This window comes from Ideonella sp. (assembly GCF_041287625.1).
Taxonomy (GTDB): Bacteria; Pseudomonadota; Gammaproteobacteria; order Burkholderiales; family Burkholderiaceae_C; genus Ideonella.
In genome coordinates, this window is record NZ_JBGGNH010000015.1 from 169,483 (window position 1) to 225,869 (window position 56,387).

47 protein-coding genes (2 of these 47 only partly in view) are annotated in these 56,387 nt (G+C 70.4%); 27 read left to right on the forward strand and 20 right to left on the reverse strand.

The genetic code is table 11. From position 1 onward, the window contains the following. The 4 genes from ACAH41_RS05035 to ACAH41_RS05050 form a co-directional block, all read left to right on the forward strand. Positions 1 to 4,065, forward strand: partial view of a PAS domain-containing protein gene (locus tag ACAH41_RS05035; RefSeq protein ID WP_325653037.1) — the 3' portion only. 258 nt of this gene lie to the left of the window's left edge; only the last 4,065 of its 4,323 coding nucleotides appear in the window; its start codon lies off the left edge, out of view; it ends in the stop codon at positions 4,063 to 4,065. Then, positions 4,062 to 5,327: an EAL domain-containing response regulator gene (locus ACAH41_RS05040; RefSeq protein WP_325653035.1), complete on the forward strand. Its 1,266-nt coding sequence runs from the start codon at positions 4,062 to 4,064 to the stop codon at positions 5,325 to 5,327. Before ACAH41_RS05035 ends, ACAH41_RS05040 begins: the two co-directional genes overlap by 4 nt. Before the next feature lie 202 nt (positions 5,328 to 5,529). Next, complete coding sequence (locus ACAH41_RS05045; RefSeq protein ID WP_325653033.1) at positions 5,530 to 6,735, forward strand: hypothetical protein; 1,206 nt, start codon at positions 5,530 to 5,532, stop codon at positions 6,733 to 6,735. A gap of 113 nt (positions 6,736 to 6,848) precedes the next feature. Continuing rightward, positions 6,849 to 8,231, forward strand: a complete 1,383-nt coding sequence (locus tag ACAH41_RS05050) for an MATE family efflux transporter (protein WP_325653031.1) — start codon at positions 6,849 to 6,851, stop codon at positions 8,229 to 8,231. Positions 8,232 to 8,239: 8 nt separating this feature from the next. Here the strand turns inward: ACAH41_RS05050 and ACAH41_RS05055 are convergent, their stop codons facing one another. The 7 genes from ACAH41_RS05055 to ACAH41_RS05085 form a co-directional block, all read right to left on the reverse strand. After that, a complete protein-coding gene (locus ACAH41_RS05055; protein ID WP_325653029.1) occupies positions 8,240 to 8,713 on the reverse strand; it encodes an META domain-containing protein in 474 nt (157 codons plus the stop codon). Positions 8,714 to 8,789: 76 nt separating this feature from the next. Beyond that, positions 8,790 to 9,281 (reverse strand): RidA family protein, encoded by a 492-nt coding sequence (locus ACAH41_RS05060; RefSeq protein ID WP_325653028.1) that lies wholly within the window; start codon positions 9,279 to 9,281, stop codon positions 8,790 to 8,792. A gap of 20 nt (positions 9,282 to 9,301) precedes the next feature. Next, positions 9,302 to 9,706, reverse strand: coding sequence for a cytochrome c (locus tag ACAH41_RS05065; protein ID WP_370538204.1), 405 nt, complete (start codon positions 9,704 to 9,706; stop codon positions 9,302 to 9,304). Further along, complete coding sequence (locus tag ACAH41_RS05070; RefSeq protein WP_325653088.1) at positions 9,703 to 11,289, reverse strand: flavin monoamine oxidase family protein; 1,587 nt, start codon at positions 11,287 to 11,289, stop codon at positions 9,703 to 9,705. Before ACAH41_RS05070 ends, ACAH41_RS05065 begins: the two co-directional genes overlap by 4 nt. A gap of 84 nt (positions 11,290 to 11,373) precedes the next feature. After that, positions 11,374 to 11,964, reverse strand: coding sequence for a TOBE domain-containing protein (locus ACAH41_RS05075; RefSeq protein ID WP_325653026.1), 591 nt, complete (start codon positions 11,962 to 11,964; stop codon positions 11,374 to 11,376). Continuing rightward, positions 11,961 to 13,283, reverse strand: coding sequence for a GH1 family beta-glucosidase (locus ACAH41_RS05080; RefSeq protein ID WP_325653024.1), 1,323 nt, complete (start codon positions 13,281 to 13,283; stop codon positions 11,961 to 11,963). Before ACAH41_RS05080 ends, ACAH41_RS05075 begins: the two co-directional genes overlap by 4 nt. Next, positions 13,283 to 15,706: a TonB-dependent receptor domain-containing protein gene (locus ACAH41_RS05085; protein WP_325653023.1), complete on the reverse strand. Its 2,424-nt coding sequence runs from the start codon at positions 15,704 to 15,706 to the stop codon at positions 13,283 to 13,285. Before ACAH41_RS05085 ends, ACAH41_RS05080 begins: the two co-directional genes overlap by 1 nt. A gap of 297 nt (positions 15,707 to 16,003) precedes the next feature. Between ACAH41_RS05085 and ACAH41_RS05090 the strand changes: the two genes are divergently transcribed. Then, the gene (locus ACAH41_RS05090) at positions 16,004 to 17,590 is read left to right on the forward strand and encodes a tryptophan halogenase family protein (RefSeq protein ID WP_325653021.1); all 1,587 of its coding nucleotides are present in this window, start codon (positions 16,004 to 16,006) and stop codon (positions 17,588 to 17,590) included. Here ACAH41_RS05090 and ACAH41_RS05095 read toward each other — a convergent pair. Both ACAH41_RS05095 and ACAH41_RS05100 read right to left on the reverse strand, forming a co-directional pair. Continuing rightward, positions 17,574 to 18,713 (reverse strand): LacI family DNA-binding transcriptional regulator, encoded by a 1,140-nt coding sequence (locus ACAH41_RS05095; protein WP_370538205.1) that lies wholly within the window; start codon positions 18,711 to 18,713, stop codon positions 17,574 to 17,576. The genes ACAH41_RS05090 and ACAH41_RS05095 overlap by 17 nt on opposite strands. 77 nt (positions 18,714 to 18,790) lie before the next feature. Next, positions 18,791 to 20,131, reverse strand: coding sequence for a cation:proton antiporter (locus ACAH41_RS05100; RefSeq protein ID WP_325653017.1), 1,341 nt, complete (start codon positions 20,129 to 20,131; stop codon positions 18,791 to 18,793). Positions 20,132 to 20,389: 258 nt separating this feature from the next. Between ACAH41_RS05100 and rpoN the strand changes: the two genes are divergently transcribed. The 3 genes from rpoN to ACAH41_RS05115 all read left to right on the forward strand — a co-directional run bounded on the left by rpoN (position 20,390) and on the right by ACAH41_RS05115 (position 22,844). After that, on the forward strand, positions 20,390 to 21,904 hold the full coding sequence (gene rpoN / locus ACAH41_RS05105) for an RNA polymerase factor sigma-54 (RefSeq protein ID WP_325653015.1): 1,515 nt from the start codon (positions 20,390 to 20,392) through the stop codon (positions 21,902 to 21,904). A 67-nt stretch (positions 21,905 to 21,971) separates the two neighbouring features. Continuing rightward, positions 21,972 to 22,280 (forward strand): hypothetical protein, encoded by a 309-nt coding sequence (locus tag ACAH41_RS05110; protein WP_325653014.1) that lies wholly within the window; start codon positions 21,972 to 21,974, stop codon positions 22,278 to 22,280. Between the two features lie 111 nt (positions 22,281 to 22,391). Next, positions 22,392 to 22,844 carry a PRC-barrel domain-containing protein gene (locus tag ACAH41_RS05115; protein WP_325653012.1) on the forward strand — a complete coding sequence of 151 codons (453 nt, stop codon included), beginning with the start codon at positions 22,392 to 22,394 and terminating at the stop codon, positions 22,842 to 22,844. Positions 22,845 to 22,934: 90 nt separating this feature from the next. On the opposite strand, the gene ACAH41_RS05120 is transcribed toward ACAH41_RS05115, so the two are convergent. After that, complete coding sequence (locus tag ACAH41_RS05120) at positions 22,935 to 23,741, reverse strand: beta/gamma crystallin-related protein (RefSeq protein WP_325653011.1); 807 nt, start codon at positions 23,739 to 23,741, stop codon at positions 22,935 to 22,937. Between the two features lie 238 nt (positions 23,742 to 23,979). Further along, entirely contained in the window at positions 23,980 to 24,999 is a 1,020-nt protein-coding gene (locus tag ACAH41_RS05125; RefSeq protein ID WP_325653009.1) for a hypothetical protein, read from the reverse strand. Between the two features lie 240 nt (positions 25,000 to 25,239). Between ACAH41_RS05125 and ACAH41_RS05130 the strand changes: the two genes are divergently transcribed. From ACAH41_RS05130 to ACAH41_RS05155, 6 genes are all read left to right on the forward strand, one after another. Continuing rightward, positions 25,240 to 26,103: an ABC transporter permease gene (locus ACAH41_RS05130; protein ID WP_325653008.1), complete on the forward strand. Its 864-nt coding sequence runs from the start codon at positions 25,240 to 25,242 to the stop codon at positions 26,101 to 26,103. A gap of 13 nt (positions 26,104 to 26,116) precedes the next feature. Further along, a complete protein-coding gene (locus tag ACAH41_RS05135) occupies positions 26,117 to 26,920 on the forward strand; it encodes an ATP-binding cassette domain-containing protein (RefSeq protein ID WP_325653007.1) in 804 nt (267 codons plus the stop codon). After that, entirely contained in the window at positions 26,917 to 27,987 is a 1,071-nt protein-coding gene (locus ACAH41_RS05140) for an MlaD family protein (protein ID WP_325653005.1), read from the forward strand. The genes ACAH41_RS05135 and ACAH41_RS05140 overlap by 4 nt, the downstream gene beginning before the upstream one ends. Then, positions 27,984 to 28,625, forward strand: coding sequence for an ABC-type transport auxiliary lipoprotein family protein (locus tag ACAH41_RS05145; RefSeq protein WP_325653003.1), 642 nt, complete (start codon positions 27,984 to 27,986; stop codon positions 28,623 to 28,625). Before ACAH41_RS05140 ends, ACAH41_RS05145 begins: the two co-directional genes overlap by 4 nt. 117 nt (positions 28,626 to 28,742) lie before the next feature. After that, a complete protein-coding gene (locus ACAH41_RS05150; protein ID WP_325653001.1) occupies positions 28,743 to 28,955 on the forward strand; it encodes a hypothetical protein in 213 nt (70 codons plus the stop codon). Continuing rightward, positions 28,952 to 37,864 (forward strand): GH36-type glycosyl hydrolase domain-containing protein, encoded by an 8,913-nt coding sequence (locus tag ACAH41_RS05155; RefSeq protein ID WP_325653000.1) that lies wholly within the window; start codon positions 28,952 to 28,954, stop codon positions 37,862 to 37,864. Before ACAH41_RS05150 ends, ACAH41_RS05155 begins: the two co-directional genes overlap by 4 nt. A 63-nt stretch (positions 37,865 to 37,927) precedes the next feature. Here ACAH41_RS05155 and ACAH41_RS05160 read toward each other — a convergent pair whose 3' ends face one another. After that, entirely contained in the window at positions 37,928 to 39,568 is a 1,641-nt protein-coding gene (locus ACAH41_RS05160) for a hypothetical protein (protein ID WP_325652999.1), read from the reverse strand. A 213-nt stretch (positions 39,569 to 39,781) separates the two neighbouring features. Here ACAH41_RS05160 and ACAH41_RS05165 point away from each other — a divergent pair, with 213 nt between their 5' ends. The 4 genes from ACAH41_RS05165 (at position 39,782) to ACAH41_RS05180 (ending at position 41,888) form a co-directional block, all read left to right on the forward strand. Continuing rightward, a complete protein-coding gene (locus ACAH41_RS05165; RefSeq protein WP_325652998.1) occupies positions 39,782 to 40,120 on the forward strand; it encodes a hypothetical protein in 339 nt (112 codons plus the stop codon). A gap of 189 nt (positions 40,121 to 40,309) precedes the next feature. Then, positions 40,310 to 40,588 carry a hypothetical protein gene (locus ACAH41_RS05170; protein WP_325652996.1) on the forward strand — a complete coding sequence of 93 codons (279 nt, stop codon included), beginning with the start codon at positions 40,310 to 40,312 and terminating at the stop codon, positions 40,586 to 40,588. An 82-nt stretch (positions 40,589 to 40,670) separates the two neighbouring features. Next, positions 40,671 to 41,189 carry a cupin domain-containing protein gene (locus ACAH41_RS05175; protein WP_325652994.1) on the forward strand — a complete coding sequence of 173 codons (519 nt, stop codon included), beginning with the start codon at positions 40,671 to 40,673 and terminating at the stop codon, positions 41,187 to 41,189. 66 nt (positions 41,190 to 41,255) lie between these two features. After that, the gene (locus ACAH41_RS05180) at positions 41,256 to 41,888 is read left to right on the forward strand and encodes a LysE family translocator (protein WP_325653087.1); all 633 of its coding nucleotides are present in this window, start codon (positions 41,256 to 41,258) and stop codon (positions 41,886 to 41,888) included. Here ACAH41_RS05180 and ACAH41_RS05185 read toward each other — a convergent pair whose 3' ends face one another. Further along, positions 41,889 to 42,710: a metallophosphoesterase gene (locus ACAH41_RS05185; RefSeq protein ID WP_325652993.1), complete on the reverse strand. Its 822-nt coding sequence runs from the start codon at positions 42,708 to 42,710 to the stop codon at positions 41,889 to 41,891. Positions 42,711 to 42,720: 10 nt separating this feature from the next. Continuing rightward, positions 42,721 to 43,701, reverse strand: a complete 981-nt coding sequence (locus tag ACAH41_RS05190; protein ID WP_325652991.1) for a diacylglycerol kinase family protein — start codon at positions 43,699 to 43,701, stop codon at positions 42,721 to 42,723. A 193-nt stretch (positions 43,702 to 43,894) separates the two neighbouring features. On the opposite strand from ACAH41_RS05190, the gene ACAH41_RS05195 reads away from it, so the two are divergent. The 5 genes from ACAH41_RS05195 (at position 43,895) to ACAH41_RS05215 (ending at position 47,107) form a co-directional block, all read left to right on the forward strand. Then, entirely contained in the window at positions 43,895 to 44,302 is a 408-nt protein-coding gene (locus ACAH41_RS05195; RefSeq protein WP_325652990.1) for a polyhydroxyalkanoate granule-associated phasin, read from the forward strand. Between the two features lie 188 nt (positions 44,303 to 44,490). Continuing rightward, positions 44,491 to 45,249 carry a hypothetical protein gene (locus tag ACAH41_RS05200; RefSeq protein ID WP_325652988.1) on the forward strand — a complete coding sequence of 253 codons (759 nt, stop codon included), beginning with the start codon at positions 44,491 to 44,493 and terminating at the stop codon, positions 45,247 to 45,249. 4 nt (positions 45,250 to 45,253) lie between these two features. Further along, entirely contained in the window at positions 45,254 to 45,940 is a 687-nt protein-coding gene (locus tag ACAH41_RS05205; protein ID WP_325652986.1) for a type II CAAX endopeptidase family protein, read from the forward strand. Between the two features lie 55 nt (positions 45,941 to 45,995). Then, positions 45,996 to 46,634, forward strand: coding sequence for an HAD hydrolase-like protein (locus ACAH41_RS05210; protein ID WP_325652984.1), 639 nt, complete (start codon positions 45,996 to 45,998; stop codon positions 46,632 to 46,634). Positions 46,635 to 46,741: 107 nt separating this feature from the next. Further along, positions 46,742 to 47,107 (forward strand): four-helix bundle copper-binding protein, encoded by a 366-nt coding sequence (locus tag ACAH41_RS05215; protein ID WP_325652982.1) that lies wholly within the window; start codon positions 46,742 to 46,744, stop codon positions 47,105 to 47,107. A gap of 44 nt (positions 47,108 to 47,151) precedes the next feature. Here ACAH41_RS05215 and ACAH41_RS05220 read toward each other — a convergent pair whose 3' ends face one another. The 6 genes from ACAH41_RS05220 to ACAH41_RS05245 all read right to left on the reverse strand — a co-directional run bounded on the left by ACAH41_RS05220 (position 47,152) and on the right by ACAH41_RS05245 (position 52,629). Next, positions 47,152 to 47,778, reverse strand: a complete 627-nt coding sequence (locus ACAH41_RS05220; protein ID WP_325652980.1) for a hypothetical protein — start codon at positions 47,776 to 47,778, stop codon at positions 47,152 to 47,154. A gap of 73 nt (positions 47,779 to 47,851) precedes the next feature. Next, complete coding sequence (locus tag ACAH41_RS05225) at positions 47,852 to 48,538, reverse strand: lipocalin family protein (RefSeq protein ID WP_325652978.1); 687 nt, start codon at positions 48,536 to 48,538, stop codon at positions 47,852 to 47,854. Further along, positions 48,538 to 49,080, reverse strand: coding sequence for a hypothetical protein (locus ACAH41_RS05230; protein ID WP_325652976.1), 543 nt, complete (start codon positions 49,078 to 49,080; stop codon positions 48,538 to 48,540). The genes ACAH41_RS05225 and ACAH41_RS05230 overlap by 1 nt, the downstream gene beginning before the upstream one ends. After that, a complete protein-coding gene (locus tag ACAH41_RS05235) occupies positions 49,077 to 50,222 on the reverse strand; it encodes a DNA topoisomerase IB (RefSeq protein ID WP_325652974.1) in 1,146 nt (381 codons plus the stop codon). Before ACAH41_RS05235 ends, ACAH41_RS05230 begins: the two co-directional genes overlap by 4 nt. Positions 50,223 to 50,244: 22 nt before the next feature. Continuing rightward, complete coding sequence (locus ACAH41_RS05240; protein WP_325652973.1) at positions 50,245 to 51,768, reverse strand: sigma-54 dependent transcriptional regulator; 1,524 nt, start codon at positions 51,766 to 51,768, stop codon at positions 50,245 to 50,247. A gap of 177 nt (positions 51,769 to 51,945) precedes the next feature. Next, positions 51,946 to 52,629 carry a HAMP domain-containing sensor histidine kinase gene (locus ACAH41_RS05245; protein ID WP_325652971.1) on the reverse strand — a complete coding sequence of 228 codons (684 nt, stop codon included), beginning with the start codon at positions 52,627 to 52,629 and terminating at the stop codon, positions 51,946 to 51,948. A 175-nt stretch (positions 52,630 to 52,804) separates the two neighbouring features. Between ACAH41_RS05245 and ACAH41_RS05250 the strand changes: the two genes are divergently transcribed. The 4 genes from ACAH41_RS05250 to ACAH41_RS05265 form a co-directional block, all read left to right on the forward strand. Next, the gene (locus ACAH41_RS05250) at positions 52,805 to 54,349 is read left to right on the forward strand and encodes a response regulator (protein ID WP_325652969.1); all 1,545 of its coding nucleotides are present in this window, start codon (positions 52,805 to 52,807) and stop codon (positions 54,347 to 54,349) included. Positions 54,350 to 54,541: 192 nt separating this feature from the next. Then, the gene (locus ACAH41_RS05255) at positions 54,542 to 54,997 is read left to right on the forward strand and encodes a PA2169 family four-helix-bundle protein (protein ID WP_325652967.1); all 456 of its coding nucleotides are present in this window, start codon (positions 54,542 to 54,544) and stop codon (positions 54,995 to 54,997) included. 178 nt (positions 54,998 to 55,175) lie between these two features. Continuing rightward, positions 55,176 to 56,072, forward strand: a complete 897-nt coding sequence (locus ACAH41_RS05260) for a neutral zinc metallopeptidase (protein WP_325652965.1) — start codon at positions 55,176 to 55,178, stop codon at positions 56,070 to 56,072. A 24-nt stretch (positions 56,073 to 56,096) separates the two neighbouring features. Beyond that, positions 56,097 to 56,387: the 5' portion of a GNAT family N-acetyltransferase gene (locus tag ACAH41_RS05265; RefSeq protein WP_325652964.1), read on the forward strand. The gene runs 168 nt beyond the window's last position; 291 of the gene's 459 nt are visible here — the first part of the coding sequence; its start codon is at positions 56,097 to 56,099; its stop codon lies off the right edge, out of view.

Here is a 56,387-nt window from a genome sequence, read left to right on the forward strand (position 1 = left end):
GAACCCAGCGAGTTCCAGCACTTCGTCGGCGAATGGGCGTTCAACGGCAGCCTGCCGGGCCTGATCAGCTTCGGCCACGCCGAGCCGGTGCGCCGGGGCCAGCTGGCCGAATTCATCGTGCACCAGCGCGAGCTGACGCCCGGCTTTGCGCTGCGCGGCGACGGCGGCCAGCAGGTGCTGTGGGTCATGGGCCAGGTCGCCCCGCTGGCCGAACATTTCGACGCCTGGGGCCAGGACCTGGCCGAGGAACCGGCACTGCGCAGTGCGCTGCAGCTGGCCACCGCCACCGGCCGGGCCACCTTGGCAGCGCACCTGCCGCCCGGCGCGGCCAACGAGCAGGCGGGCTTGAGTTACCTGATGCCGCTGTACCGCCGCGGCACCGACCCGGTGACGCCGGAACAGCGCCAGGCCGCGCTGCGCGGCGTGCTGGTGGCCTCCGTCGGCGCCGAAAGCCTGCTGGCCGGGCTGGGCGTGCCCGGTGAAGCGCCACTGGCCTTTGCGCTGCGCGACGGGGAAGGCGCCGCCAGCGGCGGGGTCATCCACCGCCGGCCCAACAGCCCCGGCGCCGCGCCACGTTTCCAGGCCGAGCGCAGCCTCATCGTCGGCCAGCACCGGCTGCTGCTGCAGACCATCAGCACGCCCGACTTCGACGCCGCGCTCCGCCACACCCGCTCCTTGGCCCTGCAGGCCGCCACCGGCCTGCTGCTGAGCCTGCTGCTCGCCGGCAGCATCTGGGCCATGGCTTCGGCGCGGGCCCGCGCACTGGCATTGGCCGCCAGCATGACGGCCGACCTGGACCGGCTTTCGCAGGTCGCCGAGCGCACTTCCAGCGCCGTGATGGTGATGGACCCGCAGGGCCGCATCGTCTGGACCAACCAGGCGTTCAGCACGCTGTCGGGCCACAGCGCCGAGGCGGCGCGTGGCCAGCTGCCGCACACGCTGATGCAGTCCAACCTGGGCACTCAGGAAGCTGCCGCGGCGCTGGCCCAGGCCTATGCGACCGGTGGCAACTTCGATGGCGAGATCGAGCACCGGCGACCCGACGGCCAGGTCTACTGGACCCGCGCCGAAGTCCGTCCGCTGCGCGGCGCCGAAGGCCAGCTGACCGGCTTCATGGCGATCGACACCGACGTGACCGCGGTGCGCCAGGCCAACCAGGCGCTGCAGCGCGAGCGCCAGCGGCTGGAGCACGTGCTCGATGGCAGCGACGCGGGCAGCTGGGAAGTCAATGCGCAGACCGGCGAGCTGCGCGCCGATGCGCGCTGGGCGGCGATGTTCGGCTACACACTGGACGAGGTGCAGCGCTTCAGCTTCGCCAACTTCTGCGCCATGGTGCACCCGGACGACGTGCCGCCGATGCTGGAACAGGGCCGCGCGCACCGGGCCGGCACGGTCACGCTGTACGAAATCGAACAGCGGGTGCGCCACAAGCAGGGGCACTGGATCTGGACCCAGTCACGCGCCAAGTTCGTCTCGTACACCGCCGATGGCCAGCCCGAGTGGGCCGCCGGCACGCACATGGACATCACCCCGCGCAAGGCCCACGAGGCCGAACTGGCCGAGCAGCGCCTTCGCACCGACACCATCTTCGCCAGCCTGCCTGGCGTGGTCTACGAATTCGAGCGGCCGGCCCACGGCGAATCGCGCTTCGTGTTCCTCAGTGGCTCGGCCGCCAGCGTGCTGGGCCTGACGCCGGCCGAACTGCTGGAGGACCGCCAGCGCCTGTACCGAGCGGTCCACAGCGAGGACCTGCCCCGCCTGAACGAAGACATGAACGCTTCGAGCCGCGACCTGACGCCGCTGCGCAGCGAATTCCGGCTGCGCGTGGGCGAGGCCTGGCGCTGGATCGCAGTGGATGCCCTGGCCAACCGTCGCGAGGACGGCGGCATCGTCTGGTACGGCATGCTGATGGACGTGTGTGCGCGCAAGCAGATCGAAGCCCAGCTGGCCACAGCCACGCAACAGGCCGAGGCCGCCAACCGGGCCAAGTCGGCGTTCCTGGCGACCATGAGCCACGAGATCCGCACGCCGATGAACGGGGTGATCGGCATGGCCGAGCTGCTGGCGCAAAGCGCGCTGACCGAGGAGCAGGCCGATGCGGTGCACACCATGCGGGACTCGGCCAGCTCGCTGCTGCGGCTGATCGACGACATCCTGGACTTCTCGAAGATCGAGGCCGGCCACCTGGTGCTGGAGCGAACGCCGGTGCGCCTGGCCGCGCTGGTCGAGCGCCTGTGCGACGCGCTGCAGCCGGTGGCCTCCGCGCGCCAGGTCGAGCTGCAGCTGTTCTGCTCGCCCACGCTGCCCGAGCTGGTGATGACCGACCCGGTGCGGCTGCGCCAGATCGTCAACAACCTGCTCAGCAACGCGATCAAGTTCTCGGCCGGGCTGCCCGGCCGGCGCGGCCGCGTGGCGCTGCGCGTCGAGCCCGACTGTGCGCAGCCCGGCCAGGTGCGCTTCGAGGTCAGCGACAACGGCATCGGCATGGACCCGGCCACTGTCGGCCGCATCTTCCTGCCCTTCACCCAGGCCGAGGTCTCGACCACGCGCCGCTTCGGCGGCACCGGCCTGGGGCTGACGATCAGCGAGCGCCTGGTCAGCCTGCTGGACGGCAGCATCCAGGTCCGCAGCGAGCCCGGCCTGGGCACCACCTTCGAGGTCAACCTGCCGCTGCCGGCGGCCGATCCGGCCCTGGCCGCCGACCACCGCGGCCACCATCTGCCAGGCCACGACGGCGACCGGCTGGCCCCGCCGCCAGTGCTGCCCGAGCCGACCTGGCAGCCCAGCGCCGCCCCCCAACTGCACGGCCTGACGGTGCTGCTGATGGCCCACGGCGCCCTGCCCACCGATGACCTGGCCGCCTACCTCGCGCCCACCGGCGCCCGCCTGCAGCTGGTCAACAGCCTGACCCAGGCGCAGGACTTCGCCGCGCTGCACGCCGGGCCGGTGGTGCTGGTGGACGCCGCCGACGGCAGCCCGCCCGGCTGGCGCAGCCCGCTGCCCGGCATGCCCGGCGACCTGCGCCAGTTGCTGATCGGCGGTGGCAGGCTGGGCCCGGCCCAGCTGGTGGCGCCCAGCGTTGGCGCGCTGGGCGTGCTGCGGCGCCAGACCTTGTTGCGCGGCGTGGCGATGATGGCCGGCCGGGCCTCGCCCGAACTCGGCGCCAGCGCCACCGGCGCAGCCGCACTCGGCCTGGCGCCAGGGGCACGCTCGCAGGTCCGCGCCGGCATTGGTGACGACCCGCTGCAGCTCCCGGCCCCGCCGCCGCTCAGCGTGGCCGAGGCCCGCGCCCGCGGCCGGCTGATCCTGGTCGCCGAGGACGATCCGGTGAACCAGAAAGTCATCCAGCGCCAGCTGGCCTTGCTCGGCCACACCGCCGAAGTGGTCGACGACGGCCGCCAGGCCTTGCAGCGCTGGCGCGAAGGCCAGCATGCGCTGCTGCTGACCGACCTGCACATGCCCGAGCTGGACGGCTATTCGCTGGCCGCCCAGCTGCGGCGCGAAGAGTTGCCCGGGCACCGCATGCCCATCGTGGCGCTGACGGCCAATGCGCTGAAAAGCGAAGAGCAGCGCGCGCTGGACGCCGGCATGGACGGCTACCTGACCAAGCCTGTGCCGCTGCGCGCACTGCGCATTGCGCTGGATGCCTGGCTGCCGCCGCGCCATGAGGCCAGGCCACCCGCGGAGGCGCTGCCGGTGCTGCGGCTGGACGTGCTGCGCGCGCTGATTGGCGATGCCCCCGAAGTCGTCGATGAATTCCTGCGCGAGTTCCGCAGCTCGGCGCGCACGCTGGCCCACGAGCTGCGGCTGGCCCACGCCGCTGGCGATGCCAAGCAGGCTGCCGCACTGGCGCACAAGCTGAAGTCTTCATCCCGCTCGGTCGGCGCGCTGGCGCTGGGCGAGCTCTGCGCCACGCTGGAGCAGCAGGGCCGGCGGCTGGACCCGGCCGCGCTGACCCGCTGCCTGGCCGAATTCGAACAAGCGTTTGCAGCGCTGGACCAGGCGCTTGCCACAGCGCTGGGACAGGCCCGAGGGCAGGAGAAGGAGGAGGCATGGCCGTCATGACACGACTCGAACACAGGGTGCTGGTGGTCGACGACGAACCGTTTGTGCTCAAGCTGCTGACCCGCCAGCTGCAGAACCTGGGCGCCCGCAAGATCACCGCCGTCGGCTGCGCGGCCCAAGCGTTGGCGATGGTGCGTGCCGCGCCGCCGCTGCCCGAGATCCCGTCCGCCGCCAGCGCCTGTCCACCGGCCGGCTCGCCGATCGGCCTGGTCTTCTGCGACCTGCAGATGCCGGACATGGACGGTGTCGAGTTCATCCGCCACCTCGGCGAAGCCGGCTACCAGGGCGACCTGGTGCTGATCAGCGGCGAGGCGCCGCGCATCGTGCAGACGGCGGTGCGGCTGGCCCGCGCGCATGGCCTGAACGTACTGGGCGCACTCGGCAAGCCGGTCTCGCCGGAACAGCTGCGCCAGCTGCTCGACGGCCCGCGCACGCCGGCACCGCCGCGCCACACGGCCAGCCCGCGGCCCGGCAAGGTGCAGGCCGACGAGCTGCCGCGCGCACTGGCGCAGCACGAGTTCGTCAACCACTACCAGCCCAAGGTCGAGCTGGCGACCGGGCGCTGGGTCGGTGTCGAAGCCCTGGTGCGCTGGCAGCACCCGGCGCATGGCCTGGTCAGCCCGGACCAGTTCATCGGCCTGGCCGAGGAGCAAGGCCTGATTGGCGAACTGACGCGCCAGGTGCTGCGCCAGGCACTGCGCCATTCGCGCGAATGGACCCACCAGCAGCGTCACCTGCAGGTGGCCGTGAACATCTCGATGGACAGCCTCTCGGCGCTGGACTTCCCGGACCAGATCGCCGCCGAGGCCGCGGCTGCCGGCGTGGCCTTGTCCAGCCTGGTGCTGGAGGTCACGGAGAGCCGGTTGATGGCCCATCCGCTGGCCACGGTGGACGCACTGACCCGGCTGCGGCTCAAGCGCGTCAGCGTCGCCATCGACGACTTCGGCACCGGCCACTCATCGCTCACACAGCTGCGCGACATCCCGTTCGACGAGCTGAAGATCGACCGCAGCTTCGTGCATGGTGCGTGGCGCGACGCCTCGCTGCGCAGCATCGTCGAGTCCAGCCTGGGCCTGGCCGGCCAACTGGGCATGAGCACCGTGGCCGAGGGCGTGGAAGACGAGGCCGACTGGCAGCTGCTGCGCCAGGCCGGCTGCCAGCTGGCCCAGGGCTACTTCATTGCGCGGCCGATGCCAGCCGAAGAGCTGGCCGCCTGGCACCTGCGCTGGGCCACCCGCGTCGCCTGGCTGACGGGACGCTGACAGCCCGCTGGCAAACCTTGTCAGCCAGGCGCTGGCAAGCTTCATGCTTCGCTCGGGAAACGTTGGGGCCCGCACTTCCAAGCGCAGCAAGCGCATCAAAGTGGCGTTACATCCGGTGACCTGCCACGCGCCGCATCCACAATGCGGCGCGTGGCAGCGCAGGTCCAGGCGTTGTTTTGTCTGTTCGTCCCAGAGGTAACTTGTGAGTACACACCCACTGACTGCATTGACGCTGGCCGGCCTGACCCTGCTGGCGCCACTTGCGGCCCATGCCCAAGCGCCGAGGAGCGACTTCGCGCCCAACGAAACCCAGGCCGCACCGCGCAAGGACCTGCTGGACCTCGAGTTCAGCCCCTCGCGCAGCATGTTCACCTGGTGCGACAAGAACGGTCAGCTGTGGGTCGGCACGCTGGACCCGGCGACCGGCAACATCCTGAAGCCGACCTACAAGCTGCTGGACACCGATGCCATCACCCCGCAGGAGATGGGCATCACGACGAACGGCCCGGAGTGGGTGTCCACCGCCACCGGCGACCATGTCGTGTACACCAAGTTCGTGGCCGACCCGGCCAAGCCCTCGGCTGCGCGGCTGGCCCTGGTCGAAGGCAGTGCCGACGGCACGACCTGGGGCACACCCATCATGCTGGGACCCAATGCGGGCCGCAACGCGCCGTATGCCAGCGATGACGATGGCGACACGCAGCCGCGCATCAGCTACGTCGACGCGAAGAACAACCACTACTGGCGCTACCTGTACGACGTGGCCTCCGAAGCGCCAGTGCTGGGCATGGCGCGCACGCCCAAGCCGGTTTCGGTGCGCTTCACCAAGGGCAACAACGGCCTGGTCTATTCGCAGGACGTGAACGGCACCAATCAGGTGTTCATGGAACAGCTCGACACCGGCAAGCTGACCCAGATCACCAGCGACGATGGCGCCAAGGACGTGCGCACGGTGCCCTGGATGTGGCGCGCACCGGAGTACAACAACAAGCTGGTGCTGTTGAGCACGGTCAACGAAAACGAGCTGCGTTTCTACAAGGGTGACGGCTCGGGCAAGTGGGCGGTCATCAACAGCATCCTGCTGCCCACCGGCAGCACCGTGGCCTCGCCCGAGCCCTTCGTCTACCTGGGCAGGTCCTACGTGGTGCTGGCGGTCAAGGCCGCGCCCTACACCTACCCGACGGCCATCTACATCGCCGCGGTCTCGCCCACCGCCACCACCAAGCTGTGGAAGGTCAGCGACGACGCCGACGGCCACGAGCGCATCGACCCCGAAGTCTTCATCACCACCCAGAACGGCGTGGTGGTCTTCTACAACAAGTTCAACCCCGCGATGGACCCGACCGGCGAGCAGCCCACCTGCGCCGCCTGTTCCGAAGGCCTGTTCCGGGCCACAACGGGTCTCTGAGCGAGCCTTTCGCCCGCCTCAAAAGAAGCCGCCTTCGGGCGGTTTCTTTTTGGGTACAAGCCTGCTTTTCGCGGCATCGAACGGCGGCGCCTGGCGCCACACTGGCAAGCGTCATGACCCCACCGCCCCGCCTGCTGAAACTCGTCTGGCCGCTGTTCCTCGAACTCGGTCTCGGCATGGCCGTGAGCCTGATCGGCACTGCGCTGGCCGCCCGGCTGTCCGACGAGGCCGGCGCCGGCTTTGCGCTGGCCAACCATGTGTTCGCCACGCTGTTCATGCTGTTCCGCGTCATTGGCGCTGGCATCAGCGTGGTGCTCACGCAATGCCTGGGCGGCCAGCGCCGCGACGAGGCGGATGCGGTGGCACGCGCCGCGCTGGGTGCGTCCACCTGGATCGGCGCCGCGGCGGCCGTGCTGGCGCTGGGCGGCGCGCGCGACATGCTGGGCCTGGTGAACGCACCGGCCGGCGTGCTGGCGGTGGCCGCACCGTTCCTGATGACGCTGGCACCCTGCATCCTGCTGGACGCCTGGAACGCCTCGATGGCCAGCGTCACGCGCTCGCACCTGCACGCCCGCGAGGCGCTGTTCGTCATCATCACCATGCACCTGGCGCACCTGCTGCTGGCGGTGCCGCTGATGCGCGGCTGGGGCCCGCTGCCGGCGCTGGGCCTGCCCGGCTACGCGCTGGCCATGCTGGGCGCCCGCATCGTCGGCGTGGCGCTGCACCTGCTGCTGTGGAAGGTGCGCCTGGGCCTGGTGCCCACCGGGCGCGACTGGTGGCACCCACCGCGCCGCCAGCTGGCCGCCATCCTGCGCATCGGCCTGCCGGGCGCCGCCGAGAACCTGGGCTGGCGGCTGTGCTTCATGGCCAGCGTGGCGGCCGCCGGCCACATGGGCGCGCAGGCACTGGCCACGCATGCCTACGTGATGCAGGTGATGTACTGGCTGCTGCTGTTCGGCGCAGCCACCGGCTTCGCGGTCGAGATCGTGGTCGGACACCTGATTGGCGCCGGCCAGCTGCACGAGGCGCACCAGCTGGTGCGCAAGGCGCTGGGCCGGGGCATTGTCGTCAGCCTGTGCCTGGCCTTGCTGGCCGCGCTGGCCGGCCGCCACCTGCTGGGCCTGTTCACCGAAGATGCGGAGATCTTGCGCCAAGGCGCGCTGCTACTGTGGCTCACCGTGCTGGTCGAACCCGGCCGCACCTTCAACCTGGTCGTCATCAACGCGCTGCGCGCCGCTGGCGACGCCCGCTACCCGGTGATCGCCGGCACCGGCTCGCTGGTGCTGGTGCTGGCCGGCGGCAGCTGGCTGCTGGGCGTGCACTTCGGCCTGGGCCTGCCCGGCCTGTGGCTGGCCTATGCCTGCGATGAATGGATACGCGGCCTGCTGATGTGGCGCCGCTGGGCCAAACAGGCCTGGGTGCCGCACGCCAGGGCGACCCACCGCGCGCTGCGCCGGGATCGCCACGAAAACGGCAGCGCGTTAGCCGCAGCTTGAAAGCAAGCTCATGCTGCGCGGCGCAGGCGGAGCAAAGCCGCACCCAACTCGCCACGCAGCACCAGCACATCGCCTTCGAGCACGCCCGAGCGGGTCTGCTCCAGCAGGCGCAGGAACTGGTCTTCGTTTTCCATCACCGGCGTGCCCATGCAGAGCTTGCGGGTGGCGGCCAGCGGGCCGAAGCGCAGCTGTTCGCCGTCGATCTGCAGCCTGCCGCCAAAGCCGTTGCAGCCGCCCGAGCCGCTGACCTGGGTCGCGCTGATGAACTGCAGCGACGGCAGGCCGCCGCCAGGCGTGGCACTGCTGTCCAGGCTGATCGCGATCCAGCGACTGCCGACCAGCTCGTGCAATGCGCTTGGCGTCGAGACTGGCGTCGCGGCGCCACTGGCCGTCGGCGCGCTGCCGCAGCCTCCCAGCAAACCGGCACCTGCCCCGGTGCACAGCGCGGCGGTCAGGCCCCACCCGGCCATCCATCGCTTCATGATCAACCTCTTTCCGATGTGTCAGCGCTCACAAGAAGATGCAGGCTGCAGCGCCATTTTCTCATCCCCGGTGTTGTCAGGGCCGGGCGGCGCTGACCTCGATCTCCACCAGCCAGCCCGGGTTCACCAGCCCGGCGACCTTGACCGTCGAGCGCACCGGCAGGTTGGGCTGGGCCGCGCTGCCGAAAAACTGGCGGTAGCCGTCCATGAAACCGTCGAAGTCCATCGCGCCATTCATCGCCGGGTCGCCCACCAGGAACACCTGCATGCGCACCACGTCCTTCATGCCCAGCTTCAGCGCCACCAGTTGCGCCTCGATGGCCTTCAGCGTGCTGACGGTCTGCACGCGGGTGTTGCCAAACGAGGCCACGCTGTTGGGCGTTGCAGCGGCATCGGCCACCGCCGGACCGGCGCCGCTCAGGTGAACCATCGTGACACCAGCCGGCACCTCGACCGCGCGGGCAATCGGGAAGTCCGAGTTCGGGATCTTGTGGCGGATGACTTCGGCGGCCTGCGTGGCGCCGGCCAGCAGCAATGCCGCCATGGCGAAGATCAGGGCTCTGGGCATGGTGTTCTCCAAATTCGAATTCAGCGCTGGCGCTTCACATCAGACGCGGTCACAGCCGGCGGCGCGGGCTCGCCGGCCGCGGGTGGCGGTGCAAAGGTCTGGCGCACGAAGTTGACCACCGCCGCGACCTGCGCGTCCTCCATGAACTCGCCGACGGGCGGCATCGCCCTGCGGCCGTGCAGCACGTTGTGGATCACGTATTCGACCATGCCGGCGCGCACGTTGCCGCGCAGCGCCGGGTAGGCCCCCGCGCCTTGCGCGCCCTGGCCCTGGTCCATGTGGCAGCCCTGGCAGGCGGCGCGATAGAGCGCCGCGCCATCGCGCTGCTGGAAGGTCCAGCCCTGCGACAGCTGCGGGTCGACCGAATCGGCCTTGGCCAGCGAGGACGCCGCGAGCAGCAGCGCAAGGACAAGCTTGTTCATCATGACATGGCCACCGCCTTGGCGTGCAGGCGGCTCACCGCGTCCAGCGCCGAGAGCACCGCGCCTTCCTGCCAGGCTGGCAGCAGCGAGGCGTGTTCGCCCGCCAGCACCACGCGGCCGTCCACGCCGCACAGGTCCGCATAGTGCGCCGCCCGCAACTCGTCGCTCCACTCGGCAAAACAGCCCAGCGTTGCCGGCATGCGGTGCCAGGCGACCGACATGCCGTTTTCGAACTCGGCCGGGTATTGCGGGTGGATGCGCGCGCCCTGTTCGAGCGCAATGCGCACCCGCTGCCCGGGCGCCATGCCGCTCAGCTCGAAGGCATTCGGGCCCCACACATAGGCGCCCAGCAGCACGCCCTTGCCGTCGCGGTTGAAGTCGGCGGACGGGTAGCCGATCTGCGTGATCGGCAGGTCGGTGCGGGTGATGCCGCCGAAGATGCGCTCGTCTTCCTCCCAGAAGCGGCGGCGGAACTGCAGCCCCACCTTCACAGCCGCGGCGTAGGGCACCGCCTCGATGGCCGCCTGCAGCGCCGGCCGCACCTGCAGCGCCAGCTGGCCCAGCACCGACAGCGGCAGCGTGCAGACGCACCAGTCGGCCTGCGCCACCTGCCCGGCGCCGTCGCGCTGGAAGCCAACCGTCACGCCCTGCGCATCCTGCGCAATGCCGGTGACCTTGGCACCCAGCGTGACCAACGGCGCCACCTCGCGGTAGATCGCCTGCGCAATGCGGTCCATGCCGCCCACCGGCTGGAACATCGTCGACTGGTACTCGTAGCCATGGCCATCGGCCAGCCCGCGCCACAGCCCGCTCTTGAGCAGGTCGGGCAAGGGGACAGGCTGAGAAGGCATCGGCGGCGGCATCAGCCCGCCGGCCGGCGGCACCTGCCAGCCGCGGCGGTCGGCACTGTGGAAGCCGGCGGTGTAGCGGAAGTCCTTGTCCAGCGCGCCCCAGCCGCGCAAGGCTTCGCGCAACCGGTCCAGGTCGTCCTTGCTGACCGCTGCGTCCAGTTTCGCGGCCGGTGCCAGCCGGGCCAGCAGTTCAGCGACCTGGCCGTTGAAGTCCGCCTGCACTTCGCGGAAGCGCTGCGGCTTGCCGCCAAACGCATCGCTGCCGTGCAGGTAGGCGTTGTGGTTGACCTGCACAAACGGCTCCAGCGGCACCTGGAAGCGGCGCGCATAGTCCAGCACGCCATGGTGGTGGTAAGGAATGCGCCAGGGCCCGGGGTTGAAGTAGAGCCCCTGGTCGAACTGGCAATGCTGCGTGGCGCCGCCCAGCTCGGTGTAGCGGTCGCCGCCGCGCAGCGTCCAGGCCCGGCCGCCGGCGCGCTGCTGGTACTCCAGCACCTGCACCTGGTAGCCGGCGGCGCGCAGCTCCAGCGCAGACACCAGCCCCGCCAGGCCGGCGCCCAGCACCAGCACCCTGGCGCCCTTCGGCGCGCCCTGCAGCCTGGGCGGGCCGGCATAGCCCGAGGGCTGGGCCTGCGCCAGGCCAGTCATGGCCTGCAGCATCGCGCCGCTGCCGGCCGCCCGGGCGATCAGGCCCAGCCAGTCACGGCGGGACGGTGCGGACGCGGTACCCGGCATGCCGGGCGAGGGAGAAGCAGGACGGGACAAGGCGGCGGCGGCAATGAAAAAGGCGCCGCCAGCGTACCTTGTTTCAGCCCGGCTTCAAGGCCATTTCATGTCCGGCACCCGCTCGGGCCGACGGCCCACCAGGCCGGGCCGGCCCGACGGCCGCCAGGCCTGGGGGCCACGCTTTCCGGTCGCTGCAAAGCCGGCCAGCAACTGGCCGTCGTGGCCATACAAGCCTGCCTCGCCAACCCCCAGGTCGACGCGGTCGCCCGTCTGCGGCAGCAGCCCGCGCTCGCCCAGGTCCAGGCTCAAGGCCTCGGCATGGCCGGGCAGCAGCAGCTGGACCAGGCTGCGGCCACCGAGCAGGACCACCTGCAGCACCCGGGCTCGCAGCACCAGGCCCGCCGCGCGCCGTTCGGTGGGTTGTCCCAGCACCTCGAGCCTGGCGGGCCGCAGGCCCAGCGCGATGACGGCTTCGGCGGGCAAGACAGGCAGCGCCTCGGGCCAGGCCATCGGCCCCGCTTCGCCAGCCGCAAGGACCAGGCGCCCGTCCACCGTGCGCGATGCGCTCACTGGCAGATAGACCAGGCGCGGCGCGCCCAGGAACTCGGCCAGGTAACGATTGAGCGTTGCACTGCGGTCCACCGCGGCGGCTGGCTCGGCGGCGAGCGCTTTGCGCATCTTCACGGCCCCGTCCGTGCCGCAATGAACTGCCGGTACCAGTGGGCGCTGTCCTTGGCGGTGCGCTGCTGGGTCGCGTAGTCCACATGGAAGAGGCCGAAGCGCTTGGCATAGCCCGAGTTCCACTCGAAGTTGTCCAGCAGGCTCCAGTAGAAATAGCCGCGCACGTCGACCCCGAGCTGCATCGCCTTGGAGAGGGCTTGCAGGTGGCTCTGCAGGTAGTCGATGCGGGGCGTGTCGGCCACGCGACCTTCGCGGAGTTCGTCCGCATTGGCCATGCCGTTTTCGGTGATGAAGATCGGCGGCGGCGCGTATTCGCGGGTCAGCCGCACCAGGTGCTGCGTGAGCACCTCCGGCACCACCTCCCAGCCCATGTCGGTGAAGCCTTGCAGGCCAGGCGCGGGCGGGGCCGGCGGGCTCGCGCTGATCAGGCTGCGGGTGTAGAAGTTCACACCCAGGAAGTCCAGCGGCTGCTGGATCGTGGCCATGTCGCCGGCCTGCACACGCGGCGCGTCCGTGCCCAGGTGCGCCAGCACATCGGCGGGGTAGGTGCCACGAAACACAGGGTCCATGTACCAGCGCACGTTCAGGCCGTCGTCGATGCGGGCGGCGATGCGGTCGGCCTCGTTGGGCGCCGCAGCAAAGGACGGCGTGTGATTGAGCACGATGCCCAGCGGCGTGCTGCACACCGCCCGCATGGCCTGGATGGCCTGGCCATGGGCCAGCAGCAGGTGGTGCGAAACCTGCGCAGCCTCGGCCCGGCTGCTGTGGCCGGGGGCGAACTGCGCCGTCTCGTAGCCCAGGGTGGCCACGCACCAGGGCTCGTTCAGCGTGGCAATGGAGTGCAGGCGGTCGCCGAAGCGGCGTGCCACCTCGGCCGCGTAGTCGGCGAACAGCGGCACGATGTCGCGGCTCAGCCAGCCGCCGATGCTGTCCTCCAGCGCCGCCGGCAGGTCCCAGTGGTAGAGCGTGGCAAGCGGCTGGATGCCGGACGCCAGCAGCCGATCGATCAGGCGATCGTAGAAGTCGAACCCGGCCTCGTTCCAGGCACCGCGCCCCAGTGGCTGCAGCCGCGGCCAGGCCAGCGAGAAGCGGTACGCGCCCAGGCCCAGCCAGTGCATCAGGACCACGTCCTCGGCGTAGCGGTGGTAGTGATCGCAGGCCACCTCGGGCGTGGACGCATCCTTGACGTGGCCGGGCTGGGCGCAGAAACGGTCCCAGATCGAAAGGCCCCGGCCGTCTTCCCGGGCCGCCCCCTCGATCTGGGCGGCACTGGTCGCCGAACCCCAGAGGAAATCCGCGGGGAACTTGTCAGCGAGGGCCATCAGAACTCGATGCCGGCGTTCAGGCCCAAGGTCAGCGGCGGCAGGTACTGCGACTGCCACGCGCCAAAGGCGTTCTGCGCATTGGTCTTGACCTTGGCGTTCTCGATGTTGCGCACCCACAGGTCCGTCCACCAGCCCTTGGCCGCGCTGTAGCGCAGCCCCACATCGGTCCGGGTGTAGGCCTTCTGCTTGTCCCCGTCGCCGAGGTTGAAGACGCTCAGCCAGCTGGCGGTCTCGTAGTGCAGCGCGATGCGCGGTGTCAAGGTGCCGCCGTTGTCAAAGCCGAAGGTGTGCTGGTATTGCACCTGCGCGGAGAAGCGCGGGGCGTGCGGCAGCTCGTTCCCGGTGACGTCCAGGCAATTGCTGATCAGCGGATCCGGGCAGGCCGGCAAGGCGTAGTCGTTGCTGCCCGCCAGCAGCTTGCCCAGCCGGGTGTGCGCGTAGGCCAGCGAGAGCTGAACCCGGTCGGCCTCGGTCAGCTTGGCGGCCAGTTCGGATTCGACGCCGTAGACCTTGGCGCCCTCGGCGTTCGAGGTGGCAAGCGAGTGGCTGCCGTCCGGGTTGGTGACCGGCGCGCTGAACTGGAAGTCCTTGAAGTTCTCGTAGTAGATCGCGTTGTTGAACCTCACCGAGCCACCCGCCAGCGTCATCTTACTGCCAAGCTCGTAGTTGGTCAGGGTCTCCATGCCATACGGGCGGCCGCCGTCCTGCAGGCCACCGGACTTGTAGCCGGTGGACACGCTGCCGTAGAACAAGGTGTCCTTGTCGACCTGGTAGCTCAGGCGACCGAGGTAGGTGGCCTTGTCGCCCTTGTAGTGCCCATCGTTCTTCTGGTAGCTGGAGAAGCCCGAGCCTGCCGCCAAGGGATCGCTGCCCGCGTCCACCGGCACCTGCGGCACCGTGGCGTCGCCGGTCCAGCCGTTGTTGGTGCCGCCGATGTTCTTGCGGTCGTCGTGGGTGTAGCGGGCGCCGCCGGTCAGGTGCAGCGCCTCGCTCAGGTTCCAGGTGGCCTGGCCGAACACGGCCTGCGAGTTGACCGTTTCCTTGGGCTGGATGAACGAGCCCTGCCAACCCACCGTGCCCTGCTGGGTGCCGTTCATGATGGGAATGTCGAAACGGATGCCGTTGTCCTCGGCCGCGTAATACAGCCCGAGGATCCAGTCGATCTCATGCTTGCCGGTGGACAGGACCTCCAGCTCGTGGCTGTGGTTGGTGTACCTGGACCAGTTGGTGCGGTTCTGCTGGTAGGTGGCGCCGGTGGTGAAGCTGGTGGGCACCTTGGCGCCACCGTCCTGGTCGAAGTCCGCCGTGCCGGTGAAGCGCGACCAGCCCCCGATGTAGGCCAAGGCCAGGTCAGGGCTCAGCGCGTAATCGATGCGGCTGCGGAAGGTGTTGCTGTCACGGTGCATGGCCGGCGCTGTGTCGACCAGCGCAGACCAGAAGCTCTCGCCCTCGCGCGGGGTCTGCATCAGGTTCATGCTGGGCGTGCCGCGGTCCAGGAATTTCTCGTAGGACAGGTCGATGCTCATGGCCTCGCTGGGCTTCCACAGCAGGCTCAGGCGGCCGGCCGTCTGGTCCTGCGCGCTATAGCGAGGGCCGCCCTGCACGAAGATGTTCGGGTTCAGCGGCTGGAAGGCAATCGGGTTGGCCGGATGGGCGGTGTTCCATGCATCGATCACCGGCGCCGCGGCAGCCTGCTGGCTGGCCAGCGACAGATGCGGTGCGCGCTGGTAGGCCACAAAGCCGTCGTGCTGCTCGTGCACCAGGGCCACGCGCAAGGCCATGTCGTCGCTCAAGGGCAGGTTCATCGCACCGCGAACGCCAATGCGGCCGTAGTTGCCCAGGCCGCCTTCCACGCTGCCCATCAGCTTGCCCAGCACCGGCTTGGCCGTCTGCATGTTGACGGCACCCACCGTCGAGTTGCGGCCCCACAGCGTGCCCTGCGGACCGCGCAGCACCTCCACCGACTCCAGGTCGAACATCAGTGCTGCGGCGCCTTCTGCGCGCGGCGCATAGATGCCATTGACGAACATCGCCACCTCGGGGTCGGCGTATTCGGTCTTGGCACTGTCGTTGCCGATGCCGCGCAGCGTCATCGTGATGACGCCGTGGTCGCCCTGCGTGGTGGCCTGGAAGCTGGGCACCAGGTTGACCATGTCGGCAATGGTCTGCACATGGTTGTCGTCCAGCTGCGAGGAGCTGATGGCCGTGACGGCCACCGGCGTGCGCTGCAGCGGCGTGCTGCGCTTGGTGGCGGTGATCACCACCTGGCCCAGCGCATTCACGCTGGTTTCAGCCTCGGGCGCCTTGGGTGCGGCGGGATCCGCGGCCTGCGCGTGGGCGGCGCCGGCCAACAGGCTCAGCACCGCCAGCACGATGGGGGTCTTCAAGGCCAGGCGCGCTGGCTGGGCAACATGGGTCATCTTGTCTCCTGTCATGGGCACGGGCCGCGTCAGCGAAGGCTGCGCATGCTCTCTTGCAGACTGGCTCGTGGTTCGAGCCAGCACCTCTCGGACTTCGAGGACTGCGCCTGTAAGTGCCGATGTGGCGGATCCTAACGAGGCGATGACAGCGCTGTCAACGGTAGAAATGACAGCGGTGTCAAAGTTCGTCCTATGATGCTTTCCAGACACTCAGTGAGAACCCTCGGCTCGCTGAACGGCCGCACCGGAGGGGCGCGCCCGCGGTGTCTCGCCACCCACCTCGTCATGGAAACTGCCATGCCCACACAGATGCCACCGGTCCGAAACATCCTCATCCTCGGCGGCGGAACGGCCGGCTGGCTCACGGCCTGCTACCTGGCCCGCCACCTGCGCAGCGACCGGCCGGAGGGCATCCGCATCCGCCTGGTCGAGGCCAGCGACATCCCCATCATCGGCGTCGGGGAAGGCAGCTTCCCTTCGATGCGCGGCACGCTCGCGGCCATCGGCATCGACGAGGCCCGCTTCATCCGCGAGTGCGGCGCCACCTTCAAGCAAGGCATTCGCTTCGATGACTGGCAGCACGCACCGGGGACCGCGGCGGCACGCGGCCGCAGCTACTTCCACCCCTTCAGCACGCCCAGCCAGCGCCCGGGTGCGCCCGAGCTGGTGCCCGCCTGGGTGGCCGGTGCGGCACCCGGCGTGGCCCTGGCCGACGCGGTGACGCTGCAGGCCGCGGTGGTGGCCGCCCGGCGCGGGCCCAAGCGGCCGGGCGACGGCGACTTCAGCGGCGCGATGAACTACGCCTACCACTTCGATGCCGGAAAACTCGCCAGCCTGCTGGGCCGGCGGGCCCGCGAACTGGGCGTGCAGCACCAGATCGCGCAAGTGGAACGTGTGGCGCTGCGTGCAGACGGCGGCATTGCCGCCGTTCACACCCGCTGCGGCCAGCAGCTGGAGGCGGACCTGTACATCGACTGCAGCGGCCTGCGCGCCGAACTGATCGGCCGCAGCCTGGGCGTGCCGCTGAAGTCGGTCAGCGACCAGCTGTTCGTCGACAGCGCGCTGGCACTGCAACTGCCCTACCCCGCAGCCGACGTTCCGATTGCCTCCTGCACCATCTCCGCGGCGCAGGAAGCCGGCTGGATCTGGGACATCGGCCTGCAGGAGCGCCGCGGCATCGGCCATGTCTTCTCCAGCCGCCACACCGACGCGGCGCGGGCCGAGCAGGTGCTGCGCGCCTACGCCGGTCCCGCGGCGGACGGCCTGCCGGTGCGCGCGCTGCAACTGCCGCTGGGCTACCGTGAACTGCAGTGGCAGCACAACTGTGTGGCCGTGGGCTTGTCCAGCGGCTTCCTGGAACCGCTGGAGGCCTCGGGCATCGGCCTCATCGAGACAGCCGCCTACCTGATCGCCCACCTGTTCCCGTACGACGGGCAGATGGCGCCGGTGGCGCGGCACTTCAACGGGTTCATGCGCCAGCGCTACGAGCGCATCGTGGACTTCATCAAGCTGCATTACGGCCTGAGCCAGCGTGAGGACAGCGCCTTCTGGCGCGACAACCGCGACCCGGCCAGCTTCAGCCCCCGCCTGCGCGAACAGCTGGCCATGTGGCGCTGCCGGCCACCGCACCGGCTGGACTTCATCACCGACGTGGAGATGTACCCGCCGTCCAGCTGGCAGTACGTGCTCTACGGCATGGGCTTCGAGACCGGGCGCCACGCGGCCTGGCAAGCGGGCCAGCCGCTGGCTGCAGCCTCGGCCGAGATGCGCCAGTTGCAGGCACTGGCGCCGCACGCGGTGGCCGACCTGCCCGACCACCGGGCCTTGGTGACGCAGCTGTGCGGCCGGGCCGCCGAGCGCGCGCCAGTCAACGCGCGCGCTTGACCGCCGCCTTGGTGCCGGGTTTCACGCGGGCCTTCGCCGCGGGCCGTGCGGCAACAGGCAGCACAAGCGCAACGTCCGCCTTGCCGCCCGGCGCGCTGGTGGAATCGCGCACCACCAGTTCATACGGCAGGACCCGGTGCGGCGGACCGGTTTCGCCATCGTCATGGCGGGACACGGTGAGCATCTGCACCGCCTCGTGCGCCATCTCATTCATCGGCTGGCGCACGGTGGTCAGTGGCGGCCAGACCAGGCTCGCAGCGGCGGAGTCGTCGAAGCCGGCGATCGACAGGTCGTCCGGCACGATCTGCCCCAGGCGCTGGGCGGCCGCCAGCACACCGAGCGCCATGTCGTCGTTGCTGGCAAAGACGGCAGTCGGCCGCTGCCTGCGGCTGAGCAGGTGGTGCGCCGCCTCCACCCCCGAATCGAAGCGGAAGTCGCCGCGGTAGACCATCTCAGGGTCCACGGCCAGGCGGTGGGCCTTCATCGCCCGCAGGTAGCCCTGGTAACGCAGGCCGGACGCGGCCTGGTTCTTCGGTCCCTGGATGAAGGCGATGTGGCGGTGGCCCAGGCTGATCAACAGGTTGGTGATCTCCTCGGCCGCACGGGTGTCGTCCATGCGCACGCTGGGCATGTCCGGCAGGTCGCGTGCCGGCGAGATCAGCACGCAGGGCGTGGCGCTGTCGCGCAGCGCCGCCAGCACCTGCGGGTTGTCGCACAGCGGCGGCGTGAGGATCATGCCGTCGGGCCGCAAGGCCCAGACCATGCGTTCCACCTGCTCGGCCAGGTCCGGGGCGTCGTCGTGCAGGGACTCCACCACCAGGTGATAGCCGGCCTCCCGGCAACGCAGCGTGGCGCCTTGCTGCACGCCGCCGACGAACGCGGCGCTCGGGTCGTAGTAAAGCAGGCCGATCAGGAAGGAGCGGGCACCGGCCAGGCTGCGGGCCGACTGCTTGGGCCGGTAGTTGAGCTCGGCCACCGCACGCTGCACGGCCTCGCGGGTGTCCCCCCGCACACCCGGCTCCTGGTTGACCACGCGCGAAACCGTCTTGATCGAAACCTGGGCCAGGCGCGCCACGTCATGGATGGTGGCGGTCGCGGTGCTGCGCTTGTTCACGGAAGGCATGCCTTGGATTGGGGTGGACACATTCACTGTGCCACAGCCACAGCATGCAACCCACCCGCCGCAAGCCACCGAGCCGCTCAGCTCGGTGGCGGCACGGCGGGGTCCTCCTCCACGTCGAGCCGGCTGGGCGGTGCCGCGCGGCCCATCTGCAGCCGCAGGTCGCGCCGCCGGTCCCATTGCGCGCGGCGGCGCTGGTAGCTGCGCATCAGCGGCGTGGCGGAGATGCCGTGCACGGCGATGGACAGCGCGATGCAGGCCAGCGTGGCCGAGACCAGCCGCTCCGCCGCCTCACCCTTCACGCCCATCTGCAGCGCCATCGCCAGGTACAGCAGCGAGCCCACGCCGCGGATGCCGAACCAGGCCACCAGCCCGCGCTGGCCGCGCGGCAAGGGCCGCGGCAGCAGCCCCAGCACGACGCTCACTGGCCGCGCGATGACCAGCATCGCCAGCGCGAACAGCAGCACACCCAGGCTCCACTGCACCCGCGTCATCGCCGCGCCGATCAGCAGCACCATCAGCACCTCGACCAGCCGCTCGCAGCGCGCACCGAAGGCCCGCAACTGATGGCCCAGCGGCTGGGCCTCGGGTGCGGGCGAGGCGGCCGGGTGGTGGCGCAGCAGGGTCGCACCAGCGGCAAACACCGCCAGGAAGCCCGAGACTTCGAGCAACTGCGCCAGCCCCGACGTCAGCCCGATGGTGCCCAGGTACAGCAGCTCGTCCCATTCGGGGGGGGTGCCGGCCCGCACCCGGCGCAGCATCAGGTGGCCAATGCTGCGCCCGCAGGCCGCGCCCAGTGCCACGCCGCCGCACAAGGACCAGGCCGTGTCGACCAGCGCCCAGTGCGCCGCGTGCCCACCCAGTTCGTGCAGCCCGAGGAAGCCCAGCGAGAGCAGCACCAGCGGTGCCGCCGTGCCGTCGTTCAGCGCACCTTCGACGGTCAGCGACATGCGCAGCGCATCGCGGTCGCTGGCGTCGTGCACCTGCACGTCCGAGGCCAGCACCGGGTCGGTCGGTGCCAGGATGGCCGCCAGCAGCAAGGCCATCGGCCAGCTCAGCGGCAGCAACAGCCAGGCCAGCGCGCCGCCGATCAGCCAGGTCCAGACCACGCCGGACGTGGCCAGCAGCACCGGGGCACGCCAGGCCTGCCAGGTGGCCGGAATGCGGATCTTCAGGCCGATGGCGAACAAGGACAGCAGCACGGCCAGCTCGCTCAGCACCCGAACCAGCCCCGCATGCTTGTGCGGCAAGTCCAGCCCCGGCAACGGCGGCGCCGCGACGCTGGTCATCACCCAGCCGACGATCAGGTAGATCAGCGCTGGCGACAGCGGCAAACGCCGCACCCAGGGCTCGGCCAAGGCCATGGCCACCAGCACGGCCCCGCCCAGCAAGAAGCTCGCGCACAACAGCGAAATGTCCATGTGATCGGGCCCGGCAAGCGCCATGCCGCGAGGCGAACCTGCCACGGCATCGCCGTGTCAGCAAGCGCCGACAGCACCGGGATGGATTGCGGCAAAGCGGTTTCTGCGCGCTTGTAGTTTTGACATGCGCAAGACCGTTGCGGGCTCCAGGTGCATGCCGCAGGCGGGAAAATGCCGCAAGATGAAGTCTTTTACTCGCGGAAAACAGCGAATGCAGCAAGGCGCAATCAGGCACAGACATTGCGCCAAGCCAGACCCATGAACACCATGACGCTGCGCGGCGATCTTCGCCAGAAACAGACCTTGTCGCCCCGCCTCCAGCAAGCCGTGCGCCTGCTGCAGTTGTCGTCGCTCGACTTCAACCATGAAGTCTCGGAACTGCTGGACCGCAACCCCTTCCTCGACACCGACGAAGCCGGCGAAGCGCACGGTTCCGAGGGCGCCGTGGGCGACGCCGCAGCGGCGCGCGACGCGCATGACGACACCGGCGACGGCCTTGAAACCCATGCGCCGGCGCTGGACCGCGACGACGACCTGCCCAGCGGCGAACTGCCGGAAGGCCCGAGCGGCCTGGACACGCCGCCGCTGGAAAACGCGACCGATGCGCCCGAACCCGGTGACTGGAACGACCTGCCGGAGGCCCGCCAGCGCAACGCCGACGCCGGCGAAGCCAGCGCGCTGGACTTCGTGCCCGAGGCCACCACGCTGGCCGAGCACCTGCACCGCCAGCTGGGCTGCATGCGGCTGTCCGGACGCGACCTGCTGCTGGCGCGCACCTTGATCGACTCGCTCGACGAGGATGGCTACCTGCGCCTGCCCATGGAGGACCTGCTGCCGCCGCTCAGCGACGAGCCACCGGTGCAGGACGTGGAGTGGCGCATTGCGCTGCGCCATGTGCAGTCGCTGGAACCGCTGGGCGTCGGTGCACGCACGGTGCAGGAATGCCTGCTGCTGCAGATGCCGTCCATCGTGGGTGCCGAATTGCAGGCACTGGCCGCGCGCATCGTCTGCGAAGAGCTCGAAGGCCTGGCCAAGCGCGACCTGGCCGGCATGGCGCGCCGCCTTGGTGCCAGGCAGGACGACGTGGAAGCCGCCTGCGCGCGGCTGCGCCGGCTGGACCCGCGGCCCGGCTGGCGCGTCGGCGGCAGCCGCATCCAGTACGTGACGCCGGACGTGGTGGTGCGCAAGCTGCGTGGCCGCTGGACCGCCACGCTGAACCCCTCTATCGTGCCGCGCGTGCGGCTCAACCAGACCTATGCCGAACTGCTGGGCCGCCAGCCCAGCCCGCATGCCGAGTTGAGCTCGCACCTGCAGGAAGCGCGCTGGCTGATGCGCAATGTCGCGCAGCGCTTTGCCACCATTGCCCGCGTGTCCCAGGCCATCGTCGACCGCCAGCGCCAGTTCTTCGACTACGGCCCGATGGCGATGAAGCCGCTGGGCCTGCGCGAAATTGCCGACGAACTGGGCATGCACGAGTCCACCGTCTCGCGGGTGACCAACAACAAGTACATGGCCACGCCCGGCGGGGTGCTGGAGCTCAAGCACTTTTTCTCGCGCGCCATGGTCAGCCGCAACGGCAGCGCCTGCTCGCCCACCGCAATCCGCGACCTGGTCAAGCAGATGATCGAGCACGAGCAGCCGCAAGCGCCGCTGTCGGACGCCGAGATCGCCCGCCAGCTGTCCAGCCAGGGCCTGGACGTGGCGCGCCGCACGGTTACCAAATACCGCCAGCTGCTGCATTTCGCCCCCGCCAACCGGCGCCAGGCGGCTTGAGAAACTGCGCACCGCCGTGCGGGCACGGCGACTGCCCGATGCAGCGCATCCCAACTGGAGAATCACGATGCCCCGTCATCCACCGAGCGAAAAACCGCTGACCACGACACCGAGCGAAGCGCACCGCCCTGCCGGCCGCAACGACCAGACCACGCCAATGCAAAGCGACGGACCCAAGCCGAAGCTGCCGCATGAACGCGACGAATCGGCCGACACCGCGCCGGAACCGGACGCACTGATCCAGCAAGCTCACCGCGACGTGGTCTCGGGCAAGGTCGACACCGACAAGGGCCCGGTGCTGGAAGAGCTGAACCGCAGGTTGCCGCCATCACCCGTCCCCAAAGGCAAGCGCGCCCCGGGACACCCACCCCGCTGACCGGCGGCCGGCGGCACACCACTTGCCGCCACCAGACCAAGTGCGCAGCGGCCCCCGCCGCGCTTGTCTTCACCTTCCCCGCTGCGGCCCGCGCCGCAAGAAAGGCAAACCATGGCCATGCTCGACACCTTCCCCGGCAGCGCCGACCTGCGCGACCCGGCGCTTGTCAACGCCGGCCTGCCACCTGGCACCGCCACCCCTGTTCCCAACGGACCGGGGCCAGGCCTGCTGACCGCCAGCACCATCACCGGCGACAAGATCCTGAACCTGCAGGAACAGACGCTGGGCACGATCGAGGAGATCATGCTGGACATGTCGTCCGGCCGCATCGCCTACGTGGTGATGGCCTCGGGCGGCTTCCTCGGCCTGGGCGAAAAGCTGTTCGCCCTGCCGTGGAGCGCGCTGACGCTGGACGCCGACCGCAAGTGCTTCGTGCTGGATGCCAGCAAGGAAAAGTTCGACAAAGCACCCGGCTTCGACAAGGACAGCTGGCCCAGCGAAGCCGATCGCGAGTGGCATGTGCAGGTGCACCGCTACTACAGCCGCCCGCCGTACTGGGAATGACCCACGGCCATTGCGGCAGACGACAAAAGGGGCGCCCGAGGGGCGCCCCTTTTGCTTGCCGCTCATGCCAGGCACGAGCGCTTCACAGGGTCACGAGCTGCGCGGTTCGCCGCGGCCGTTCACGGTGACGGTGGGGCCTGGCGGATTGGTGGTCTGCACGTGGTGGTAGACGCCGTTGTAGCGGTAGACCACGTCGTAGTAGTCAGGCGTGCGGTCGGGCACGTTCTGGCAGCGCTGCACGTTCTGCACCGACTGCTGCTGGCCGCGGTCGATGTTGGCGCCCAGTGCACCACCGGCAAACACGCCCACAGCCGTGCCGGCGTTGCCGCCGCCAATCTGGTGGCCCAGGATGCCGCCGATCACCGCGCCGGCCAAGGCGCCAGGCACGTTGGGCTGGTCCTGCCGCACGACGCGGTCACGTTCGACCCAGCAGCGCTGGTTCGGCTCGCCCATCACCGCCTTGACCTGCGTGACCTGGGCTTCATACAGACGCTCGCCACCGCGGCGGTAGTAGTTGTAGGCCGGCTGCGGCGGCGGTGCATAACGCGCCTCGTCGATCCGGTCGTTGCTGCGCAGCAGCCGCGCCGAGGTGACCCTGTCGTTCAGGCCCATGTCGCGCAGCGACGGGTAGCTGCCACTTCGCAGCACCACGCAGCGGCCACGGAAATTCGAGTCCTCGCAGACTTCCCAGCGGCCGCCACGCACATCGACCGACGAAGCGCGGTCATTGAAGCCATAGCGGTGCAGGTCATCGACGCGGGTCTGCACGCTGACCGAGCGGCCCTCGAACCGATCGTTTTGGTAGAAGGTGACTTCTGCCATCGCAGGCGCCGAAAGCGCCAGGACGCCGGCAGCGGCCAGCAGCTTCTTCAGGGGTGAGTTCAGGTATTTTTTCATTCGACTTCTCCAGACTACAGGTAATAGAGGCACCTGATTTGACAGCGACATCGCGTCGCCTGCCAAGGGGGAACCGCGACCGGGAGGGTCAGCGGATCAGCGCGATCAGGACGATGATGGGAATTGGCACGCCCAGCGCCCAGAGCAACAAGGAACGCATGGTGGACCTCCTTCTTCGTGCTTGCAGGTTCAACGGGTGGCGCAGCCGGTCGGTGGACAGCCACGTGTGAAGAATGGTTCAGGGCAGGTCGCGCTCGCGGCCGCCCCAGGTCGCCGCCAGCGTGGCCGCGAAGGCGCCCATCAGCAACGAGATGACCAGCCACAGCAAGGTCTTGGCCGAAGCGCTGCGGGCCCGGTCGGCCGCCGCACGCGCGGCGTTGTCGGCCTCGGCCAGCTGCGCCTGCAGCCGCGCGTAACCATCGGACACACGCTTCTCGGCGTCCTGCGGCGCCAGGCCGGTCTGCTGCGAAATCCGCTGGCCCAGGTAGCGCAGGTCATCGGCGGGCAGCGCGCCGCTGCGCAGGTTGGCGGCAAAGATCGCCGTGGCCTCGGCTGCCAGCGCGCGGTCGTTCGAGCGGTCCAGGCCACCGTTGATCGGCACCACCGTGGGCACGACGGTGACGGTACCCGGCACCGCAGTGGCTGCGGCGGCGGTGGCGGTCGCAGCCGCTGCATTGCGGGCGGTCACCGCGGTGTCGGTGCTCTGCGGCGCCACGCCGTCGGGCGTGCGGAACAGCTTGTCCACCGCGTAGCGGGTCGGGTCCGCCGCAGCCACGGCCGAGCCGCCGGCCACCAGCGCCGCAGCACTCGCCTTCGCGCCGCTGCCCACAATGCTGGAGGCCGCACCGCCCAGCACCGCGGCGCTGGCCAGCGTGGCCAGGCCCCAGGACAGGAAACCATGCACCGTATCGCGGAAGAAGACTTCGTCGCCTTGTGCATCACGCCAGCGGCTGCGCAGCCGGCCGGCGATGTAGCCCCCAAGCACCGAGGCCGCAACGCTGGCCACCATGATCCAAAGAATGGCCGCCACGCCCAGCGTGCCGGCGTCCGCGCCTTGCTGTGCCCAAGGCGAAGCGGCCGAGAGGCCCAGCCCGGTGCCCAGCATCAGCAACACCAGCGACAGCGCCGCCGCACCGGTCGCACCAGCAAACACTGCCGGCCAGGACACGGCACCCAAAGGCGTGGCCATCGCGGCAGGAGCGAGCGGCAACTCGTCAGGCAAGGGGTTCAACCGGGTCGCGGGATGGAGGGTTCCCATGCAGTCCTCTTGGGGTCATTGAAGCGATGCGGCATCATCCAACCCGCCCGGCTGCCAGGCCGTGGGAGCTGCGCTTGACACACTGTCAGCCGTGTCCCACAGCCGAACCCGCCGGCAACCGATGGCAACCGGGTGCCGACACGGCACACTGCAAAACACGAGAGCAAAGGCAGGCCCGCTTGTTGCAGCGCTGTTTTGATGCCATTCCGGCCCGTTGAACGAGAACCCAGCAGCCCTGCGATGCCCGAACCCGAAGCGCCACCGCCCACCGATCCCGCCAAACGCCCGCGGCGCGCACCCAGGCCGCGGCCACACTGGATCACGGCGCTGGGCACCCGGGTGGCCGAAGCGGGCGCACGCACCCGCTGTACCTGGGAGTTCATCGGCGACGTGCTGCTGGGCCTGGGCCGCCTGCTGCGCGGGCGCAGCACCATGCGCCTGAGCGACCTGGTCTACCAGATCGACCAGGCAGGGCCGCGCAGCGTGGCCATCGTCTCGCTGGTCAGCGGCCTGGTCGGCGTGATCCTGGCGTACATGGGCGCGGTGCAGCTGCAGCGCTTCGGCGCGCAAACCTACATCGCCGACCTGGTGACCATCGGCGCGGTGCGCGAGGTCGCCGCGCTGATGACGGGCATCATCCTGTCGGGCCGCATCGGCGCGGCCTATGCGGCGCAGCTGGCCAGCATGCAGGCCAACGAGGAGATCGATGCGCTGAAGGCCATGGGCGTCAACCCGATCGATCACCTGGTGCTGCCCCGGCTGCTGGCGCTGACGCTGGTGGCGCCGCTGCTCACGGCCTACGCCGCCATCGTCGCGGTGGCGGCCGGCTGGCTGATCGCGGTGGCCATCTTCGGCGTGGCACCGGCCGAGTACATCTACAAGTCCAGCCAGGTGCTGACGCTGACGCATGTCAACGTCGGCTTGGCCAAGGGCACGGTGTACTGCCTGCTGGTCGCGCTGGCCGGTTGCCGCCAGGGCCTGAACGCCGGCCGCAGCGCCGAGGCAGTGGGCGAGGCGGTCACCAAGTCCGTGGTCCAGGCCATCGTCTGGATCGTCGTCGCCGCCTCGGCATTGACGGTGGCGCTGCAGCGCCTGGGCTGGTGACATGGACGACCTGATGACCTCCCCCACCAGCGCGCCAGCGCCAGGCGACGAGCTGCTGCTGCGCGTCGAGGACCTGACCATGGCCTACGGCCGCAAGGTCATCCAGCGCGACCTGAGCTTCGACGTGCGTCGCGGCGAAGTGCTGGTCATCGTCGGCGGCAGCGGCTGCGGCAAGAGCACCTTGCTGCGCCACATGATCGGCCTGCAGGTGGCCGCCAGGGGCCGGGTGCTGTACACCGGCCCGCAGGGGGACCAGGACATCGCCACCGTCAGCCCCGAGGCGCAGGCCCAGCTGCGGCAGCGCTTTGGCGTGATGTTCCAGGCCGGCGCGCTGTTCAGCTCGATGACGGTGGGCGAAAACGTGATGCTGCCAATGGAGCTGTTCCCCGATGCGCACGACGCCGGCAGCGCCGAGCAGCGCCACCAGCGCGCCGAGGAGAAGCTCGCACTCGTTGGCCTGGCGGCCCAGTTCGATGCCGAGCCTGCTTCGCTCAGCGGCGGCCAGCGCAAGCGCGCCGCCATCGCCCGCGCGATGGCGCTGGACCCGCCGCTGCTCTACCTGGACGAGCCTTCCGCCGGGCTGGACCCGATCACCTCGGATGCGCTCGACCAGCTGATCCGCCAGCTGCGCGATGAGCACCAGCGCAGCATCGTGATGGTCTCGCACGAGCTGGCCAGCATCTTCGCGGTCGCCGACCGCGCGCTGTTCCTGGACGCGCAGGACAAGACCATGACCGCGCTGGGAGCGCCGCGGGAGTTGCTGGAACACGGGCCCGAGAAGGTGCGGACGTTTTTGCGCAGAGGGAAGTCGGAATGAAAAAAGGCAATGCAACGCTGATTGGCGCTTTTGTCGTCGTCGGCATCGCGCTGGTGCTGGCCGGGATCATCCTGGCCGGCGGCGGCAAGCTGTTCGCCCGCAAGGAGCATGTGGTGATGTATTTCACCGGCTCGATCTACGGCCTGCAGGTCGGTGCGCCGGTGGTCTTCCGCGGCGTGCGGCTGGGCAGCGTGACGTCCATCGGCCTGGTCTACGACCAGCCGCATGGCGACTTCCTGATCCCCGTGAAGGCCGACCTGGAGCCCGAGGCGATCCGCGGCCTGGGTGACCAGAAGGACGACGACAAGCGGCCCCAGCCGGTGCTGCCGGGCCTGATCACCCGCGGGCTGACCGCCCAGCTGTCGATGCAAAGCCTGCTGACCGGCCAGCTCTACGTGGACCTGGACCTGCGGCCCGGCAAGCCGGCCAACCGCCGCGACAACAACGACGGGCTGGAGATCCCGACCAATGTCACGACCATCCAGAACCTGAAGAACCAGCTCGACGGCATGGACTTCCGCCGCCTGGTCGACGATGTCTCGGCGATTGCCGCTTCGGCGCGCGGCCTGGTCAGCGGCCCGCAGCTGAAGGACGCGCTGGAGAACATCACCCGGATGACCGAACACCTGCGCAAGATCACCGAGCAGGTGGATGGCCGCATCGGTCCGCTGGCCGACAACGCCAACGCGACATTGATCGCCGCGCGCCAGGCAGCCGAGCGCGTAGGGCCCGCGGCCGAGCGCATCAGCGACTCCGCCAACCGTGTCGGCAGTGCGGCCGACCGCTACAAGGCCCTGGTCGCGCCGGACTCGCCGCTGCTGCAGCGCATCCAGGGCGCCGCCGACGAACTGTCTGCGCTGTCCACCTCGCTGCGCCAGCAGGTGGGCGACGAGGGTGGCCTGGTGCAGAACGCCGACCAGGCGATCCGGGACCTCTCGCGCGCCGCCCGCGCGGTGCGCGAGCTGGCCGATTCGCTGGAGCAGCAACCCTCGTCGCTGCTGCGTGGCAAGTCCGCCTCGCCACCGCCTCCTCCACCCTCCCCTTCCGCCACCGAGGTGCGCCCATGAACACGCCGAAAGCCGCCCTTCCTGCCTTGCTGCTGGCGGCGCTGCTGGCCGGCTGCGCTGGCAGCGCAGCGCCGCCGCACTACTACCGCCTGGCGCTGAACACCCCCGGCGCTCAGCCCGAGACGGCGCCCCCTGCCGCCGCACCAGCGCGTGCCGGCGCCTGGGTGCTGCAACTGCCGGTGCGCATGCCCGAATACCTCGAGCGCGACGCGCTGTGGCTGCCCACCGGCGGCAGCGACCTGGTGCCGCTGTCCGACCAGCGCTGGGCCGAGCCGCTGCGCGACGCCGTGCCCCGGCTGCTGCGCCATGACCTGGCCCAGCTGCTCGGCGCCGACAGGGTCTGGAACGGCAGCGCGCCGGCCGGCCTGCCGGTGGCCGGCCAGCTGAAGCTGGAGCTGCTGGCACTCGAAGCCATGCCTGAGCGCACTGGCGTGCGCCTGTCGGCCCGCTGGAGCCTGGTGGACCCGCTGAACAGGCAGCCGCCGCAAATCGGCCAGGCCGACCTGGTGGCCCCCAGCGCCGGCCCCTCGCCCAGCCAGCTGGTGGACGCCCACCGGCTGGCGCTGTGGCAGCTGGCGCAGCAACTGGCCCGCAGCCTGCCGGCCTTCGGCCCCGTGAACCCCGTGAACCCCGTGTAGCGGCAGCGTAGGACAGCGCCCACAGGCGATCGCGGGAGCGTCTTAAAGACCTTGCGGGAGGGTGTCGGTAGATTAGGACTCTGATCGCGTCCCCCGCACCCTACCGAGCACAACGCCATGACCACCGCTGCCGCCCCCCTCGCCGCCTGTCTGCCGCATGACCAGTCTGCCGCATTGGGTCGGCACCTGCAGCAGTGTGAGCAGGCGCGCGGGCCATGGTTCGTCGCGGCCCAGGTCGCCGAGCGGCTGCATGCCCTGGTCGCCCCGCGATTCGCCACCACCGTGGCCCTGCTGGCGCTGGGCCTGGCACTGGCCAGCGGCTGGTGGTGAAAGGCAACCCCGGCGCTGCCGATGACCGGCACGACGCCGCCGCCGACGCCCCAGACAGCTCGCCCTCTCCTTCCGCCCCCGTCGCGCTGCGCGAAAGCGCGGCACGCACAGGCGTGTTCAACGAACAAACGCTGCTGAGCCCCGCCATGGGCGCGCTGGAGCCGGCCATCCGGGCGGTGCTGTTCGGCCCGGCACGCTTCGAGCAGCATGGCCACAGCCTCGCGCAGGTGCACGAAGTCGTGCCGCCCAGCCAGGCCCAGGGCTCGACCTTCTTCCCGCGGCTGCAGGAAAACGTCGAGGCGCTGCAGCAGGCCCGCCATTTGCTGGAGCGCCGCGCAGTGGACGGCCGCCACCTCGGCCCGGCCGCCCACTGGCTGCTGGACAACGCCGCGCTGATCGACGAGCAGCTGCACGAGATCCGCCGCAGCCTGCCGCGCAACTTCTTCCGCCTGCTGCCACGCCTGCGCGACGAGCCGCTGGCCGGCCTGCCGCGCATCTACGGCGTGGCCTGGGCCTGGGTGGCCCACACCGACAGCGGCTTCGACACCGAGCTGCTGAAGACCTACCTGCGTGCTTACCAAAGCGAGCGCGAGCTGTCGCTGGCCGAGCTCTGGGCCCTGCCGACCACGCTGCGCGTGGTGCTGGTCGAGAACCTGCGCCGGCTGGCCGAGCGCGCCGCCACGCTGCAGGCCGCGCGCGACGCCGCCCACCAATGGCTGGACCAGCAGGCCGACGCGATCAACATGGCCCAGCTCGACGAACTGGCGCCGCAGATGGCTGCCCGCGGCGTTGGCGAAGCCTTCCTGCTGCAGCTGGACCAGCGGGTCGAAGAACTCTCGCCCGAGATGAGCGCCGCCCTCAATGCCTGGCTCAGCACCCGCCTGCCAGCCCCTGCCAGCGCGCTGGCGCGCCAGCAGGACGAGGCCACCCGGGACCAGCAAAGCATCCGCAACGCGATCACCACGCTGCGCTTCATCGCCCGCGCCAACTGGCGCGAGCTGATCGCCGATGCCAGCGCGGTGATGCGCATCCTGCAGGCCTCGCCGGTGTATGCGGCCGAGGCCGACACCACGCAGGACGACACGCTGCACGCCGTCGAACGGCTGGCGCGGCGCTCGGCCCGCCACAGCGAGGCCGACGTGGCGCGGCTGATCATCGAACTCGCCGAAGGCCAGCCGGACCTGGAGGCGCCCGAGGCCGCGCCCGCCTACTGGTGGCGTGGCCCGGGCCAGGCCAGGCTGCTGGCCGCGCTGGACCTGCCGGCCTCGCGCTGGCCGCCGCGCGACAGCGCGGCCCGCCGCCAGCTCAACACCGCCGCCTACCTGGCCAGCCTGATGCTGCTGACGGCCCTCGGCATCACCTGGCTGCTGCACTTCGCCACGCCACCCGCGCTGCCGGTGGCGCTGCTGGTGGTCACCGGGCTGCTGCTGCTGGGCCCCGTCAGCGAGGCCGTGGTCGCGCTGGTGAACCGCTTGATCAGCGAGTCGGCCCGCCCGGCCCGGCTGCCGCGCCTGGCCTTCCCGCTGGGCCTGCCGGCCAGCGAACAGGTGATGGTGGTGATCCCGGTGATGCTGACCAGCGAAGCGGCGATTGCCGCGCATGCGGCGCAGCTGGAACAGCACTACCTGGCCAATGCCGAACCGCACGCGCAGTTCGCGCTGCTGAGCGACTTTGCCGATGCCGATGCCGAGCACAGCCCGGCAGACGGCGGGCTGCTGGCCCGTGCCCAGCGCGAGATCGAGCGCCTCAACGCCCGCCATCCGCGCATCGAAACAGAAAGCGATGGCGGCGAACCGGCGCCGCCGCGCTTCGTGCTGCTGCACCGCGCGCGCCAGTGGAGCGAGACCGAGCAACGCTGGATTGGCTGGGAGCGCAAGCGCGGCAAGCTCGAAGCGCTGGTCGAACAGCTGGCGCGGCACAGCCGCGAGCTGCCGGCCGAAGCCACCGCCACCTCGCCGTCGCCGTTCGTCGACCTGGGTGCGCTGTCGCGCCTGGCGCCGGACACCCGCTACGTCGTCACGCTGGACGCCGACACCGACATGCCCCCGGGCCGCCTGCGCCGCCTGGTCGGCAATGCCGCCCACCCGCTGAACCGGCCGCGGCTGGACGCCAGCGGGCGGCGCCTGCTGTCGGGCTACGCCATCCTGCAGCCGCGCGTCTCCACGCCATTGCCCAGCCCCGGCGCCGCCACGCCTTATCACCGGCTGTTCAGCGGCCAGTGCGGCATCGACCCCTACAGCAGCGCCAGCTCCGAAATCTTCCAGGACCTGTTTGGCGAAGGCACCTTCAGCGGCAAGGGCCTGCTGCATGTGCAGGCCTTCCGCAGCCTGCTGTCCGGCCGCCTGCCCGAGGGGCAGGTGCTCAGCCACGACCTGCTCGAAGGCTCGGTCGCGCGCTGTGCCGGCGTGAGCGACGTGACGCTGCTCGAAGCCGCGCCGGTGCATCCGGACGTGGCCGCCTCGCGCCTGCACCGCTGGACCCGCGGCGACTGGCAGCTGCTGCCTTTCCTGCGCCACGGCTCGGCCTGGGGCCTGGCCACCATCAACCGCTGGAAGATGCTGGACAACCTGCGCCGCTCGCTGGTGGCCCCGCTGTCGCTGGCACTGCTGCTGTGGGTGCTGGCGACCGGCGCGATGCCGCTGGGGCTGGCGCTGGCCGTTGTCGCCGCGGCCTTCTGCACCGGCCCGCTGATCGGCGCCGTGGCCGGCCTCGCGCCCTCGCGGGACGACATCGCACTGGGCCTGTTCTACCGCCGCGCCGGGGCCGACGTGCTGCGCGCGCTGGCACTGGCCGTCTGGCACATCGGCCAACTGCTGCAGCTGGCCTGGCTGTATGGCGACGCGATCGTGCGCGCGCTGTACCGCCAGCTCGTCTCGCGCCGCCACCTGCTGGCCTGGACCACCGCGGCCGCCGCCGAAGCCTCGGCCCGCACCGCCTTGCAGCCGCTGCTGCGCCAACACTGGCGCGTGCCGGCCGCGGCACTGGCACTCGGCCTGCTGCTGGCCGTGGCCGCCGCGCTGGGTGCGCCGGTGCATGCCGGCCCGGCCGCGCTGCTGCTGCTGGTGTGGGCCGCCTCGCCGCTGTGGACTTGGATTGCCGCCCGCCCGCTGCACAGCCATGCCCAGCAGCTGGACGAAGAAGGCCGCGACTACCTGCACGGCGTGGCGCGCGACACCTGGCGCTACTACGAGAGCCACGTCACCGCGTCCGACCGCCACCTGCCGCCCGACAACGTGCAGCAGACGCCCTACCAGATCGTCGCCCACCGCACCTCGCCGACCAACATCGGCCTGTACCTGCTGACGGTGGCCTGCGCCCGCGAGCTGGGCTTCATCGGCCTGGCCGCGATGACCGAGCGCCTGCAGGCCACGCTGGACAGCCTGGACACGCTGCCCCGCTGGCGCGGCCACTTCTACAACTGGTACGACACGCAGAGCGGCGTGGTGCTGCCGCCGGCCTATGTCTCGGCGGTTGACAGCGGCAACTGCTCGGGCCACCTGCTGGTGGTGGCCCAGGCCTGCGAAGCCGCTGCCGCCTTGAGCGACGAACAGGCCGAAGCGCCGCTGCAGGTGGCGCTGGAGCGGGCCCGCCAGCGCATGAAGGCGCTGCATTCGGCGCTGGCCAATGCACCCTCGCTGCAAACCCTCGCGCTGCTGGCACAGCAAGGCCAGGCCTGGCCAACCGACCTGGCCGCCGCGCAGGCACTGAGCGCGCAGGTGCGCCAGGCCCGCATGGAGCTGGACACGCTGCACCTGGCGCAACAGGGCTTGGGCGACCCCGACGAGCGCCGCTCGTTGTGGCTGATGCATGACATGGTGGTCACGCTGGAATCCGCCGTGCGCGACCGCCTGGCCGACCGCGACGCCTTGCGCAGCCAGCTGCGCACCCTCGCCCAGCGCGCCCGCCAGATGGGGCTGGAGGCCGACTACGCGGTGCTCTACGACCGCGAACGCCAGCTGCTGCACATTGGCTGCCGCACCGACACCCATCAGCTCGACCACAACCACTACGACCTGCTGGCCAGCGAATCGCGCCTGACCAGCCTGGTCGGCATTGCCAAGGGCGACCTGCCGGTCGCGCACTGGGCGGCCCTGGGCCGGCCGTTTTTCGCCTGCGGCAAGGAGATTGCGCTGAAGTCCTGGTCGGGCTCGATGTTCGAGTACCTGATGCCTTCGCTGGTGCTGGACGAGCCGGTGGGCAGCGTGCTGCACCAGGCCACCCGCAGCGCGGTGGCAGAGCAGCGCGCCGAGGCGCGCACGCGGGGCACGCCCTGGGGCATTTCGGAATCGGCGATTGCCGGCCAGGACCACACGCTGGCCTACCAGTACGGCCCGCAGGGCGCACCCCGGCTGGCGCTGAGCCGGCTGCCGGCCGACGAACGCGTGCTGGCACCGTATGCCACGCTGATGGCCACCGTGGTGGCACCGGTCGCCGCGGTGGAGAACCTGCGTGCGCTGCAGGAGCTGGGCGCACGGCGCACCATGGGCTTCATCGAGGCGGTGGACTACACGCCGCGCCGCCAGACCGCCGGCAGCAGCTTCACGCTGGTGCACACCTACATGGCCCACCACCAGGGCATGGCGCTGCTGGCCCTGACCAATGTGCTGGCCGGCCAGGCGCCGCGCCTCTGGGCCAAGGCCGACCCGCATCTGCGCGCGGTCAGCACGCTGCTGCACGAACGCGCGCCGCGCGAAGTGGCGGCCCTGCCCGCTTCGCTGCCGGCGCCCAAGCCGCGCGGCCCGCGCAGTGCCCGCATGCTGCGCGACAGCCGGCCGCTGCAGGAAGCCGTGCCGCTGACGCAGCTGCTGACCAACGGCCGCTACGCCGTGGTCCTGCGCAGCCATGGCGCCGGCTACAGCAGCTGGGACGGCGTGGGCATCACCCGCTTCCGCGACGACCTGCTGCGCGGCGCCTACGGCAGCTTCTTCTATGTGCAGCGCGAAGGCCTGCCGAACTGGCAGTCCATCACCGCGCATCCGGCACCGGACCCGGCCGCCCGCTACAGCGCCCGGCTGCAGGCCGAACGCGTGATCTTCGACGCGCGCTGGAGCGACCTGCACAGCAGCTGCACCGTCTGGGTCAGCCCGGAAGACGACTGCGAGATGCGCCAGGTGGTGCTGACCAACGCCAGCCCGCAGGCCGTGGCGCTGACGCTGGCCTCCTGCTTCGAGGCCACGCTGGCACCGCAGCGCGGCGACGAGGCCCACCCGGCCTTCTCCAACCTGTTCATCCAGGCCCGCTGGGACGCGTCCGAACTGGCGCTGCACATGGTGCGCCGCCCGCGGCTGCCGGACGAAGCGGCGATGCGCGCGGTGCACTTCCTGGCCGGTGCCGAAGGCATCATCGAATCGGTCACGCCCTGCGCCGACCGGGCGCGCTGGCTGGGCCGCTACGGCAGCAGCGCACGCCCGCTGGGCGATGGCGGCGCGCAGTTCATCCCCACCAACCCGGCCGACCCGCAGGACGGCGCCGGCCAGCTGGTGGACACCGGGCTGGACCCGATCGCCGGGCTGCTGGTGCGCCTGCGCATCGCACCGGGCGCCAGCGTCACGCTGACCTTCTGCACCGCCGCCGCGCGCGAGGCCGACACGCTGAGCGCGCTGATCGACAAATACCGCCAGCCAAGCCACGTGGAACGCGCGGCCAGCATGTCGTACACGATGGCCGGCATCCGCCTGCGCGAGCTGCAGTTCGAGCCCGACACCTGGACCGCATTGCTGCACCTCAATACGCTGGTGACCGGCCAGGCCACGCGCACCGAAGGCGCGGCCCAGCGCGGGCCCGTGCCGGTGGCCGCGCGCTGCGACCGGCGGGCACTGTGGCGCCACGGCATCTCGGGCGACCGGCCGCTGATCTGGGTCAGCATCAGCGGCGAAGAAGGCCTGGAACTGGTGCAGACCCTCAAGCGCGCGCTGCGCATGTGGTCCACCGCCGGGCTGGTGGTGGACCTGGTGGTCAGCAATGACGAGCCGGTTTCCTACTTGTCGCCGGTGCTGCATGCGCTGCAGACGCTGCAGGCCCGCCTGCAGGCCCAGCACCATGGCCGGCCCAGCCACCTCTGCGCGGCCATGCATGTGCTGCGCGAGCCGGAGCTGAGCGCCGACGAGCGCATCACGCTGCACACCTTGTCGCGGCTGCGCCTGCTGGCCGACGGCCGCTCGCTGGCCCAGCAGCTGTCGCGCTGGGCCGAGGAGCAGCAACGCGCGCATGCCGAGCGCAGCGCAGTGAAACACGCGGTGGTGCCGTTGCCGCTGCCCGTGGCCAGCCGCACCCGCCAAGCGGCGCTGGCGCCCGAGGGCCGCTTCGACGAGGCCAGCGGCGCCTTTGTGTTCGAGCGCTCGCCGGCCCGGCATCCGTCGCAGCCCTGGGTCAATGTGCTGGCCAACCCGGACTTCGGCTGCCAGGTGTCGGATCTGGCCGGGGGCTACACCTGGGCAGGCAACAGCCGCATGCACCAGCTGACCGGCTGGTCCAACGACGCGCTGAGCGACCCGGCGGGCGAATGGCTGCTGCTGCACGACCTGGACCGCGGCCGCATCTGGGCGCTGGGCCGCCAGCTCTCGCACGAGTCGCCAGGCGAAGTCGAGCACGGCATTGGCTACAGCCGGCTGCGCCAGCGGCTGGACGACGTGGAAGTCACGCTGACCTGGTGCGTGGACACGCGCGCCGCCATCAAGCAGGTGCAGGTCGAGGTGGCGCTGGTGGGCACCGGCGGCCCGGCCAAGCAGACCGTGGTGGCCAGCTCGCCGCGGCGCCGGCTGCGGCTGGTGGCCATGGCCGAATGGCAGATGGGCAGCGCCCGCCAGGAGCGCATCTCGGTCGCCACCCGGCCCGACTGGCTGGCCACCGGCCCCGAAGGCGCCGGCCTGCCGCAGCCGCAGCGGGTGCTGACGCTGCAGGCCACGCAGCTGGACCACCTGGGCGGCTTTGGCAATGCCACGGCCTTCCTGGCGATCCGCCCGCCGCAGCCTGGCGATGAACCAGGCGCCGCCAGGGTCAGCGCCGATCAGGCCAACGTGCGCCTGCTGCCGCAGGACTGGACCTGCGACCGGCGCGAGTTCTTCAACACCGCCGGCCAGCTGATCCTGCCGGTGCAGCTGGGCCAGGACAGCGGCGCCGGGCTGGACGCCTGCGCCGCGCTGGCGGCGCAGCTGGAAATCGCCCCGGCGCAGCCCGCGCGGTTGACGGTGCTGCTCGGCCATGGGCGTGACCCGGGCGACGCCCGCACGCTGCTGCAAAGCGCCTGGCGCGTGGCCCCGGCCGCGCGGTTGGCCGGCCAGCGCGGGCAGTGGCGCGAGATGCTGGGCAATGTGCAGGTGCGCACGCCAGACGCACGCTTCGACGCGCTGGTCAACCACTGGCTGCCTTACCAGACGCTGGGCTGCCGCATGTGGGCCCGCGCCGGCTTCTACCAGGCCGGCGGCGCCTTTGGCTACCGCGACCAGTTGCAGGACGCGATGGCGCTGGTCACGCGCGCACCGCAGCTGCTGGCCGCGCAGATCCGCACCAGCGCCGCGCGCCAGTTCCCCGAGGGCGACGTGCAGCATTGGTGGCACGAGCCGGGCGGTGCCGGCGTGCGCACCCATTTCTCCGACGACCGGCTGTGGCTGCCGCTGGCAATGGCGCACTACGTGGAGCGCACCGGCGAGCGTGCGCTGCTCGACGAAGAAGCACCGTTCCTGCAGGGCCAGCAGGTGCCCGCCGGCGCCGAGGACATCTACGAGAGCCCGAGCGTCACCGCCGAGCGCGCCAGCCTGTACGAACACGCGGCCCGCGCGATCGACCGCAGCCTGGCCAGCGGCACGCACGGCCTGCCGCTGTTCGGCACCGGCGACTGGAACGACGGCATGAATCGCGTGGGTCACCACGGCCAGGGCGAATCGGTCTGGCTGGCCTGGTTCCTGTGCCAGGTGATTGCCGACTTCGCGCCCATTGCCACCGCGCGCGGCGAAGCCCCGCGCGCGCGCCGCTGGCTGGCCGCACGCGATGCCTGGGCCAAGGCACTGGACACCCAGGCCTGGGACGGCCAGTGGTACCTGCGCGGCTTCTTCGACGATGGCTCGGCGCTGGGCAGCGCGCAGAACCCGGAGTGCAAGATCGACCTGATCGCCCAGGCCTGGGCGGTGCTGACCGGCGCTGGCGACCCCGCGCATGCGCGCCAGGCCATGGCCAGCGCCAGCGTGCACCTGCTGGACGCGCCGAACCAACTGGTGCGCCTGCTGGACCCGCCGCTGCAGCATGCCGAGCCCAGCGCCGGCTACATCCAGGCCTACCCGCGCGGCGTGCGCGAAAACGGCGGCCAGTACAACCACGCCGCCGTCTGGGCGCTGATGGCCCTGGCCCGGCTGGGCCAACGCGAGCGCAGCTGGCAGGTCTTCTGCGCGCTGAGCCCGGCCCACCGCTGGGCCGACCCGCGGCGCGGCGAGACCTACGCCATCGAGCCGTATGTGATGGCCGGCGACATCTACACCCATGCGCCCTACGTGGGCCGCGGCGGCTGGAGCTGGTACACCGGCTCGGCCGGCTGGCTGCTGCGCGCAGCGGTGGAGTCCATCTGCGGCGTGGTGCTGGCCGACGGCAAGGCCATCGTCTCGCCCTGCCTGCCGCCGCACTGGGACAAGGCCGAGGTCAGCGTGAGGCTGGGCGAGCGCACGCACCGCATCGTCGTCTGCGCCAATGAGGCCACCGTGCACGCCGAGCTGTCCGCGCGGCCCGGCGCCAGGCGCGTCCAGGCGCACGAGGCCATCGACCTGGCCGGCGTTGCCGAAGCAAGCAGTTTCGTGCTGCTCATGGCGCCCGGGGACGAAACCCCGGTGCATTCCGCCATCGGGCTCGGCGCAAAGCCGCTGCCGGGCACAGGCGCCCAGCAGCAGGTGCCGGGCGGCATGCTGTCGTCCCCGGCACCTTGAGGTGCCTCTTCGTGGCTCATCTGCAGCCAGGCAGCGCCCTGCCTCGGGCAGGGCGCCCCGTCATCACTGCTTGATGACGGACACCGACATGAAACGTTTGGTCGGCGCCGAGCTGACCGAAACCACCACGCCGCCGTAGACCATCTGCACGTTGCCGCTGCAGGTGTAGGCGCCGCCGGTGGACGAGGCGCAGCCATTCGCTTCGCGGTAGCGCATGCCCGTGAACGGGGCGTTGTAGCTCAGCGTGTCGGTGTGGCTGTCGGAGGCGAATTGCCGCGTCACCTTGCCGGCCGAGGTGTCGACCGCCGTCACGGTGTTCGAGTCCTCGGTCACGGCGCCCAGGCCGCTGTTGTTGATCTGGAACTGCCAGTAGGCCGACACGCGGCCCACCTCCGGCAGCGCGGCGGTTTCCTTCGCGGCCAGCAGGGTCACGGTGCCGTCCGGCGCCTGCGCGACCAGCAGGTTGCGGCCGGTCGAGTTGCGGAACGCGAACACGCGGTCCTGCGAGACACCGCCCTCCATGTAGTCGAAGCCGCCTTCGGCATTGGCCACCAGCGCCCCCTTGCTGCTGCTGTCGACCACGCAATGGCCATGGCCCTGCGGGCAGTTGTTGGAGACGCCGTTCTGGCCGCTGGCGCTGAATTCGGTGTCACCGAAGTCACCGACAGAAGAGTCGAACTCCGGCCCGTACTGCACGCGGGTGTACTGGCCAGCCAGTGCAGCCACGTCCAGCTTCTGTTCGGGGATCGCCAGCCCGGCGGCGCCATCGGCGCCAGTGCCGGTCAGCAGCACCACCAGGCCAGAGCGCGAGACCAGCGCGCGGGTGGCGCTGCCGTCGTTGATCGTGTAGTCGCAGGTCGCGTTGCGGGTCAGCGAGTAGGTCCCGTCGGCTGACTTCGCGGTCAGCGCGACAGCGTCGATCTGGATCAGGAAGTTTTCCCCGCCAGCGAAGTCCAGCACGCGCAGCGTGCCGCTCTTGAGTCCGGCACAGTCCGACGCCGCAGGCGCCAACACGGTGCCCAGCGTGGCGCTGCTGGTGTCACCACCCGAAGCGCTGGTGGTGGAAACCGCGGTGGTCAGCTCGGCCAGCGTCGTGCCAGCCGCGCTGATGGCGCTGCCCAGATGGTCCAGCACGCCGTCGTAGCCGGTGCCGCTGCCGGCGCTCAAGGCGCCGCCGACGATGTCGCTCACGTTCGTGGTGTCGATGCCGGCCGCCGTCAGCGTCAGCAGCAGGCTGGTCTGAGCCGTCGTGACATCCGCGGCGCTGATGGCCGTGGTGGCGGTGAAGCCGTCGACGAAGGTCTTGGGGTCGGTGCCGGACAACTGGGCCACCAGCAATTCGCTGAGCGGGGTGATGTTCGAGGTGGTGTCGGCGGTGCCGGTGCCTGCGGCAATCGAATGCAGCGCCGTCAGTAGGTCGGCACTGGTCGCCGTCAGCACGCAAGGCAGCGTGCCGTCGGTGATGCTCACGGTGTAGACGCCGTTCGCATTTGCGGTAGCCGTTGCACTGCCCGCGGCGCAGGTCACCTGGATGGCAGCGTTGGCCATCGGCGCCCCGACGGCCGCCGTGCCGGTCACCTTCAGCGCCGAAGGCGTGGGGGTAACCGGGGTCACCGGGGTCCCGGTGTCGCTGCCGCATGCCGTCAGCACGGCAGCCGCTGCCAGGGCACTCAAGGTGGCCGCTTTCGCAAAAGGTCGCTTCATCGAAAAGTCCCTCTGAGGAGTTGTTGTGGCAGGGTCGACCCAGCACCTGGGCTGCCGCTGCCGTGTGTGTCCCCTTTTCGGCCGGCACCAGGCAGACGAAAGTGACGCAATGCACGCTTGTGCATTTCTTTCACCAGAAGCCTGACGAACGACGCCTCAAGCGCACACCGATTGCCCCTGTCCCGCAACAGCCAGGGAATGCGAGGAGAAGCCATGAACAGCAACGAAGGCGAGCAGCAGGGTTACCCGACCCCGGCAGATTTGCAGCAAGGACGGGTGCCCATCCTGTCCACGCTGGCGATGGCGGCGGTGGCAGTCGCCATCGGCGTGGCCGGGCTGACGGGTTGCGCCGACGGCCTGAGCAATGTTGGCTTGGCCGGCGACGACACTTCGCGCGGCGTGGGCCCCGACCCAGCGCTGCCCGCGCCGCAGGCCCGCCTGATTCCCATGGTCAACATCGCCGTTGCCACCGGCCAGGTCGGGCTGCAGGCCGCGCAGGGCAAGAAGGCGCGGCCGTCGGGCACCGGGCTGGAGCGCCAACGCTGGCTTTGACGGTCTGATCCCGGGCCTCGTACAACCGCGGCGTGCGGGACCTCACGGCCCTCTACGGCAGCACCGTAGCGGCAAGTTGCACCTTCAGACGGGAAAATTCACAGCAGCTTTGCACCCTTCAGGGGGATGTCCCTCGAATGAGCGCAAAGCTACCTTTCGCCTCCACGAATTTGCTTCCTGGAGGCCGCGATGTCGTTCGAGCTGTTGCTGACCCTGTCTGCCCTGGCCATGATCCTTTGGATCATTTCGCAGTTGCACCGCATCGAAGCCAGGATGGACGACCTGCTGTCCATCTTCGGCATGCCCGCCAAAGGCGACCCGGCCCGCCCCTCCGCCGAAGTCCAGGCCCTGGCCGCCGCCGGCCAGCGCATCGAAGCCATGCGCTGCCACCGGCGGCAGACCGGCGCGGACGTGCGGCAGGCGATGAAGGTGGTGGACGAGCTGGTGGAGCGGCACAAGGCGGATTGAGCACGGCGGCGACGCTTGTGCCATGCCGCTTTGATTGCGCCGCACCTCATGGCCCAATGCCGGTTCCCATTCAGGAGGAACCTTGGGCAACTCGAACAACGACTCGGCGGCCACTGCGCTGGCCGCCAAGCTGATCCGCAACTTCCGCCAGGCCGAGCTGCAGCACCGCGTGCGCGAGCCGCTGTATGACAGCCACAGCGTTCGGCTGGCGCGGGGCACGGCCGCGCAGGGGCTGGGCTTGTCGGTGGTGACGGTGGCGCCGGGCAAGCGGGCGTCGCCTTACCACCTGCACCACGCCGAAGAGGAGATGTTCATCATCGTCTCGGGCAGCGGCACGCTGCGGGTGGCCGGCGAGATGCTGCCGCTGGTCGAAGGGGACGTGGTGTTCATCCCGCCGGGCCCCGAGTACCCGCACCAGATCATCAACACCTCGGACCAGCCGCTGGCCTACCTGGCGATCAGCAACCGCTGCAAGGTCGAGGTTTGCGAATACCCGGATTCGGACAAGTTCCAGGCCGATGTGTCGACCGACGCCGGCACAAGTTTCGAGGCCACGCGGCGGCGCGGCGACGAGCTGGACTACTGGGACGGCGAGCCTTGAAAGCCGGCTGCGAAGCCAAGGTCGCAATGCGATGATCGCCAGTCACCCGACGGAGAAGCCTTGCTCATGCCGCCCATCACCACCCTGCTGCTGTTCGCCAGCGCCGCCTTGCTGATGGCGCTCACGCCCGGGCCGAACATGGCCTACCTGGTGTCGCGCGCCTTGTGCCAGGGCCGGCGTGCCGGGGTGACGTCCTGGCTCGGCGTGGTGCTGGGCTTCACGGTGCACATGTGCTCGGCCGCGGTGGGCCTGAGTGCGCTGTTCATGGCGGTGCCCATGGGCTACGAGCTGCTGCGGCTGGGTGGCGCGCTGTACCTGCTGTGGCTGGCCTGGCAGGCCTTGCGGCCCGGCGCGGGGTCGCCTTTCCAGCCACGGGCCATGCCGGAAGAATCGCCCGGCAAGCTGTTCATGATGGGGCTGCTGACCAGCATCCTGAACCCCAAGGTGGCGATCTTCTACCTCTCGGTGCTGCCGCAGTTCGTCTCGGCCGAACACGGCTCGGTGCTGACGCAAAGCCTGGCTTTCGGCACGCTGCAGGTGCTGATCGGCGCCACGGTCAACCTGCTGTTGACGCTTTCCGCAGCGCGCATCTCGCTGTGGCTGGCCGCGAGGCCGGTGTGGCTGGCGGTGCAGCGTTACCTGATGGGCCTGGTGCTGGGTGCGCTGGCGCTGCGGCTGCTGGTTCAGCGCCGGGCCTGACTAGGGCGGCGCCACGCCGCGACCGCCGCGGTCCAGCGCCAGCGGCACGCGTTCCAGCTGCTTGAATGCGTCGGCCTCGGCGCTGTAGTCCCAGCGCGCCAGCCAGCAGAAGCCGGGCTGCCGCGCAGGGTCATGCTGCAGCACGTTGACCGAGTTCGGCGCACCGGCCCGCACCCGCGAAGACAGTGCGGTGCCGGCCTGCACCACCCACAGCGGCCGCACGCCGTCCTTCACCTGGCAGTGGTAAGGCAGGTGGATGTGGCCACCCAGCACCAGGTCTGCCCCGGCGGCAGCCCAGGCTTCGATGGCCGCCGCCGCGCCGCGGATCTGGTTGTTGTGGTCATGCCCTTCGCCCACATGCAGCGGCTGGTGCAGCACCACGATGCGCAGCTGCCCTGGCCTGGCCTGGTGCAGCTGCACGGCGACCTCTGCCACCTGCTCGGCCGACAGCTGCCCGTGCTTGTGGCGCCAGCGCCGCGTCGTCTTCACGCCAATGACCAGCGCGCCGGGCAGCGCCAGCGGCGCCACCGGCAGCGGGCCGAAGGCACGCTCGAAGCCGCGGTAGGGCCAGGCGATGCGCGCTGCCAGGTTGAACAGCGGGATGTCATGGTTGCCGGGAATGACCAGGCGCTGCGGCACGTTGAGCGCGTCGGCAAAACGGCGTGCCGCTTCGAATTGGGCGCGGCGCGCACGCTGCGTGATGTCGCCGGACCAGATCATCGCGTCCGGCGCCAGCTGCTTGACGAAGCGCTGCAGCGCAGCCGCCACGGCCGGCACCTCGGTGCCGAAGTGCGGGTCGGAGATCTGCAGGAGCACCGTCATCTCAAGCCCGTCATGAAGCCGGCCCCTGGCCGTCCCACAGCAGCTGCAAGGGCTGCGGGCTGACGCGGAAAACCAGCGGCGTCTGCATGTGCATCACCTCGCCGTCAATCGCCACCTTCAGCCGCGCCTTGCCGCTGCCTCGCGCCGGCCGCACGGTCAGCTGGCGGAAGCCGAAGCTGGTGACGTGCTCGGAGCCACCCAGCCGGCCGAGCGCACCGCGCAAGCCCAGGCCCAGCAGCGCCAGCGGGCCCACAGGGTCGACCATCACCGCGGCCAGCCGGTCCTGGTCCAGCAACGCACCTTCCTCGATGCCCACCTGGTCCAGCTGCAGCCGGTTGTTGCCGACGAACAGCGTGCTGGTGCGCGCGCTGCGGCGCTGGCCGCCCTGCTCGATCTCGATCAGCCACTGCCCACGCCGGCTCAGCACCGTGGCCAGCGCGGCGAACAGCGCCACGATGCGGTTGCGCCCATAGTGCCGCTTGTAGGCCTCGCGGTCTTCCAGCAGCCGGGGGTACAGGCCCAGGCTGGCATTGACGAGGAAAGCGCGGTCGTTCAGCAGGCCGACCTGGATGGGCCGCGGCTGTGACTGCAGCAGGCGCCGCGCCGCCTGCTCGGTATTGGCCGGAATGCCGTGCGCCCGCCCGAAGTAGTTGAAGGTTCCCTGCGGCAGCACGCCAAACGGCAGGCCGCTGGGCAACACCGTCTGCACCACCGAATTGATCGTGCCGTCTCCGCCGGCCGCGATCACGGCCCCCTGGCGCGCCTTGGCCCAGCCCAGCGCCAGCGCGGCCTGACTGGGCAGGTCCGCACCCCGCTCGGCCATGAAAAACGCATGCTGTCGCCCTGCCTCGGCGAACAGCCGGCGCAGCACCGACAACCGCTGCGCCAAAGGCTCGCGGCCGGAGCGCGGATTGAGGACCACGGCCAGCGGCAAAGCGCTGGCCTCCGGGTTCGTGCCGAGGGTCGATGCGGAAGCTGGCACGATGTTCATGCCGGCATTCTGGCCAGCCACCCGGCGCTTCCCGCCACCTGCGCGCCGCATCCGGCTGTAGGAAGGCGCCTCACACGCCACCAAAAAAAATGAGCCAACATGCCGCTTCATCTCGCCCAGCAGCCCGGGCGGCGATGGCATAGCATGCAGTGAACCGGGTGCCGCATCCCGTCCATTCCAGAAAGCCATCGCCATGAACACCCGCCACAACCGCAAGACCCAGTCGCTGGCCACCCAGTCCGCGGAGCTGGCCATGGCCGTGCCGCAGGTGATGGCGCATCGGCTGACGCGCATGGCGCTGGCCGGAGCCAGGCCCTCGGCGCGCGACCAGCGTGAGATGAGCGAGATGGTGAGCGAGAAAAGCACGGCATTTTTTGCCTCCTGGTCGGCCATGGCGATGGAAAGCATCCGCACCCAGCAGGCGCTGGCCACCTCGGTGATGGGCATGTGGTCGCCCGCTGGATGGGGCCAGGCCTCGATGGGCGCACTCGCCAGCCAGATGCACGGGGCAGCCCTCTCGGTGCTGGGCCACGGCCTGCGGCCGGTGCACCGCAAGGCGGTGGCCAACGCCAAGCGGCTGGCGCGCACGCCGTTGCGCTGAACAAGGCGTTCGGCCAGGCCTCCCTCGGCTTGGGGATCGGCGCAGGTGGTGGAATGCCGCAAAATCGCGGCCGTCCCGCGCGCCTGCGCGGGACCCACACGGATTCAGGCAGGCGCAGACCTGCCTCGCACCGCCATGAAAACCGGCCCCGGCGCTCAGTGCGCGCAGGCCATCGAGGGAGTTTCCAAATGCCATTTGCCGGCCTGGGCCTGCACATCCTGCTGGCGCTGTTCTGCGCCTACCACGTGGTCCGCTCGGGCCAGCAGCTGTACTGGCTGTTCATCCTGTTCATGTTCCCGCTGCTGGGCAGCCTGGTCTACCTGTTCGCGATCTACCTGCCGAACTCGCGGCTGGAGCGCGGCGCAATGCGGGCCGTGTCCGCCGCCGCCAGGGCGCTGGACCCGACGCGCGAAGTGCGCGAAGCCCGTGCCCGGCTGGAAGAAACGCCCACCGCGCAGAACCAGATGCGCCTGGCCGCCGCGCTGCTGGACAACGAGCAGGCCGAAGAAGCCGCCAAGCTCTACGAGGGCTGCCTGAAGGGCCCGTTTGCCTCCGACCTGGAAATCAAGTTCGGCGCCGCGCGGGCCTTCACAGATTGCCAGCGCTACCCGGAAGCGCTCGCACATCTTGCGGAGATCCGCCAGCGCGACGCCAGCTTCCGCCGCGACCAGGTCGCCCTGCTTACCGCGCGCTGCCTGGCCGGCACCGCACGTGCCAGCGAGGCCCGCAGCGAGTTCGAAAACGCCGTGACCACACACGGCACCTTCGAGGCCTACGCCGAATACATGATCTGGACCCTGGCTGTTGGCGACGCCTCCACCGCCGCCCGCCTGCAGACCGAACTCGACAAGATCACCCACCGCTGGAACAAGATGTCGCGCGAGCTGAACGAGCCCATCGTGCGGCGCCTGCGCGCGGCGCAGCAACTGGCGCAGCGCCAAGGCTGAGGGCGTGGCACAGCCCAAGCCGGCCCTGCGCACCACCAGCACGCCGGCCGAGGCGCTGCTGCTGATGGCCTGCTGCTTCGGCTGGTTCATCTTCTCCTCGCTCAGCATCATGAGCCAGAGCGGCAGCGGTGAAGCAGGCGCCCAAAGGATGTCGGCCGGGTTCACCGATGCCATGCTGATCAACCTGGTGGTGATCGAGCTGGGCCAGAGCCTGATCGCGCTGTCCATCCTGCGGGTGCGCGGCTACGACCTGGCCAGCCTGTACCCGCAGCCCACCCTGGGTGGCTCGGCACAGGGCGTCTTGCTGTATGTCACCGCCTGCATGATCGCCTTCGCATTGTCGGGGCTGTTCACCGGCACGCTGCACGAGCAACCGATCGCCCTGGCGATGGCTCAAACCCACGTGACACTGCCTGTGGTCGTGTTGATGGCCGTGGTCAATGGCGCTTTCGAGGAAGTGTTCCTGCTCGGCTTCCTGATGCGCGGCATGCGCCAGCACGGCCTCGCCATTGCGCTGGGCTTGCCGCTGCTGGTGCGGGCACTGACGCACGTCTACCAAGGCCCTTACGGCGTCGTCAGCGTGCTGGCCTTCGGTCTGGTGACGGGACTCGCGTATGCGCGCACGGGGCGGCTTTATCCCGTGGTGCTGGCCCACGTGCTGGGCGACATCGTGCCCTTTGCCTTCCTTTGACTCGACGCAATCCCCACAACAGGCCGTGCAGGCCAATCGCCCCTACTTTCATCGCATGCCCTACGACCTGATCCTGTTCGACCTCGATGGCACGCTGAGCGATCCGGCCGTGGGCATTGGCCGGTCGATCAACCATGCGCTGCTGCACCACGGCCATGTGCCGCTGCAGCCACACGAGGTGCCGGGCTGGATCGGGCCGCCGTTGGACGAGAGCTTTCGTGGCTTGACTGGCGGGGGTGACGAGGCCTTGGTGCTGAGCCTGGTGGCGAAATACCGCGAGCGCTACGGCGAGCTGGGGTATGCCGAGAACACGCTTTACAGCGGCGTGCCGCAGGCGCTGCAGGTGCTGACGGACGCGGGTGTGGCGATGGGCGTGTGCACCTCCAAGCGGGTGGACTTCGCCGAGCAGATCCTCGAGATGTTCGGGCTGCGGCACTTCTTCGGCTTTGTCAGCGGTGGCGACGTTGGCGTGCACAAGTGGCAGCAGATCGCCGCGCTGCGCGAGCGCGGCGTGATCAAGGGTCCTGCCGTGATGGTGGGCGACCGGGCGGTGGACCTGATCGCCGCGCGGCGCAATGGCCTGCACGGTGCCGGCGTGCTGTGGGGCCACGGTTCGCATGCGGAGCTGGCGGCCGAGCAGCCGCATCACCTGTTCCGAGAACCGGCGGAGTGGCGGCAGCTGCTGGGCGGCTAACCGTGCTGGGCGAAATGGCTGGCGCTTGCCGTTCGGGCCTGAATTCAGCCTGAGGGCACATCGCTTGCTGCCTCGGAGCCATCCCCTGGCTTTCCGAGGAAACAGCAATGCCCACCGTCAATCGCCTGACCCCTCCAAGCGAGGACCTGAGCGCCTGCATCGCGGCCTGCGAGGCCGCACGGCGCGCCTGCGAGAACTGCGCCGCCGAAGACGCGCGCGATGGCGACCCGATGATGGCCGCCTGCATCCTGATCAACCTGGACTGCGCAGCGATCTGCAGCGCCACGCTGGGTGCGCTGGCCCGCGGCTCGGTGCACCACGGCGACTTCTGCGCGCTGTGCGCCCATGTGTGCACGGCCTGCGCCGAGGAGTGCGGCAAGCACGACCATGAGCATTGCATCCGTTGCCGCGAGGCGTGCAAGCTCTGCGCCGAGGCCTGCAAGCAGCACGCAGGCGAGCGCCACGCGATGTGACGCCGGCCGGCTGAGGCGGCCTGCGGGGCCGCTTCAGCGCCTGGTCATTTCCTGGTCTTGAGGGGCTTGCCGCCCCCGGCCTTGGCCGGCAGCGGCTTTTGCGCCGGCTTGGCATGCGGCGCGGTCTTCGCGGCAGCTTCGGCATCCGAGTGGCCATCGCCCACCGGGTCGGCCGACTCGTCCTCGGACGCCTCGCCCATCATCTCGCGCTCGCTGCGGGCAATGATGGCCAGGTCCTCGTTGGCAATGGCTTCGTCGTCCTCGCCGGCATCGTCCTCGTCGTCCAGCACGTCTTCGTAGACGGCTTGGTCGAGCGCGTCTTCGAGGGCGTCGTCCTGGTCGGCGTCGCTCGCGTCGCCGATGCTGAAGACGCGGTCAACCGAGATGTCGCTGGCTTCTTCGCCGGCGTCGGAGCCGGCGCTGCGGCGCTCACCGGAGCCGCCGCGGTCGCTGGTGGCACCGTGCAGGCTGTCGACCGGCATCAACGGGCGTTCGAGGTCGCGGCCCAGCGCCACATCCACCGGCTCGTTCGGATCGCCATCGCCCAGTTCGTCCACGCCGACCATGTCGCTGCCGCTGTCGGAGCTGTCGCCCGGTCCCAGCGCGGCGTTGTCGCGGCCATCGGCCTCGCGGTCGGCTTGTTCAATGCCCAGCAGGCTGCTGCGTCCCATGTGTGTCTCCTTGGCCTGTCGGCCGATGCAATGAATCGGAAAGCGCCGGGGCGCCGGATGCTGCCGGCAGGGCTCAGTGCGCGGCGCCGGCGTATTGCAGCCGGTGGGTGGGAAAGCCCATGGCCTTGGCGCGGCGGGTGAGTGCCTGCAGCGCGCCCTGCGAGATCTGCGGCTGGCGCGCGAGCACCCAGAGGTATTCGCGCGAAGGCGTACCGACCAGCGCGACCTGGTACTCGGCGTCCAGCGCCAGCACCCAGTAGTCGGCCCAGACCATCGGCAGCCAGCGCAGCCAGGCCGGCGCGAAACTGAGCTTGAGCTGCGCGTTGCCGCTGTTTGGCACGACCTTGGCCACGCCCAGTGCCTCGCGCGCTTCGCCCTTGGCGCCGCTGCAGCGGTTCAGCACGGCGACGCGCTCGCCTTCCAGCCGGTAGCTGGCCGTGGGCTGGTCGGCGCAACCGGCCTGGAAGGCCATCGGCAGGCGCGCCACTTCGTACCAGGTGCCCTGGTAGCGGTTCAGGTCGACCGAAGGCACGCTGCGCACCGGGACGGCCGGCGGGCCGGCCTGCTCGCCGCCGGCCGTGCCGATGGCGCTGCCCGGCTCGGCCTGCGCACGCTGCCACAGCCACAAGGTGCCCAGCGCCGCCACCACGCCCAGCGCCAGCGGCAGCAGCCGGGGCAAGCCGGACGAGGCCGCGCCGTCGGACCAGGGCGCAGCCCGGCCGCTGGCGCAATCAGGAGCCTGTGCCTGTGCCTGCGCCATCAGCGGTCTCCGGTCTTGGCCAGCGCCGGCTCGGGCGGGCGGATGGCCGCGCGCTCGCGCTCGTCGCCCGAAGGCGTCTGGGCGTCCAGCCCGCGGTCGGGCGACTCGGCCACCTGCGGCAGGTCGCCCTCGTGTTCGATCAACTCTTCGATGATGAAGTGGCCGTAGAGCTGCGCCCGCTCCGCCCCCAGCGGCTTGACCTGTTCCGCGATCTCGCGGGCATGGTCCGCATTGCGCACCTTGATGATCAGCCAGTGGTAGCCGCGCTCGGCCAGCGCCTGGTGCGCCTTGACCAAGTTCAGTTCCTGGCCGATGGCGGCGACGCTGCTGGCGCCGGCCAGGTCGTGGTCGATCTGCTGCAGCATCTCGGCCGGGGTGTAGCAGTGGATGGCTTCAGGCGGCTGCTCGGCCTGCTCGACCGCACTGCGTGCCGCCTGGGCCTGTTCGGCCGAGGGAAAGGAGATCACGACATGGCCCACCGGCTTGAAGACGCCAAAGCTGGTGGGATGCTCGGTGGTGCTGGTGGTGCTGGTGGTGCTCATGTCGGGGCCTTTCTGCGGCGAAACGTCCCTTTCGGCGTGGCAAGCGATGTGCCGCCCGCAGCCTTTGCACTGCGCTGGCCATGCGTCAGCAGGGCCATCAGCTGGCGCTCAGCCAGGCTCAGGCCGCGAAGCGACTGCGGCGCCTGCAGCCAGTTGGCGGCCAGCAGTTCGCACGCGGCCTCGGCCTCGAACAGCGCCAGCACGGCCGGGTGGACGTAGCTCTTGCGGCAGACGGCCGGCGTGTTGCCCAGCCGCGCGGCGACTTCGGCGATCACCGTGCCCAGCGTGCCGCGCGGCAGCTTGCCTTCGGCCTGGCAGTGCGCCAGCGCCAGCTGCAGCGCCAGCACGCTGCCGTGCCAGGTGCGGAAGTCCTTCGCGCTGATCGCCTCGCCGGAGGCCTCCTGCAGCCAGCGGTTGACTTCGGCCGAACCGACGCGGTGCACTTCGCCGGCCTCGTCCTGGTACTGGAACAGCTCCTGGCCGGGCAGCTCGCGGCAGCGCCGCACGATGCGTGCGACACGCGGGTCGCTCAGCGCCAGCGCATGGCGCACGCCGCTCTTGCCCTGGAAGCTCAGGCGCAGCGCGTCGCCCTGCAGCCGCGCATGGCGGTTCTGCAGCGTGGTCAGCCCGTAGGACCCGTTGTCGCGCGCATAGGCTTCGTTGCCGATGCGCACCCAGGTCGTGTCCAGCAGCCGCACCAGCGTGGCCAGCACACGTTCGCGGGTGGGCGTGTCGTCACCGCCCAGGCGGCGGCGCACCTTGTCGCGCAGCGGCCCGAGCGCCAGGCCGAAGCGCTGCAGCGCCTCGTACTTGGACTCGCCGCGCTGGCGCTGCCACTGCGGGTGGTAGCGGTACTGCTTGCGGCCGCGCGCGTCGCGGCCAGTCGCCTGCAGATGGCCTTCGGGCAGTGGGCAGATCCACACGTCCTGGTAGGCAGGCGGGATGGCCAGGCTGCGAATGCGCGCCAGCGTGTCCTCGTCGCGCAGCACGCGGCCTTCGGCGTCGCGGTAGCGGAAACGGCCGGGCGCGCCTTCGCGGCGCAGGCCGGGCATCGTGTCGCTGACCCAGCAAAGCGAGCGGGCCCTGGCCTGCCCGGCCTCGTCGGCCGGCGGCTTGGGGCGGGACATCCGGGTGGCAGCCATCGCGGCCATCCTCGCCAAAGGTTCAGGCGCGCTCGCGCAGCGCCGCGGCGCTGACGTCTTCCGGCGCAGGCTCGGCGTCCCCGGCCGCGGCTTCGGGCTGCGGGCCAGGCTCGGGCTTCTCGACCGGAGCCGCCACACTGGCGCTGCCGGACTCGGCCGCGTAGTCCTTCAGCCGGTTGTAAAGCGTCTTCAGGCTGATGCCCAGGACCGCTGCGGTGCGCTCCTTGTGATGATGGAAGTGGCGCAGCGTGGCCAGGATCAAGGCCTTCTCGGCCTGGGCCATCGAGCTGCCGACCGGCACCACGACCTGTTCGCCCGCAGCCGGATCGTGCAGCAGCGCGGCGGCCTGGGCCGGCACGGCATCGACCAGCGGGGGCGGGGTTTGCGCGTCGGCGGCAGGCAGCCATTCTTCGTCGATGTCCTCGTCCATCGCCATCACGTAGGCGCGTTGCACCACGTTGCGCAGCTCGCGCACATTGCCAGGCCAGCGGTAGGCGGACAGGCGGTCCAGCGCGCGCGGCGTGAAGCGGCGTGGCGTGCCCTCGTCCTCGCCAATGCGGGCCAGGAACTGCTCGGCCAGCAAGGGCACGTCGCTGAGGCGGTCGCGCAGCGGCGGCAGCCCGATCGGGAACACGTTGAGCCGGTAGTACAGGTCCTCGCGCAGCTTGCCCTCGGCCACGGCCTGCATCGGCGGCCGGTTGGACGCCGCGATGACGCGCACGTCCGTCTCCTGCGCCTGGGTGGAGCCCACGCGCATGAAGCGACCGGTTTCCAGCACACGCAGCAGCTTGACCTGCAGCTCCATCGGCATCTCGGTGATCTCGTCGAGGAACAGCGTGCCCCCGCTGGCACGCTCGAAGAAGCCCTGGTGCTGGCGCTCGGCGCCGGTGAAGCTGCCTTTTTCGTGGCCGAAGATCTCGCTCTCGAACAGGTTGGGGGAGATGGCGCCGCAGTTGACCGCGAGGAACGGCTTCTTCCGGCGACGGCTCAGTTCGTGCACTGTCTGCGCCACGACTTCCTTGCCGGTGCCGCTCTCGCCGGTCACGAAAACGGTGATGCCGGTGCCGGCCACGCGGGCAATCTGCTGGTAGACCCGCTGCATGGCCGGCGAGCGGCCCCACAGGCTGCCGAAATGGCCGCTGCGGGCCAGCTCGTCGTTCAGGTCGGCGACCTCGGCCTGCAGCACTGCCGGCCTCATGTAGCGCGACAGCACGCCTTGCAGCTGCTTCATGCCGATGGGCTTGACGAGGTAGTCCGCCGCACCCACGCGCAGCGCCTGGATGGAGGTGTCCAGGCTGGCATGGCCGGTCACCAGCACCACCTCCGAGCGGGCCACCAGCTGCGGGTCGGAGCTGAACAGCTCCAGGCCGCTGCCATCGGGCAGCTGCAGGTCCAGCAGCACGATGTCTGGCCGCTGCAGCGCCAGTTGGCGCCGCGCCTCGGCCAACGAATGGGCCAGCGACACGGTGAAGTGTTCGCTTGCCACCAGCGCGCGCAGCGAGGTCGCAGCGTCTACATCGTCGTCAACAATCAGTACATGGGCCACGGGGCATCACTCTCGACATGTGCAGGGTTACGCTTCGGGCAGCGCCGCCACGCACGGCCACGCTGCATCTGGGGATGCACAACCCGTTTTTTACGCGGCTTTGGCGCCGCGGCTTGTAGGCGGGGAACGCGTCTTCAGGGCGGCCAGAAGCCCGATGAACAGCCGATGACGCCCGGCTCAGCCCAGCGGCAGCCAGAGCCTGAAGCAGGCGCCCTGCGGGCCTGCTTCGGCCTCGGCCCAGCCACCCTCGGCCTGCGCCAGGTGGCGCACCAGCGGCAGGCCCAGGCGCTGGGCAAAGCCGCTGCCGGTGGCCGCCGCGGCGGGCGCCCGCCTGGCGGGCCAGTCGAACCCCTGTGACGCGCCGGCCGCCGCAGGGCCGCCCGGCACCATCAGCTCGATGCACGCCTGGCCCTGCACCGCGCTGGCACCCAGCCGCACCGGGCCGGTGGCGCCGTGCAAGGCGTGGCGCAGCAGATTGCCCAGCATCAACGCCAGCCGGCCAGGCTCGACCCGCAGCCACAGCGCTTCGGCCGGCAGGGCCAGCACCACGGCCTGTGCCTGTGGCTGCAGGCCTGCCAGCACCGCCTGCAGCAGCCCGGCCAGCGCCAGTGGCGGTCGCGGCGCCTGCGGCGCTTCGCTGCACAAATCGCCCAGTGCCTGCAATTCGTCCAGCAAGGCTTGCAGCCGGGCGGTCTGGCGGTGCAGCAGCGCCACCGCGCCGGGCCGCAGCTGTTCACCGTCGCGGTCCAGCAGGTGGGCGGCATTGGAGATCACGCCGAGCGGGCCGCGCAACTCGTGGCCCAGCAGCGCCAGCAGCGGCCCGGCGGGCAGCACCGGCAGCGCAGGCTGCCGCGTTGGCACTTCGCAGGCAGGGGAAGGTGGCGACGGAGGAGGCGGCGTGGGGCTCGGCATCGAGGCCGGGTTTACCACGCTTTGCGCGCCTGCAGCGCAGGCACGCCGTTCGCCCTGCAAGCCCAGGGGCTGCGCACGCACGCCGGCTCCGCTGCAGAGACCTGGCTGGGGAAGTCCAAGCGCCATGCTGTTTCCGTTGATCCGCAACCGACGTTGGTGGCTCGCAGGCGCCTTGATGCTGCCTGCCGGCCTGGCCTTGACCTGGTGGATGGGCGCCAGCGGCGCGTCCGGCCCGCCAGGCCTGTCGGCCAGCAGCCGTGGCCCGGTGTGCTGGCTGCTGGCCGGGCTTGCGCTGGCCTGGGGGCTGGCGTGGTGGGGCCAGCGGCGCGTGATGCGGCCGCTGCGCCGCCTGCAGGCCAGCCTGCAGGCGCTGCAAGCCGGCCAGCCGCTGCCGGCCGGCAGCACCGGCCTGGCGGCGCTGGACGAGCCGCTGCGCGCGCTGGCGCTGGCCGCCACGGTCTCGCGTGAAGCCCAACAGCAGCTGCAACAGCGCCTGGAAGCGGCGCAGGACCAGGCCAGGGAAGCCGAGCAGCGCGCCACGCAGCGCCAGCGGCTGGACACGCTGGGCCGGCTCGCAGCCGGTGTCGCGCACGACGTCAACAACCTGCTGGGCGTGATCAGCAACAGCGCCCACCTGATCGGCCGGCTGGCGCCGCCGCACAGCCCGGTGGCGCAACCGCTGGCGGCCATCCTGCGCTCGGTCGACAGCGGCAGCCGGCTGACCCAGCGGCTGCTGCACCTGTCCGACCGCCACCCGCTGCAGCCGCGGCCAGTGGACCTGGCCCGGCAGCTGGACGAGACCTGCGAGGTGCTGCGCAGCGTGCTGGGCCGGCGCATCACGTTGCGCTGCAGCGTGGCCGCCGGCACCTGGCCGGTGCAGGTCGACCCCGACGCGCTGGAGCTTGCACTGGTGCAGCTGGCGCTGAACGCCCGCGACGCGGTGGCCCAGCAAGGCAGCGTGTGGCTGCGCGCCCGCAACGCCGGCCCGCAGGACTGCGCGGGCCTGCCCGCCAGCGCCACGCGGGCGGTGCTGGTCACGCTGGACGACGATGGCTGCGGGCTGGACGAAACCCTGGCCGAGCGCGTCTTCGAGCCCTTCTTCAGCACCAAGCCGCTGGGCGAAGGCACCGGCCTGGGCCTGACCCAGGTGCAGGCCTTTTGCGCGGAAAGCGGTGGGCTGGCGCAGCTGGCCAGCACGCCGGGGCTGGGCACCACCGTCTCGCTGTTGCTGCCGGCCGCCCGCACCGCCGCCGCAGTGCCGGCCCGCCGCAGCGGCACCGAGGAAGCCATGGCTGGCGCCCGGGTGCTGGTGGTGGACGACAACGAGGAACTGGGCCAGACCACCGGCCTCCTGCTGAGCTGCTACGGCTGCGAGGTGAGCTGGGCCGCGAACGCCGCAGAGGCGCTGCAGAAGCTGGAAGACGAGCCCTTCGACGCCCTGCTCAGCGACGTGGTGATGCCTGGCGGCATCGACGGGCTGACGCTGGCCCGCATGCTGCGGCGCGAACGGCCGACGCTGCCGGTGGTTCTGATCAGCGGCTACAGCGCCGCGCTGGCCGAGGTGCATGACTTCATCGTGCTGCGCAAGCCCTGCGCGCCCGGCCCGCTGCTGGCCGCGCTGCGCCGCGCCATGGCAGAAAAGGCGATGCCGCGGGAAACCCGGCGGTAAGCCCTGCGGCAAACCGTGCCATGCCATCGGCCCACCGAGACACCACCTGCAGCACCGCTGCCACGCCCGGCTGCCGGCCGATGGGCACACGGCTTGCCGAAACGGGGACAGCGGCCCGCAATTGGCCGATCAAGGAAACGCCGGGCCGTCCCAAGTTTCCTTGCCCCTCAAACCGGAAAACGGAAGGACATCATGGACAAGAACGACATTACCAAGACCCTGGATCGCCTCGTGGAAACCAGCAAGGACGGCGAATTCGGCTTCCAGACCTGCGCCGAACATGCCAAGGATCCGGCGTTGCGCCAAAGCTTCCTGACCCGCGCGGCCGATTGCCGCCAGGCCGCCTCCGAACTGCAGAGCGTGATCCGCACCCTGGGCGGAACGCCCGAGGACGGCGGCACCGCCAGCGGCGCCATGCACCGCGGCTGGGTCGCCGTGAAGGGCACGCTGGCGGGCTACACCGACCTGGCGCTGCTGGAAGAAGCCGAGCGCGGCGAGGACGTGGCCCTGGGCGCGTACCGCAAGGCACTGAAGGAAGACCTGCCGGCGGACATCCGCATGCTGGTCCAGCGCCAGGCCGATGGTGCACAGCGCAACCATGACCAGATCCGCGCGCTGCGCGACCAGGCCCGGACCATGAAGGCCTGAGCGCCCCACCGAGTGCTGACGGCCGGTTGATCGATCCGGCCGGCACCAAGGCCTGCGCGAGCGACTGAGCCCCGCTCCCGCAGGCCTTGCCTTGTCTGGCCCCATGTCCGGCCGCTGGCGCAGAATGCTCGCCAGATGGATTGAACCAGCAGCCAGCACGGCTGCATCGGAGTACGCAATGGAGTGGGAACGAGGCCGGCGCAGCGACAACGTGGTCGAGGCCGATGACGATGGCGGCAACGGCGGCGGCGGTGGCTTCCGTGTGGGCGGTGGCACAGGGCTGGGCATTGGCGGCGTGGCCGTGGTGCTGGTCATCAGCCTGTTCACCGGCATCAACCCGCTGCAGCTGCTGGGCCAGATGTCCGGCGGCGGCAGCGTGCAGCACCAGGCCCCGCCGCCGCGCGAGGCCCACACCTCGCCGGCGGCGAAAAACCCGCAGACCGAGTTCGTGCGCGCCATCCTCGGCGACACCGAGGACACCTGGGGCGCGATCTTCCGCGCCAGCGGCAAGCAGTACCGCGACCCGACGCTGGTGCTGTTCAATGGCGGCGTGAATTCCGCCTGCGGCTACGCCCAGTCGGCGGTCGGCCCGTTCTACTGCCCTGGCGACCAGCGCGTGTACCTGGACCTGAGCTTCTTCCACGACATGGAGACCCGCTTCGCGGCCTCCGGCGACTTCGCCCGCGCGTATGTGATTGCCCACGAGGTGGGCCACCACGTGCAGCGCCTGCTCGGCACCTCCGCCAAGGTCGACCAGGCGCGCCAGCGCGGTGCCCGCATGGAAGGCGCCAATGGCCTGTCCGTCCGCCTGGAGCTGCAGGCCGATTGCTACGCCGGCGTGTGGGCCAACAACGCCCAGCAGCGCCTGCACTGGCTGCAGCCAGGTGACCTGGAATCCGCACTGCGCGCCGCCACGGCCATCGGCGACGACCGCCTGCAACAGCAATCCCGCGGCCAGGTCGTGCCCGACGCCTTCACCCACGGCAGCTCGGCGCAACGCGTGAAGTGGTTCAGCACCGGGTACGACAAGGGCGACCCGGGCGCTTGCGACACCTTTGCAGCCAAGCAGCTCTGAGCCCGAGCTTTTTGCCCCGGCTTCATGATTCGCCCCGCGCAAGATGCAGACGCTACGGCGATTGCATTCATTCGAACCGAAGCAATTCGGCAACTGGCGATCCGCGCCTACGAGCAGCCGCAGCTGCATGCCTGGTTGCAGGCACCGTCTGCCGGCGAGCTGAACGCCAACACCCGCAAGCTGACCCTGGTGGATGAGTTCGCCAGCCAGCTGCGGGGCTTCGCGCAACTCGACCTGGCATGCGCGGAAATTGCGCGGATCTACGTTGCGCCAAGGCATGCACGGCAGGGTGTCGGCATGGGCTTGTTGCGTGAA

What these genes read in the sequence shown, in the direction of transcription:
- ACAH41_RS05080 (WP_325653024.1), bottom strand. Translation starts at nt 13,283, where the DNA reads ATGGCCCTCGCTGACAAGTTCCCCGCGGATTTCCTCTGGGGTTCGGCG.
- ACAH41_RS05200 (WP_325652988.1), top strand. Translation starts at nt 44,491, where the DNA reads ATGCCATTTGCCGGCCTGGGCCTGCACATCCTGCTGGCGCTGTTCTGC.
- ACAH41_RS05165 (WP_325652998.1), top strand. Translation starts at nt 39,782, where the DNA reads ATGAACAGCAACGAAGGCGAGCAGCAGGGTTACCCGACCCCGGCAGAT.
- ACAH41_RS05130 (WP_325653008.1), top strand. Translation starts at nt 25,240, where the DNA reads ATGCCCGAACCCGAAGCGCCACCGCCCACCGATCCCGCCAAACGCCCG.
- ACAH41_RS05255 (WP_325652967.1), top strand. Translation starts at nt 54,542, where the DNA reads ATGGACAAGAACGACATTACCAAGACCCTGGATCGCCTCGTGGAAACC.
- ACAH41_RS05230 (WP_325652976.1), bottom strand. Translation starts at nt 49,080, where the DNA reads ATGAGCACCACCAGCACCACCAGCACCACCGAGCATCCCACCAGCTTT.
- ACAH41_RS05215 (WP_325652982.1), top strand. Translation starts at nt 46,742, where the DNA reads ATGCCCACCGTCAATCGCCTGACCCCTCCAAGCGAGGACCTGAGCGCC.
- ACAH41_RS05115 (WP_325653012.1), top strand. Translation starts at nt 22,392, where the DNA reads ATGGCCATGCTCGACACCTTCCCCGGCAGCGCCGACCTGCGCGACCCG.
- ACAH41_RS05135 (WP_325653007.1), top strand. Translation starts at nt 26,117, where the DNA reads ATGACCTCCCCCACCAGCGCGCCAGCGCCAGGCGACGAGCTGCTGCTG.
- ACAH41_RS05140 (WP_325653005.1), top strand. Translation starts at nt 26,917, where the DNA reads ATGAAAAAAGGCAATGCAACGCTGATTGGCGCTTTTGTCGTCGTCGGC.
- ACAH41_RS05065 (WP_370538204.1), bottom strand. Translation starts at nt 9,706, where the DNA reads ATGATGAACAAGCTTGTCCTTGCGCTGCTGCTCGCGGCGTCCTCGCTG.
- ACAH41_RS05145 (WP_325653003.1), top strand. Translation starts at nt 27,984, where the DNA reads ATGAACACGCCGAAAGCCGCCCTTCCTGCCTTGCTGCTGGCGGCGCTG.
- ACAH41_RS05085 (WP_325653023.1), bottom strand. Translation starts at nt 15,706, where the DNA reads ATGACCCATGTTGCCCAGCCAGCGCGCCTGGCCTTGAAGACCCCCATC.
- ACAH41_RS05095 (WP_370538205.1), bottom strand. Translation starts at nt 18,713, where the DNA reads ATGCCTTCCGTGAACAAGCGCAGCACCGCGACCGCCACCATCCATGAC.
- ACAH41_RS05150 (WP_325653001.1), top strand. Translation starts at nt 28,743, where the DNA reads ATGACCACCGCTGCCGCCCCCCTCGCCGCCTGTCTGCCGCATGACCAG.
- rpoN (WP_325653015.1), top strand. Translation starts at nt 20,390, where the DNA reads ATGAACACCATGACGCTGCGCGGCGATCTTCGCCAGAAACAGACCTTG.
- ACAH41_RS05040 (WP_325653035.1), top strand. Translation starts at nt 4,062, where the DNA reads ATGACACGACTCGAACACAGGGTGCTGGTGGTCGACGACGAACCGTTT.
- ACAH41_RS05100 (WP_325653017.1), bottom strand. Translation starts at nt 20,131, where the DNA reads ATGGACATTTCGCTGTTGTGCGCGAGCTTCTTGCTGGGCGGGGCCGTG.
- ACAH41_RS05250 (WP_325652969.1), top strand. Translation starts at nt 52,805, where the DNA reads ATGCTGTTTCCGTTGATCCGCAACCGACGTTGGTGGCTCGCAGGCGCC.
- ACAH41_RS05055 (WP_325653029.1), bottom strand. Translation starts at nt 8,713, where the DNA reads ATGAAGCGATGGATGGCCGGGTGGGGCCTGACCGCCGCGCTGTGCACC.
- ACAH41_RS05235 (WP_325652974.1), bottom strand. Translation starts at nt 50,222, where the DNA reads ATGGCTGCCACCCGGATGTCCCGCCCCAAGCCGCCGGCCGACGAGGCC.
- ACAH41_RS05125 (WP_325653009.1), bottom strand. Translation starts at nt 24,999, where the DNA reads ATGGGAACCCTCCATCCCGCGACCCGGTTGAACCCCTTGCCTGACGAG.
- ACAH41_RS05185 (WP_325652993.1), bottom strand. Translation starts at nt 42,710, where the DNA reads ATGACGGTGCTCCTGCAGATCTCCGACCCGCACTTCGGCACCGAGGTG.
- ACAH41_RS05190 (WP_325652991.1), bottom strand. Translation starts at nt 43,701, where the DNA reads ATGAACATCGTGCCAGCTTCCGCATCGACCCTCGGCACGAACCCGGAG.
- ACAH41_RS05180 (WP_325653087.1), top strand. Translation starts at nt 41,256, where the DNA reads ATGCCGCCCATCACCACCCTGCTGCTGTTCGCCAGCGCCGCCTTGCTG.
- ACAH41_RS05210 (WP_325652984.1), top strand. Translation starts at nt 45,996, where the DNA reads ATGCCCTACGACCTGATCCTGTTCGACCTCGATGGCACGCTGAGCGAT.
- ACAH41_RS05070 (WP_325653088.1), bottom strand. Translation starts at nt 11,289, where the DNA reads ATGCCGGGTACCGCGTCCGCACCGTCCCGCCGTGACTGGCTGGGCCTG.
- ACAH41_RS05090 (WP_325653021.1), top strand. Translation starts at nt 16,004, where the DNA reads ATGCCCACACAGATGCCACCGGTCCGAAACATCCTCATCCTCGGCGGC.
- ACAH41_RS05060 (WP_325653028.1), bottom strand. Translation starts at nt 9,281, where the DNA reads ATGCCCAGAGCCCTGATCTTCGCCATGGCGGCATTGCTGCTGGCCGGC.
- ACAH41_RS05050 (WP_325653031.1), top strand. Translation starts at nt 6,849, where the DNA reads ATGACCCCACCGCCCCGCCTGCTGAAACTCGTCTGGCCGCTGTTCCTC.
- ACAH41_RS05160 (WP_325652999.1), bottom strand. Translation starts at nt 39,568, where the DNA reads ATGAAGCGACCTTTTGCGAAAGCGGCCACCTTGAGTGCCCTGGCAGCG.
- ACAH41_RS05195 (WP_325652990.1), top strand. Translation starts at nt 43,895, where the DNA reads ATGAACACCCGCCACAACCGCAAGACCCAGTCGCTGGCCACCCAGTCC.
- ACAH41_RS05220 (WP_325652980.1), bottom strand. Translation starts at nt 47,778, where the DNA reads ATGGGACGCAGCAGCCTGCTGGGCATTGAACAAGCCGACCGCGAGGCC.
- ACAH41_RS05225 (WP_325652978.1), bottom strand. Translation starts at nt 48,538, where the DNA reads ATGGCGCAGGCACAGGCACAGGCTCCTGATTGCGCCAGCGGCCGGGCT.
- ACAH41_RS05260 (WP_325652965.1), top strand. Translation starts at nt 55,176, where the DNA reads ATGGAGTGGGAACGAGGCCGGCGCAGCGACAACGTGGTCGAGGCCGAT.
- ACAH41_RS05120 (WP_325653011.1), bottom strand. Translation starts at nt 23,741, where the DNA reads ATGAAAAAATACCTGAACTCACCCCTGAAGAAGCTGCTGGCCGCTGCC.
- ACAH41_RS05170 (WP_325652996.1), top strand. Translation starts at nt 40,310, where the DNA reads ATGTCGTTCGAGCTGTTGCTGACCCTGTCTGCCCTGGCCATGATCCTT.
- ACAH41_RS05110 (WP_325653014.1), top strand. Translation starts at nt 21,972, where the DNA reads ATGCCCCGTCATCCACCGAGCGAAAAACCGCTGACCACGACACCGAGC.